Annotated in this window: 50 protein-coding genes, 2 pseudogenes and 1 riboswitch; of the genes and pseudogenes, 6 read left to right on the plus strand and 46 right to left on the minus strand. The window is 42.3% G+C overall.

All coding sequences use genetic code 11. The features are described 5' to 3' along the window. Positions 1-244: 244 nt before the first annotated feature. The 8 genes from ACTNDS_RS14530 to ACTNDS_RS14565 form a co-directional block, all read right to left on the minus strand. Complete coding sequence (locus ACTNDS_RS14530) at positions 245-982, minus strand: SDR family NAD(P)-dependent oxidoreductase (RefSeq protein ID WP_441036576.1); 738 nt, start codon at positions 980-982, stop codon at positions 245-247. Positions 983-1,045: 63 nt separating this feature from the next. Next, a complete protein-coding gene (locus tag ACTNDS_RS14535) occupies positions 1,046-2,830 on the minus strand; it encodes a thiamine pyrophosphate-binding protein (RefSeq protein ID WP_441036578.1) in 1,785 nt (594 codons plus the stop codon). A 33-nt stretch (positions 2,831-2,863) separates the two neighbouring features. Further along, complete coding sequence (locus ACTNDS_RS14540; RefSeq protein WP_441036579.1) at positions 2,864-4,024, minus strand: LicD family protein; 1,161 nt, start codon at positions 4,022-4,024, stop codon at positions 2,864-2,866. Between the two features lie 54 nt (positions 4,025-4,078). After that, complete coding sequence (locus ACTNDS_RS14545) at positions 4,079-6,349, minus strand: LicD family protein (protein ID WP_441036580.1); 2,271 nt, start codon at positions 6,347-6,349, stop codon at positions 4,079-4,081. A 3-nt stretch (positions 6,350-6,352) separates the two neighbouring features. Further along, positions 6,353-7,654, minus strand: a complete 1,302-nt coding sequence (locus ACTNDS_RS14550; protein ID WP_173743141.1) for an adenylyltransferase/cytidyltransferase family protein — start codon at positions 7,652-7,654, stop codon at positions 6,353-6,355. A 364-nt stretch (positions 7,655-8,018) separates the two neighbouring features. Continuing rightward, positions 8,019-9,413: an acyltransferase family protein gene (locus tag ACTNDS_RS14555; RefSeq protein ID WP_441036581.1), complete on the minus strand. Its 1,395-nt coding sequence runs from the start codon at positions 9,411-9,413 to the stop codon at positions 8,019-8,021. A 115-nt stretch (positions 9,414-9,528) separates the two neighbouring features. Further along, complete coding sequence (locus ACTNDS_RS14560; RefSeq protein ID WP_441036582.1) at positions 9,529-10,272, minus strand: glycosyltransferase family 2 protein; 744 nt, start codon at positions 10,270-10,272, stop codon at positions 9,529-9,531. Next, entirely contained in the window at positions 10,265-11,707 is a 1,443-nt protein-coding gene (locus ACTNDS_RS14565) for a sugar transferase (RefSeq protein WP_441036583.1), read from the minus strand. Before ACTNDS_RS14565 ends, ACTNDS_RS14560 begins: the two co-directional genes overlap by 8 nt. A gap of 320 nt (positions 11,708-12,027) precedes the next feature. On the opposite strand from ACTNDS_RS14565, the gene ACTNDS_RS14570 reads away from it, so the two are divergent. From ACTNDS_RS14570 to ACTNDS_RS14580, 3 genes are all read left to right on the plus strand, one after another. Next, complete coding sequence (locus ACTNDS_RS14570) at positions 12,028-13,167, plus strand: glucose-1-phosphate adenylyltransferase (protein ID WP_441036584.1); 1,140 nt, start codon at positions 12,028-12,030, stop codon at positions 13,165-13,167. A gap of 1 nt (position 13,168) precedes the next feature. Beyond that, positions 13,169-14,284 carry a glucose-1-phosphate adenylyltransferase subunit GlgD gene (gene glgD / locus ACTNDS_RS14575; RefSeq protein WP_441036585.1) on the plus strand — a complete coding sequence of 372 codons (1,116 nt, stop codon included), beginning with the start codon at positions 13,169-13,171 and terminating at the stop codon, positions 14,282-14,284. 184 nt (positions 14,285-14,468) lie between these two features. Next, the gene (locus ACTNDS_RS14580) at positions 14,469-15,065 is read left to right on the plus strand and encodes a 50S ribosomal protein L25 (protein WP_441036586.1); all 597 of its coding nucleotides are present in this window, start codon (positions 14,469-14,471) and stop codon (positions 15,063-15,065) included. A 118-nt stretch (positions 15,066-15,183) separates the two neighbouring features. Here ACTNDS_RS14580 and ACTNDS_RS14585 read toward each other — a convergent pair whose 3' ends face one another. From ACTNDS_RS14585 to ACTNDS_RS14620, 8 genes are all read right to left on the minus strand, one after another. Then, on the minus strand, positions 15,184-16,554 hold the full coding sequence (locus ACTNDS_RS14585) for an MATE family efflux transporter (RefSeq protein WP_441036587.1): 1,371 nt from the start codon (positions 16,552-16,554) through the stop codon (positions 15,184-15,186). Between the two features lie 59 nt (positions 16,555-16,613). Beyond that, positions 16,614-17,900, minus strand: a complete 1,287-nt coding sequence (locus ACTNDS_RS14590) for a chloride channel protein (protein ID WP_441036588.1) — start codon at positions 17,898-17,900, stop codon at positions 16,614-16,616. 130 nt (positions 17,901-18,030) lie between these two features. Further along, positions 18,031-18,705, minus strand: a complete 675-nt coding sequence (locus ACTNDS_RS14595) for an HAD family hydrolase (RefSeq protein ID WP_441036589.1) — start codon at positions 18,703-18,705, stop codon at positions 18,031-18,033. Between the two features lie 7 nt (positions 18,706-18,712). Beyond that, entirely contained in the window at positions 18,713-19,063 is a 351-nt protein-coding gene (locus ACTNDS_RS14600) for an Hpt domain-containing protein (protein WP_173743131.1), read from the minus strand. Between the two features lie 283 nt (positions 19,064-19,346). Beyond that, positions 19,347-20,846 (minus strand): S1C family serine protease, encoded by a 1,500-nt coding sequence (locus tag ACTNDS_RS14605; protein ID WP_441036590.1) that lies wholly within the window; start codon positions 20,844-20,846, stop codon positions 19,347-19,349. Between the two features lie 213 nt (positions 20,847-21,059). Beyond that, the gene (gene aroE / locus ACTNDS_RS14610; protein ID WP_173743129.1) at positions 21,060-21,926 is read right to left on the minus strand and encodes a shikimate dehydrogenase; all 867 of its coding nucleotides are present in this window, start codon (positions 21,924-21,926) and stop codon (positions 21,060-21,062) included. A gap of 84 nt (positions 21,927-22,010) precedes the next feature. Next, on the minus strand, positions 22,011-22,658 hold the full coding sequence (locus ACTNDS_RS14615; RefSeq protein WP_173743128.1) for an L-rhamnose mutarotase: 648 nt from the start codon (positions 22,656-22,658) through the stop codon (positions 22,011-22,013). Between the two features lie 120 nt (positions 22,659-22,778). Then, complete coding sequence (locus tag ACTNDS_RS14620; protein ID WP_441036591.1) at positions 22,779-22,922, minus strand: hypothetical protein; 144 nt, start codon at positions 22,920-22,922, stop codon at positions 22,779-22,781. A gap of 525 nt (positions 22,923-23,447) precedes the next feature. Here ACTNDS_RS14620 and ACTNDS_RS14625 point away from each other — a divergent pair. Further along, a complete protein-coding gene (locus tag ACTNDS_RS14625) occupies positions 23,448-23,708 on the plus strand; it encodes a hypothetical protein (protein ID WP_441036592.1) in 261 nt (86 codons plus the stop codon). A 186-nt stretch (positions 23,709-23,894) separates the two neighbouring features. Here ACTNDS_RS14625 and ACTNDS_RS14630 read toward each other — a convergent pair whose 3' ends face one another. The 8 genes from ACTNDS_RS14630 to ACTNDS_RS14665 form a co-directional block, all read right to left on the minus strand. Then, positions 23,895-24,074 (minus strand): hypothetical protein, encoded by a 180-nt coding sequence (locus ACTNDS_RS14630; RefSeq protein ID WP_441036593.1) that lies wholly within the window; start codon positions 24,072-24,074, stop codon positions 23,895-23,897. 252 nt (positions 24,075-24,326) lie between these two features. Further along, positions 24,327-24,899 (minus strand): signal peptidase I, encoded by a 573-nt coding sequence (gene lepB / locus ACTNDS_RS14635; protein ID WP_186994374.1) that lies wholly within the window; start codon positions 24,897-24,899, stop codon positions 24,327-24,329. A 164-nt stretch (positions 24,900-25,063) separates the two neighbouring features. After that, on the minus strand, positions 25,064-26,629 hold the full coding sequence (locus ACTNDS_RS14640; protein ID WP_433844734.1) for an aminotransferase class I/II-fold pyridoxal phosphate-dependent enzyme: 1,566 nt from the start codon (positions 26,627-26,629) through the stop codon (positions 25,064-25,066). Between the two features lie 419 nt (positions 26,630-27,048). Next, positions 27,049-28,302 (minus strand): 3-isopropylmalate dehydratase large subunit, encoded by a 1,254-nt coding sequence (locus ACTNDS_RS14645; RefSeq protein ID WP_173743122.1) that lies wholly within the window; start codon positions 28,300-28,302, stop codon positions 27,049-27,051. 17 nt (positions 28,303-28,319) lie between these two features. Then, positions 28,320-28,811 (minus strand): LeuD/DmdB family oxidoreductase small subunit, encoded by a 492-nt coding sequence (locus tag ACTNDS_RS14650; protein WP_019163280.1) that lies wholly within the window; start codon positions 28,809-28,811, stop codon positions 28,320-28,322. 95 nt (positions 28,812-28,906) lie between these two features. After that, on the minus strand, positions 28,907-30,160 hold the full coding sequence (locus tag ACTNDS_RS14655; RefSeq protein ID WP_303242920.1) for a 3-isopropylmalate dehydratase large subunit: 1,254 nt from the start codon (positions 30,158-30,160) through the stop codon (positions 28,907-28,909). Position 30,161: 1 nt separating this feature from the next. Next, the gene (locus tag ACTNDS_RS14660) at positions 30,162-30,647 is read right to left on the minus strand and encodes a LeuD/DmdB family oxidoreductase small subunit (RefSeq protein ID WP_019163282.1); all 486 of its coding nucleotides are present in this window, start codon (positions 30,645-30,647) and stop codon (positions 30,162-30,164) included. 130 nt (positions 30,648-30,777) lie between these two features. Further along, a complete protein-coding gene (locus ACTNDS_RS14665; protein ID WP_019163283.1) occupies positions 30,778-31,314 on the minus strand; it encodes a hypothetical protein in 537 nt (178 codons plus the stop codon). A 286-nt stretch (positions 31,315-31,600) separates the two neighbouring features. Between ACTNDS_RS14665 and eutJ the strand changes: the two genes are divergently transcribed. Continuing rightward, on the plus strand, positions 31,601-32,437 hold the full coding sequence (gene eutJ / locus ACTNDS_RS14670) for an ethanolamine utilization protein EutJ (RefSeq protein WP_441036594.1): 837 nt from the start codon (positions 31,601-31,603) through the stop codon (positions 32,435-32,437). 53 nt (positions 32,438-32,490) lie between these two features. On the opposite strand, the gene ACTNDS_RS14675 is transcribed toward eutJ, so the two are convergent. From ACTNDS_RS14675 to ACTNDS_RS14780, 22 genes and pseudogenes are all read right to left on the minus strand, one after another. Further along, positions 32,491-32,850, minus strand: a complete 360-nt coding sequence (locus tag ACTNDS_RS14675) for a DUF1667 domain-containing protein (RefSeq protein ID WP_303242922.1) — start codon at positions 32,848-32,850, stop codon at positions 32,491-32,493. Positions 32,851-32,853: 3 nt separating this feature from the next. Then, a complete protein-coding gene (locus ACTNDS_RS14680) occupies positions 32,854-34,122 on the minus strand; it encodes an NAD(P)/FAD-dependent oxidoreductase (RefSeq protein WP_441036595.1) in 1,269 nt (422 codons plus the stop codon). A 17-nt stretch (positions 34,123-34,139) separates the two neighbouring features. Further along, entirely contained in the window at positions 34,140-35,576 is a 1,437-nt protein-coding gene (locus ACTNDS_RS14685) for an NAD(P)/FAD-dependent oxidoreductase (protein ID WP_173743117.1), read from the minus strand. A gap of 21 nt (positions 35,577-35,597) precedes the next feature. Next, on the minus strand, positions 35,598-37,094 hold the full coding sequence (gene glpK, locus ACTNDS_RS14690; protein WP_441036596.1) for a glycerol kinase GlpK: 1,497 nt from the start codon (positions 37,092-37,094) through the stop codon (positions 35,598-35,600). Positions 37,095-37,334: 240 nt separating this feature from the next. Then, positions 37,335-37,412, plus strand: a riboswitch (glycine riboswitch). Between the two features lie 194 nt (positions 37,413-37,606). Next, entirely contained in the window at positions 37,607-38,941 is a 1,335-nt protein-coding gene (locus ACTNDS_RS14695) for a DUF1254 domain-containing protein (RefSeq protein WP_441036597.1), read from the minus strand. A 31-nt stretch (positions 38,942-38,972) separates the two neighbouring features. Then, positions 38,973-40,955: an alkyl/aryl-sulfatase gene (locus tag ACTNDS_RS14700; protein ID WP_441036598.1), complete on the minus strand. Its 1,983-nt coding sequence runs from the start codon at positions 40,953-40,955 to the stop codon at positions 38,973-38,975. 192 nt (positions 40,956-41,147) lie between these two features. Continuing rightward, the gene (locus tag ACTNDS_RS14705; RefSeq protein ID WP_441036599.1) at positions 41,148-41,939 is read right to left on the minus strand and encodes a LytTR family transcriptional regulator DNA-binding domain-containing protein; all 792 of its coding nucleotides are present in this window, start codon (positions 41,937-41,939) and stop codon (positions 41,148-41,150) included. 33 nt (positions 41,940-41,972) lie between these two features. Further along, the gene (locus ACTNDS_RS14710; protein ID WP_441036600.1) at positions 41,973-42,680 is read right to left on the minus strand and encodes a gamma-glutamyl-gamma-aminobutyrate hydrolase family protein; all 708 of its coding nucleotides are present in this window, start codon (positions 42,678-42,680) and stop codon (positions 41,973-41,975) included. A 380-nt stretch (positions 42,681-43,060) separates the two neighbouring features. Continuing rightward, entirely contained in the window at positions 43,061-43,678 is a 618-nt protein-coding gene (locus ACTNDS_RS14715; RefSeq protein WP_441036601.1) for a helix-turn-helix transcriptional regulator, read from the minus strand. A gap of 74 nt (positions 43,679-43,752) precedes the next feature. Then, complete coding sequence (locus ACTNDS_RS14720) at positions 43,753-44,166, minus strand: hypothetical protein (protein ID WP_441036602.1); 414 nt, start codon at positions 44,164-44,166, stop codon at positions 43,753-43,755. Positions 44,167-44,181: 15 nt separating this feature from the next. After that, a pseudogene (locus tag ACTNDS_RS14725) lies at positions 44,182-44,499 on the minus strand (DNA methylase); the annotation flags it as partial. A 52-nt stretch (positions 44,500-44,551) separates the two neighbouring features. Further along, on the minus strand, positions 44,552-44,920 hold the full coding sequence (locus ACTNDS_RS14730; RefSeq protein WP_303242933.1) for a VOC family protein: 369 nt from the start codon (positions 44,918-44,920) through the stop codon (positions 44,552-44,554). A 26-nt stretch (positions 44,921-44,946) separates the two neighbouring features. After that, complete coding sequence (locus tag ACTNDS_RS14735) at positions 44,947-45,357, minus strand: peptide deformylase (protein WP_441036603.1); 411 nt, start codon at positions 45,355-45,357, stop codon at positions 44,947-44,949. Positions 45,358-45,413: 56 nt separating this feature from the next. Beyond that, positions 45,414-45,728, minus strand: a complete 315-nt coding sequence (locus ACTNDS_RS14740; RefSeq protein ID WP_026648564.1) for a multidrug transporter — start codon at positions 45,726-45,728, stop codon at positions 45,414-45,416. 566 nt (positions 45,729-46,294) lie between these two features. Then, positions 46,295-46,702, minus strand: a complete 408-nt coding sequence (locus ACTNDS_RS14745; protein ID WP_441036604.1) for an arsenate reductase ArsC — start codon at positions 46,700-46,702, stop codon at positions 46,295-46,297. Further along, a complete protein-coding gene (locus tag ACTNDS_RS14750; protein WP_441036605.1) occupies positions 46,695-47,384 on the minus strand; it encodes a DUF5714 domain-containing protein in 690 nt (229 codons plus the stop codon). Before ACTNDS_RS14750 ends, ACTNDS_RS14745 begins: the two co-directional genes overlap by 8 nt. A gap of 3 nt (positions 47,385-47,387) precedes the next feature. Next, complete coding sequence (locus ACTNDS_RS14755) at positions 47,388-47,657, minus strand: ArsR/SmtB family transcription factor (RefSeq protein WP_118509515.1); 270 nt, start codon at positions 47,655-47,657, stop codon at positions 47,388-47,390. Between the two features lie 292 nt (positions 47,658-47,949). Beyond that, the gene (locus ACTNDS_RS14760) at positions 47,950-48,165 is read right to left on the minus strand and encodes a hypothetical protein (protein WP_441036606.1); all 216 of its coding nucleotides are present in this window, start codon (positions 48,163-48,165) and stop codon (positions 47,950-47,952) included. A gap of 29 nt (positions 48,166-48,194) precedes the next feature. Further along, positions 48,195-48,308: pseudogene (locus ACTNDS_RS14765) on the minus strand (8-oxo-dGTP diphosphatase MutT); the annotation flags it as partial. Between the two features lie 80 nt (positions 48,309-48,388). Next, positions 48,389-48,856 carry an SDR family oxidoreductase gene (locus tag ACTNDS_RS14770; RefSeq protein ID WP_441036607.1) on the minus strand — a complete coding sequence of 156 codons (468 nt, stop codon included), beginning with the start codon at positions 48,854-48,856 and terminating at the stop codon, positions 48,389-48,391. Continuing rightward, on the minus strand, positions 48,841-49,266 hold the full coding sequence (locus tag ACTNDS_RS14775; protein WP_441036608.1) for a GNAT family N-acetyltransferase: 426 nt from the start codon (positions 49,264-49,266) through the stop codon (positions 48,841-48,843). Before ACTNDS_RS14775 ends, ACTNDS_RS14770 begins: the two co-directional genes overlap by 16 nt. A 275-nt stretch (positions 49,267-49,541) precedes the next feature. Then, the gene (locus ACTNDS_RS14780; RefSeq protein WP_441036609.1) at positions 49,542-50,117 is read right to left on the minus strand and encodes a hypothetical protein; all 576 of its coding nucleotides are present in this window, start codon (positions 50,115-50,117) and stop codon (positions 49,542-49,544) included. Between the two features lie 28 nt (positions 50,118-50,145). Here ACTNDS_RS14780 and ACTNDS_RS14785 point away from each other — a divergent pair, with 28 nt between their 5' ends. Further along, positions 50,146-50,358 carry a hypothetical protein gene (locus tag ACTNDS_RS14785; protein ID WP_441036610.1) on the plus strand — a complete coding sequence of 71 codons (213 nt, stop codon included), beginning with the start codon at positions 50,146-50,148 and terminating at the stop codon, positions 50,356-50,358. The last annotated feature ends 334 nt before the right edge of the window (positions 50,359-50,692 follow it).

Genomic DNA, 50,692 nt, shown 5'->3' on the forward strand with positions numbered 1-50,692 from the left:
GTGCAATTTTAATTTATATTGAACGCTCACAAGAGCATATCAATCTTTTTCTCATCAGATTAGATTATCCGAGTTTTCGGACAGTCTCCCCCGTTTCAACGTTGCATTAAAGCAGGCCAGAGCACCGGCGCAGACTGCTATTGCCAGCAAAATAGCCATCAACAGCACCCTTGCTCTTTTTTTCTTGTTATATGGCTTTTTCACAATGTTTCCTTTCCGTTACACCCTGTGAGATAAGTATCCTTTAAAAATAATCATAGCCTCCATGGATGTCCACAATACTTCCATTCATATAATGATTAGTCAGGATACTGTAAGCCATATCTGCCACGTCCTTAATCTCACCGAAACGATGGAGGGCGATCTTACGGTTAATGCGGTCGTAGCTCTCCTGGGTACGGTTCTCATGCCATGGAGTCTGAATAAATCCCGGTGCTATGGCATTGACCCTGACTCCCTTTGGCTCAAATTCCTTTACCAGCGACTTGGTAAGGAAATGAATGGCTGCCTTGGTCACTCCATATACTACAGATGAAGAATATGCCTGCCGTCCTGCGTAAGAACCCATAAAAAGGACACTGCCGCCCTCTGTCATCACCGGCATAAATTCCTTGATCATAAATACCGGTATAGACAGATTGGTATTTACAATATGGTTCCATTCTTCAAAGGTATAGTCCTGAAATTTATCATAGGTGCTGATTCCCGCATTGCTGATGAGCCAGTCTACATGTCCTGCGCGGCTCTTCACTTCCTGCACAAAAGCCATCATATCCTCATAGGAAGACATATCAGCCTTCAAAATGATCAGTTTTTCCTGTTCCTCCGGGCTCAGACTCTCCCAAAATGCATTAGCCTTCCCGGCATTATGAGCATATGTGGCAAAGATCAGGTCATCCCTGTCTGCATTTGCCAGTACCTTCTCCACAATCCCCCGTCCAATTCCGGAGGTACCTCCTGTAATTACAGTTACTCTATTCATAACGTATCTATCCTCTATTCTCCCTCTATCAATGTGATGAACGCCCTCGCCCTTATATTCAGCTTATAGTGCCATCAGATGGTCATACACACTTTTCGGCGCATATGGCTGCTGGTTATGGATGGGCTCACCCAGACAGGTTTTTGGATAAGCGAAGGTTCCATGCTCCAGCATAACTTCCAGAAGCTTTGGTCCCGGTCCCTCCATAAACTGCGGAGCCTCCTCTTTTACATCCTCACAGTGCATACGGCAGGAAGAGATTCCATATGCTGCTGCCACCTTTGAAAAATCGCAGGATGCAAATCCGCATCCATCTGTAGTTCCTGCAAAAAGACAGTCAAAGTAATCTCTCTGGAGATGGCGTATCATACCAAGTGCCTCATTGTTCATCACCATAATTTTCACCGGCAGATTTTCACGTTTTACCCATTCCAGCTCCTGGATATTCATCTGAAAAGCTCCGTCCCCACAGATGCAGGCAGTTGGTTTCCCGGTGGCATAGTAAGCTCCGATGGCTGCAGGAAGAGCATAGCCCATGGCTCCATGTCCGCCGGAAAAAAGCAATTTCTGGCCTTCGCGGTTTTTGAAGGACTGATAACTCCACACCATATGCTGTCCTACATCCACTGCGATGGCACCTGTATCCTTAAGCATATCACTGAGCTCCCCGATCATACGGTTAGGATATCTCTCAGGAAGGGCATCATCCACTGCCTGAAGATTCTCCTTGATTTCATTGCATACCACCATCCAGTCACTGATACCCTCCTGCTCTCTGCAAGGCACTTTATCCAATGCCTGGATCAGGGTACCTGTTTCCGCCAGGATCTTGATCTCATTTTCTCCATTTTCGTGAATATTCCTCTGAAGATTGTAGGGATCAAGGTCTACACGGATGATCTTCGCGCCTTTTGCAAATTCATTCACTTTGGTACCGATCTGTCTGGTACACAGTGAAATGCCGAAACACAGAAGCAGATCACTTTTGGCATTGGCGATCATGTTTGCATATCTGTGCCCATAGGCCCCTCCGATACAGCCAAAATTCTGTGGATCATCATAAGCCAGAACCGACTTGGCAAGTACACTGGTAATAATCGGAATCTGACGGCTTCTTGCAAAACGGATCAGCTTTTGCTGACTGACAGCACTGTCTACCCCATGTCCCAGCATGATCACCGGCCGTTTGGCCTGTTCCAGCTCATCACAGATTGCACGGACTGCCTCATCTGTACCATGCAGAATGTGTGCAGATGCAGTTTCCACTGCCTCTTCCATCTCAACACCACAGACATCCTCCTCAAACTCCATGTCATAAACAGGATTCTCCACTTCTCCACGCTGGATATTCATAGGCAGATCAATAAGCACCGGGCCTCTCCGTCCCGTAGTCGCAATATGATAGGCCTTGTTCAGCTCTGTCACAATATCCTCCGCATCGCGGATCTGTACTGCATACTTTGTAATAGGCTTTGCCATAGCTACAATATCTGTCTCCTGGAATCCCTGCTGGCGCAGGCCCTTGATTCCGGAATATTCATAGGTATTCAGCTGTCCTGTAAGGAAAATCACAGGAAGAGAATCATAATGAGCATCTGCCACACCACTGAGGAGATTTACAGCACCCGGGCCGCTGGTAGCGTAAGCACAGGCACATTCCTCCTTTGCCTGGGCATAACCACAGGCTGCAAAAGCAGCTCCCTGCTCATTGTAGCTGGAATGGTTCTCTGTATCCGGATTTCTCTCTATAGAATCCACCAAATGGGCGATCATCGTTCCCTGATAACCGAAAAAATGACGGATTCCTTTTTTCTGTAAAAATGCAACAACATAATCTGAAAGCTTCATAGTTTCCTCCGTTATCTGCTTCAATTTTCTGCTTTATATAATCATTCCGATCTCTTCTCTCTGCACATTCCTGCCTGTTTTCTCCAGTACATCCGTATAAATATCCAGTATCTCTATATCCTCTGCACAGATTTCACCCTTCTCCAGGCTTTTCTGCATCATCTGATAATATGGACGGAATACCTTCTCCAGAGTCATATAATCCTCGTTCTTGTACAGATTTCTGATGTAATCCTTTCGCTTCACATAAGAAAGCCCCAGGTTCATCCTTTCTCCACAAAATTCCACATAATCCCAGCACTGATTAAAATATGCTTTCATACCTTTGCTTTTACCCAGTCTGGAGAGATTTTTCTGCCGTTCCCTGCAGTATTTCTCAAAATCCTTACTGTCCTTCCAGAACTGCATATAGCTGACTCTGGCGCTGACCACCAGACGGGCAGGAACCATATAACGAGGTTCTGTCATATTTCGCCAGCCTTTTCCATAGCTTATATTCAGATAGGTCTCCACATCCCCAGGAGCAGGAAAGGATTCCTCCTCCAGCACAACCTGACAGGTGTTTTCAAAAACAGCAACGGGATAACTGTGACTTTTCCTGCCATTCATCAGGGTATATACCTCTGTGGGATTCTCCTGCTGTTTCTTGCATAAACTATTGTAGATTCCTGCTGCCACCTGATTTCTGCCCTCAATTGCACACAGAAATTTCATCCAGGCCTTGCTCCAGGTAAATTCTGTATCCCTGACTGCATTGCCCGGTGCATGGATCTGGCGCCACTCTGCTTCTTTTTTTATCAGACGGTTCTCCCTGTGTTCAGATGCTGCCGGGATCCGCAGGGGCAGAATATTGATCCCCAGTCCCGGATAAGCATAATCTCTGGTTCTGTCCAGATCAATACATACTGTATCGGTGTTCTCATATCTCAGATAAAAGCCCGGAAAATATTTGTGGGTTTTCATAGATTCCAGCGCCCTGTGTTCTCCCGGATCCTCCTCCACTGCCTGACAAAACCGCTCCATATCCGGAACCCGCATAAGCACAGCTCCTGACTGAGGATTCTGAGGAAAATTGCCTCCCTGCACAGCGCACCAGGTAAGGCGAGGGGAAAGATAGTATTTTATATTATGCTTCCGGCAGATCTCATCTACCTCTTTCAACAGCGAAAAAATCACTTTTTGCTTTTTGTTCAACTTTATACAGCCTTTCTTTTATGGATTCATAATGTCTTCACCAGCCCCTGTTATCTATACCAGACGGGCTGCCAGTGCCTGTATCTCTTCCAGAGTTCCATATTTACCCAGCCAGCTGTTCATTGCAGGCAGCATGTCTGCATTCTTTCCAAAGTTACGGATCTGGCGGCTTCCATTGTCCAGATCACTGATAATGATCCGGTACAGCTCTGTTTTCAGATAAGGCGGAACTGTATATTCCAATGCTTTCCTATAATTTTCAAAAGCTTCTCTGGTCTGTCCCTGTTTGCTGCGGATATCTCCCACCAGCTTATACACATAAGGCTTTTCCTCCTTATGGATCTGGCGGCTCCGCACCTTCTCAGCCAGCCATTCCAGCTCACTTTCCTCGCTGATGCATGCCAGATCTGCCCTGAGTGCAGCAAGCTCTCCTGGATACCCCAGACGTTTCCAGGCTTTCGCCAATGCTTTCCTGTACCCTGGATTCTGCTCTTTTTTATCACCGGTACCCATAGGCACCTCTGTTTTTTCCAGGATTTCCCTGATCAGCTTCTCAATCTGGCTCTGGGTACGGACACAGGAACTCTTTGCCAGATACCAGCCGGCACGGATATCTTCATCCTCAGGCATGATCTTCTGCCACATTTCCATGGTCTGCAGAGCTTCTGTCCGCTGTCTGCTGCCGATCATTTCCTCACAGTTCCTGAGTATCTGCCCTTTATAAGGCCGGAACAATTTGTCCATTTCCAGCCACACAAATCCGTTGGCAGTATTCTCCTTCACTCTGGCATAAAGCTGTAAAGCCTTCTGTCCGTTTCCCTTCATCCACAGGATGTCTGCCAGATACTTCATAAAATATCCATCCTCCGGAAAAAACCGCAAGGCTTTCTCCAGAAACTGCTCTGCCTCCTGCAGGTTCTCCCCTGTCTTTTCCATCAGAAGCCTGCATTTAAGCTTCATCAGACCGGGATGACCGGGATATTTTTCCAGAAGCTCCTCACAAAGCTTCCTGCATTCATCCATATGCCCTGCTTCATAATGCTCCAGACCTTTGCGAAACAGGAGGATATCTGTTTTCAGACTCTCCATCTCTCCTGTGAGATGGTCTGCCTTTTCCCTGATTTCCAGCATACGGAAGGCTTTGGAAATCCGTTCTGTATAAAAGAGGGTTTTTACTGCTGCCAGGAACACCTCATCCGGAATATCCACCAGCACCGGATGATAATATGCATAAATATGGTCAAAATCCTCCCTGCCAATAAAATCAGGGCTAAGCTGTGCCTTATAATATGCAACAAAAAGATTTCCCAGTTTCCGATAGGCACCCTTTTCCATCAATTCCTGCAGATTCAGTCCAGATTCCCGGATGGCTTCCCTGAGATCTGCTGCCACACAGCCAGCCTTGTATTCCAGACCTTTGTGGCTGACCCTGTGATTCTCTCTGGCAATACGCATATTGTACAGCTTCTGTCTGATGGCATTTCTGTTCAGTCTGCCCCTGTTCACACCAGACATGTAATCCTCCCGGAATTCCTTATAGGTAGCCCCTTCCACGCACACAGTCCGATGTCCCTCACGTTCCGCATATGCCGGCATATAAGACCACTCATCTCCATAATACTGAGTCAGATATTCACTGCAGTGGTTGGGGATCATTACTTTCAGTCCCTGGAAGGTTCCCTCTTTTGCCGGGAAAAAGGTCTCCTTGTCAAAGAGAGAGGGACAGCCTGCCCAGCCCATGGCATAACGGTCGCAATCCTCCTCTTTATATGAAAACATAAGCTTCTCCAGCTTGCTCAGTGTTCTGTCTTTGCCCAGAAAAAGATAGGAATACAGATATTTCCGGTACAAGGAAACAGGAATCTCCCATCTGTCACTATAGCTTGCCGAAATATTCAAAAGATCTGAATAGATCATAAAATATGTCCGGTATTTCTCATATTCTCTGTCGTCAGAAGGGATGGGATCCAAGGTAAATACATCGATCACCTCTCCCGCCACATCTTTGCCTGCAATCTGACTTCTGTGGATCGCACAGGTATCTGCCGATGCATATCTGGAATAGGAATTGGTATAATGTCTGTCTGCCTGCGAGCACTGGATGGCTCTCTCCGGCGGCAGATCTCTTTTGCAGATCTCTACAAACTTCTCCCAGTCCGGTCTGGGCATATACAAATCTATGGCATCGTCCCAGGGCACAAATCCCTCATGGCGCAGGGCTCCAATCAGGGAGCCTCCTGCCAGAACATACCTCAGATCATGTTCTCTGCAGATTTCATCAACCTCCCGAAGAAGCTTCAGGAGATATTTTTGTTTTTCTGTCATGAATTATCCTTTCTGATTGATCGTCTCCAGTATTTCAATCAATTTCACTGACTCATCATAAAAAAGTCTGGTGCATTCTGTTCTCTTGTCTCTGATCATGATCATCAGCTCCTGAAGGAGATAACGGAAACCATTTCCCTCAAAATTAAAGCTATACCGTTTCAGGAATTCCTTTCCCGCAATATTTGCTTCAAAATATCCCGTATTCCACCAGTCATTGGGTACGGTAACTCTTCCGTTACTTCCAATGATCACCAGTTCATCCTCCACATCCACAGTGGTTCCGATCTCAATGGTGGCCAGAGCTGTTTTATATTTCATAGTGATCATATCGTAAACAAAATCTCCATTCCTGTCAGTCACTGCATTGGTATTGACCTCCAGGCAATTCTTTCCTAACAGCTTGATCACTGCACAGATGGCATGGATCACAGTCTCATTAAAAGGCTTTCCTCCCTCAAAATCATCCTGGGAAATGGCACATTTCACACTGACCAGATCACCCACCAGATTACTGTGTACCAGCCATACCAGCTGATTGAATGCCCTGAGATATACTAAGGTCAGCCGTTCGATCAGTACCACATTGTTATCTTTTGCCATCTGGAAAAGGGTGCGCAGCTTATCCGGTGAAAGAACAGCCGGACTGTCACTGATCACATATTTTCCTTTCTCAATAGCTTTCCGGATATATTCTTCCCTGTCTGCCTGCCTGCATTTGATATACACAATATCCACATCTGACAGGAACTCCTCATAATCATTCCACCAGGAGTCCAGTTCATACTTATCACAAAAATCCCTGGCAACCTCCTCTGTCTCTGAGAATACTCTCTCTACATGGACACCACTGACATATTTGGACTCCTGTACAAAGCCATTGTCCTGAATATCATCGGTGACAATTCCCATGTTAAAGATGATCCCTTCACTTCTCAGCTTGGTACTGGAAATATTCTTGGTACGCTCCAGGTATACCACATCGCAGTAATTTTTCAGATAATCGAATTTTCCTCTCCAGTCAGAACCAACTACCAGAACATCAATATCATATTTAATGATGTCGCTGACCTTCTGACCCTGATATTCTTCAATAATAATCTCATCAGCCAGTCCGGTCCTGCGTACATTTTCGATTCTCTTGATCAGGCTGTCCCTCACATTAAGCTTCCCTCGCTCAATATCAAAGCTCTCGCTGGTAACACCTACGATCAGGTAATCCCCCAAAGCCTTCGCTCTTTTGATAATATTATAATGGCCCTTGTGAAACAGATCAAAGGTACCATATGTGATTACTTTTTTCATGATATAACCCCGCACTCTCCCTGTTATGCCTCTTCCGGCACTGTTCATCCGGAGGCAAACCATACTAATTTGAATCTAACGTTACTGTTCACTCCGTTCCCAGCAACACGCTTCGCGATGCACAGAATTTATGCTAATCGCATAAATTCGCGCGGTATGTCTCGGGTTTTCTGTGACCTTCGCTCACAAAAAACACCTCGCGGGATATTACCAATGAACAGTAACAATCTAACATCTTTTCTGATTATAGCATAGATGAAGCAATATGTCATTCGTATGTTACAGACACAATTTATTTTTATGAAAAATATAAAAGCCCCAAAAACGGAAATCCCTACCGCCTTCAGAGCTTATTTTCTGCATTTTATAAATGTTTATCCAGATCATTTCCTGTACTTTCCAGGAGATCACTACTTTTAATTTTCCTTGTGGTAGCTTCCAGCTCCTCGATCAGCTCCTCCAGAGACATTTCTCTTTCAGCTTCTTCAAGTTCCTCAGCCGGCATGTCGTCCATGTTATCCTCTTCAATATCCAGCTCATAGCCCGCCACCTGACTGAAGCCCTCCTGTCTGTCTGCATCTGTGCTTCCGCTCTCCTCATCCAGGTCAATGGTCTGTGTATGTGACTTCTGCTGCTCATTACCCGTCTCCAGAGTTGCAGCTAATTCCTCAATAGCCCTTTTCCTGCGGAGCATTTCATATTTATCATCATCACTGTCATACTCCTCTTCCAGACCTTCATCCTTAACTGTTTTATCCTTCTTAAACAGGATAAAGGCAATCAGGTTCAGAATGCCTGTATAAGCCAGATCCACCGGAAGACTTCCCAGAACCAGCAGAAATACCAGAGAGACCCCCAGCAGAGTCCACACATTGGTCAGTGCAGGAATCTGCAAAATAAACAATCCGTTCATCAGGATCATGATAGGATAATGGAAGAAATAAATTCCCATTGTATGACGCCCGATATAGGTCAGGATCAGCTTCCTGTCCGGCATGATAGCCAGCATTGTATAAATAATAATAAAAGATACCAGATACATCAGCAGACGGATCACAATCCCTTCCGGATCCTCCAGCCCGCAAAGCTTATAGCTGTGATTGGCACGGAAAATAGCAACTCCCATTTCATTTGTGATCATATAATTGGGTATTGCCCACAAAAGAACTGCCGAAATAGGAATCAACAGCCATTTTTGTCTGAAGCGGCGCACTGCTGTGATATATTCACTTTTCCACAGATATCCGGCTACAAAGAACGGGAAAAATACCACAATCCTGGATGCGGATAAAAAGGTGGAAAACTCTGGCCTGGTACCTGCCCAGAGAGCAAAAATAATACTCAGGGGTACGATAAACCGAATCTGTCCAAATCCCTCCACTGTCAATCTGTATACAAAAAGTGCAAGCACATACCACATAACTGTACCGGTAGGCCTGAGAATCTCATAATCTACAGACCTTCCCAACCAGATCTGAGAATACCAGGTCAGACTGTAACCCAGAATATAGGGTATCAGCAGATTCTTGACATTTTTCATAACATTCTGCGGTTTCTTGGACAGATAGCCGGATATAAAAATAAATGCAGGCATGTGGAAAATCGTAATTGCATACCAGATATACCTTACTACAATGTCTACTTTTACAAGATTAAATGCAATAATGTGATTGAATACTACCAGAAAAATAAGTAATACCTTTACATTATCTATCAGGTAGGAATACGGCACAGCCGCCCTGTCTGCTTTCAGTTTCATAATTTTATAAACTTTCCTTCTTTTTTCTGACTTTTTATTCTGTGCACATCATAACATAATTTTATAAATTTTGGAATAGAAATTTAAGGAAAGTGTTATATATGATGTGGCCCGGTTAAAAATATTTCCGGATTCCGTGAACTGCATAGGAAACAAAAAACAGGCAGCTTTTCACATGTCCATAACCGGCATAGCGGTAAACCCTGTATGTCATAGCTGCTGATTTCAGCTTGTTTCTGGATTTTCCCCCTTCACTGAGACGGTATTTCAGGTAGGGCCGGTTGACTCCTCCTGCACAGCCATATTTCCGCAGAACCTTCAGCCAGGTAATATAATCCTCATGGCTGTCATCATGCTCCATAGGAAATTCCAGGGCAGCCTCCCTTCGGATCACCACAGAAGAACAATTGATACTGTTGTGCTTCAGCAGATCTCTGTACAGGATTTTTTCTTTTACAGGTATATACCGGCCGGTGTCTGTACCGTCCGCCTCCATCAGTTCCCTGCCTGTGGAACATAATACATACCCGGTTTTCTCCAGAAGCTCCAGCTGAGCTGTCAGCTTTCCCTCTTCCCACCAGTCATCTGCATCCAGAAAAGCAATGTATTCCCCTCTGGCTTCCTGCACTCCACGATTCCTGGACCTGGCCGCTCCCATATTTTCTTTATTCTTTAGATACCGAAAGTCCTCTCTGCCCTCATAGGCAGACAGGACTTTCTCTGTATGATCTGTGGAACCGTCATCTATGACCAGAAGCTCTGTAGCAACCTTCTGGGCAAAGACTGATTCCACAGCCTGTTTAATATATTTTTCTCCGTTATAAACCGGCATGATCACAGATACCTGTGGTTTATTCATATTTTTTCTCCCCTCTGCTGTCCGGCTCCTTCATCAGTTCCGGAACCTCTGCTGTATCTGAGATTTTCTCTGCTCCGGATGTTTTCAGGGCATTGATCTGTCTGTCATCCACGCCCTCGGAAACCTCTTTCTGGAAAAAGATTTTCACTGTCATGAAAATCAGCTTAATATCCAGCAGAAAAGAATAATTCTCAATATAAAACAGATCCAGCTTCAGTTTATCATATGGCGTCGTATTATATTTACCGTAAACCTGGGCATACCCGGTAAGTCCTGCCTTTACCTTCAGACGGTAATAAAACTCCGGAAGCTCTTTCTCATACTCCTCCATAATGGTCTTACGCTCAGGGCGAGGACCAACCAGGGACATATCACCTTTAAATACATTGAAAAGCTGGGGCAGTTCATCCAGGTGAAGATTTCGCAGTACATTTCCCACTGGTGTAATGCGGGAATCATGCTTAGATGCCAGCCGGGCACCGTTTTTCTCTGAGTCTACGCACATACTGCGGAATTTACAGATCTTGAATTCCCTTCCATGCAGGGTAAGACGATCCTGAAAATAAAATACGGGCCCTCTGTCGTATGCTTTTACTGCTATGGCAATAATAAGCATGATCGGGGAGGTGAGAATGATCCCCACACCAGAAACCAAAATGTCCAACAGTCTCTTTGCAGCCCTCTGATCTATAGAAAGCCCCATATTTCTGGACATAAGAAGAGGAGTATCAAACAGATGGATCCTGTCACTGCCCATCAATATAATATCTGAAATCTTTGGACTGATATAGCATCGGATGGAATGGGAGAAACAATATTTCAAATAGCGGTTTCTCATTGCTGAAGGAAGATCCCAGATGATCACTCCATCATAATCCGCCATCATCCGGTGGATTTCTTCCTCACCCACACTGGCATGTACCTTGCCGCTGATATCATATTTATCTCTTCTTGAATTCATTTTGTGGATCAGGTCATCCCCCGGATCCCTGTCTCCGTAGATAACCAGCAGCTTCCTGGCACGGTACAGCCTGGAATAAATATAACGGGAACCCCAGATCCATACAATGGAAACTATAAGCTGGATCCCTGTCATCTCTATCATTGGCCATGCTTCCAGGAACCATCTGTTGATCAAAGTAATCTGCAGATATTCCACCACATTGGTACACAGAAGTGCCAGAGTCAGGGAATAAAATACATCGATCCGCTTCAGATATCCAACCTTCAGTCCTCCGTATAACTTGGAAAACAGTCCAAACAGCAAACCATAAATAGCGATCAATACCCAGTTACCCTTACGCCAGAAGGGCTTATTGATCTGTCCTCTGTAAATGTTGTACCAGACATAAGCAAAAATTGCCATCTGAGCCAGCACGATCAGGCTGGCCATCAAAAATATAATAAAACGTTTATAATCTTCTCTCTTACTCACAAAATACCTCTAATCATTTTTGTACGGATTTCATAACTGTTCAGGTAACAAACCATATATTTTAATGATTGTGGCCGTCACTTTGCCCTACATTATAGCCCAAGATATATATTACGTCCACCTGTTTTTATTAATTTTGTGCATACTTACAAATCCTGATTTTTTCACTTTTCCCTGGTCATTTGTATATAGTGCATAATTTTTCTTCGAATTTTCACTTTTTCTACCGAAAATTTTACATATTTTTTTCATAAACCTCTGGTAATGTTAATTAAAAAATTGTATAATGTGTTTAGTAAAAGAAAGCGAGGGTTACTATTATGAAACAAAATAGTATGTTGGCTATGATTCTGGCCGGCGGACGTGGCAGCCGTCTCCATGATTTAACCAATAAAGTAGCAAAACCAGCTGTAGCTTACGGCGGTAAATATCGTATCGTAGACTTTCCATTAAGTAACTGTGCCAACAGTGGTATTGATGTAGTAGGTGTGCTTACACAGTATGAATCCATTCAGCTGAACAGCTATGTTGCAGCCGGCGGACGCTGGGGTCTGGATGCCAAAGACAGTGGTGTCTATGTTCTTCCTCCCCGTGAGAAGGCTGACGAAAATCTGAATGTATATCGTGGAACCGCAGATGCGATTTCCCAGAATATCGATTTCATCGATAAATTTGATCCTGAATATGTTCTGGTTCTTTCCGGAGATCATATTTACAAAATGAACTATGACAAAATGCTGGTAGCTCATAAGGAAGCCAATGCTGACGCAACCATCGCAGTTATTGAGGTTCCTATGAAGGAGGCCAGCCGTTTTGGTATCATGAACACAGATGAATCCGGACGTATTGTAGAATTCGAGGAAAAGCCGGAGCATCCAAAGAGTAATCTTGCATCTATGGGTATCTATATTTTTACATGGAAGCTTCTTCGCAAAATACTTATGGCAGATATCAAGAATCCAGATTCCAACCATGATTTTGGTAAAGATATCATCCCTACTATGCTTAACGATGGAAAGACACTTTATGCATATAAATTCAAAGGTTACTGGAAAGATGTAGGAACCATTGATTCTCTCTGGGAAGCTAATATGGATCTGTTAAGCTCCAAGAATGAACTCGACCTGGGTGATCCATCCTGGAAAATTTATACTGAGGACGTTACTGCTCTTCCACAGTACATCAGTACAGAAGCAGATGTAAAGGATGCCTATATTACACAGGGCTGTGTGGTTCAGGGCGAAGTAAAACACTCTGTTCTCTTTACAGGTGTTAAAGTTGGTGTCGGTGCAAAGGTTATCGACAGCGTACTGATGCCAGGTGCTATTGTAGAAGACGGCGCTGTAGTTCAGCGCGCACTGGTAGCAGGTGGTATCCGTATCGGTAAGGGAGCTGTTGTGGGTGATTCAGGCAGCGAAAACATTGCGCTTATCGCAAAACGTGTAAAGGGGGCAGAATAATATGTATAAGGCATTTGGAATCGTAAGCTCTTCCGGGAGAAATATTTATGTAGATGGAATGCAGGATTTCCGCCCCATCGGCGCATTTTCCTTCCTTGGCAGATACAGAGTCATTGACTTCCCTATCTCCAATATGACTAACAGTAACATTGACCGCATCCAGGTTTATATTAACAATAAACCACGTTCCATTGTAGAGCACGTTGGAACAGGCCGTCATTATAACATTAACTCAAAGAGCGGCAGACTTCAGCTTCTGTTCTCTGAGCACAATAATAATAATGATATTTATAATACCGATATTTCCTGCTATATGGATAATATGGAATCTCTGAGCAGAATGAACCATCCATATGTTGTTGTTGCTCCCAGCTATATGGTTTATTCTATTGATTTTGACCAGTTTATACATACACATATCGAATCCGGTGCAGATGTTACCATGCTTTATCACGCAGTTGATAATGCAAAGGAAGCATATCTCACTTGTAATATCCTGGAACTGAACCGTCAGAAGGGTGTTGAATCCATCGGTGCCAACCATGGTAATAAGAAAAACCAGAATATTTATATGGATACCTGCGTTATGAAAACAGAGCTTTTCATCAGCCTGATCAAAGAAGCCAAGAAGCTTTCTTCCATGTATACTCTGGCAGATATCCTGAAAGCAAATTGCGGTACTCTGGATATCCGCGGCGTTGCACATAAGGGCTTCTTCGCAAGTATCACAGATTTCCCAAGTTACTATGATGCAAACATGAATCTTCTGGATTACAAAGCAGCTCAGGAGCTTTTCCATGATAACTGGCCAATTTATACACGTACCAATGACTCCTGCCCGACTCAGTATTTCGATACAGCAGAAGTAAAGAATTCAGTAATCTCCAACGGATGCCAGATTGAAGGTACTGTTGAAAATTCAGTAATCGGACGTGGCTGCGTGATCAAAAAAGGCGCTGTTGTCAAAAACAGTGTTGTTCTCGCTGAAGTTACAGTTGGCGAGGGTGTTCACGTAGAAAATGAAGTAGTTGATAAATGGGCTCGACTTGTTCATGAAAAAGAAATTGTTTCCCCGGCTGACCAGCCTGGTTATATCCGCAGAGGGGATACCCTCTAAAAGGAACTTCACGGAATTTTCACAATTTGGGGGTTGATTTTAGGAAGTTGGGTGTTATAATACAGGTGTAACAAAGATAAGAGACAAGCAAACAACTGAATACTTAAAAATACTTAACACCACCTGATGAATGAAAGATAGTGTCAAGCGTGTCACCTCAGCTGTAAAATGGAGGAAAAGTCAAATGAATACTTTAAAAGCTGAAACAAGAACAATGGACACAAAGGCCAAGAGATTAAGAAGAGAAGGATACGTTACAGGTAATGTATTTGGCAGGGAGATTGAGGGTTCTCTTCCTGTTAAGATTGAAAGATCTAACGTAGAAAAACTTCTCAAGACTAGCAACAAGGGCAGTCAGATTATGCTGGATGTGGATGGTCAGTCTTATGATGTATTGATCAAGGAGATTCAGTTCAATCCGTTAAAGGGACAGGTGGATGAAATAGATTTCCAGGCACTGGTAAGCAACGAGAAGGTACATTCCGTAGCTGAGGTCGTACTTGTAAACCATGATAAACTGGCCGCCGGTGTATTACAGCAGCATTTGGAAGAGATTTCTTTCAAGGCTCTGCCATCTGCACTGGTTGACAAGGTTATGGTTGATGTTGGTGATATGAAGATCGGTGATGTGATCAAGGTCAGAGATCTTGCTATCGCTCAGGACAAGGATGTAGACCTGAAGACAGATCTTGATGCCGCAGTCGTATCCGTATCCGCAGTTCACGTAGATCCGGCTCTGGAAGCTGAAGAGGAAGAAGCTGCTGAGGAAGAAGCTAAGTAAATTTCAAAATTATGTATTTTTAAAGGGGTTCTCACATTTTCATGTGGAACCCCTTTATTGTTATCTGTCTGGAAAATAATTACGATCTGTTAAATAATCACATCTATTATACTTCTGCTCACTTCATCTTCATCAGCTCTCTTCTGGCAAAAATAATAGCCAGAGCAAATGCTGCTGCATCTGCGATCGGTCCTGCATACATAACACCGTCAATTCCCATAAACAGAGGGAAGAGCACGATCAACGGCAGGAGAAAGATCACCTGTCTGGTGAGAGACATAACAACACCCAGCTTTGCTTTTCCTATAGAAGTAAAAAATCCGGATGACATTGGCTGGATTCCGTTTGCGAAAGTCATAAACATATAAATCTTCAGATAGCGCTCTGCAAACTGGAAATACAGATCACTTCCTGTGCCAAAGATTCCCACGATCTGATGGGGAAACAGCTGGAAACACAGGAAAAAGCCGGTAGCAATAACTGTACAGGCAGTTACAGAATACCTATAGGTCTGACGCACCCTAGAATATTTTTCTGCCCCATAGTTAAATCCCCAGATTGGCTGACAGCCCTGGGAAATTCCGATACAGATGGCCATAAATACCTGATTTACCTTGGAAATAACACCAACACAGGCAATGGGAATATCACTTCCATATATAGAAGCTGCCCCATAATACCGCAGAATATTATTCAGAACGATCTGCACCAGAGCCATTGCAATCTGATTGATACAGGATGCCAGACCCAAGGCGGTAATCGCTTTCAGATAATGTAACCGTGGCTTCAACATGGATTTTTCCAGATACATTTTCCTGAATTTCCAGAAGTACACTACAACCAGAATTCCGGATACAACCTGCCCGATCACTGTAGCCCAGGCAGCTCCCTTAATTCCCCATCCAAATCCAAAGATAAACAGAGGATCCAGGATGGTATTGATCACTGCACCTGCTGTTACGCAGGCCATAGAATAGGTGGGACTTCTGTCTGCCCTGACAACATGATTTCCTCCCACAGATAAAATATAGAACGGAAGCCCCAATGCTGTGATTCCTGTATAATCCACAGCATAAGGCATAACATCCTTCGTTGCACCGAACAATGTAAGAAGGGGCTTCAGAAACAGCACCACGATCACACATAAAACTGCACCGCTGATCGCCAGAGAAGAAAGAGCAGTCCCGGCAATACCACTGGCCTTTTTTTCCCGTCCTGCCCCCATTTCCAGATTATAATTGGAAGCTCCGCCGATACCCAGGAGCAGTGCCATAGCTGTGGCAATGGTAGTCACCGGAAATGCCACATTGGTAGCTGCGTTTCCCAGCATTCCGACTCCCTGTCCGATAAAAATCTGATCCACAATATTATACATTGCACTAACCAGCATACTGATAATCGCCGGAATGGCAAATTTTCTGATCAGACCGCCTACTGGCGCTGTGCCCAGAGGATTTTCAGCCTGTATATTTTCCTTGTACTTTTCCAAGTAAATTCCTCCTAGTCAATTCCTACAAATAAAATCAAAGCTTTCTCTTCGCTACATGATCAGAACCTTGTGTGCCTGTTCACATATTTTGCTTTATATTTTGAGTACACAATGGTCTGATTCTTGTACAGTCCATAATATCCGGAAGCAGCATAGCTTATGGACACCGCAATCAGGTAAAAGGACACACCACGGAAGCCAAACATCTCAAAAGCAATCAATATAGAAGTAATCGGACAGTTTGTTACCCCACAGAATACTGCTGCCATACCACAGGCTGCACAGATTGAGGGAGAAAGTCCCAGCAGGTTTCCCATCACACATCCAAAAGTAGCCCCCACACAGAAAGAGGGAACAATCTCCCCTCCCCGGAAACCTGCACGCATGGTCAACGCTGTAAGAATGATTTTCCACAAAAATGCAAATGTATCTGTCTGTCCGGTCTCTACTGCCTTAGCGATCAGCTCTGCACCGGAACCCATATATTCATCTGTTCTCAGAAGCAGAGTAACTGCAATCACCAGACACGCTCCCACAACTACACGGATGTATGGATTTTTCAGCCATTTTGCATACAGACCTGCCACAGCATTCAGCACCATACAGAATATAATGCTTACAACCGCACATCCCACAGCTACTATCACCATTTTCAGTCCTGTTTCCAAAGACAAGGCCGGAATATCCACCACATGAAAGGATTCCGGTGTAACACCCATGCCCGCTGCAAACTGAGAGGCAATCAGAGAAGCAATCATACAGGGCATAAGAGCTGTATAATACATAACACCCACACTGACTACCTCCAGTGCAAACACAGCTGCAGCCATAGGTGTACCAAATAATGCAGAGAAAGCCGCACTCATACCACACATAACGATCACATGGCGATCTTCCTCATCCAGATGGATCCACCGCCCCAGCTGATTGGCAATACTTCCTCCCAGCTGGATCGCAGCTCCCTCTCTTCCTGCGGAACCGCCTGCCAGATGTGTCAGCGCTGTAGATATAAAAATCAAAGGTGCTGATAAAAGAGGCACATCATCCTGAGACCGGACTGTAGACAGCACCTGGTTGGTTCCTCCGTCCTCCTTACCAATTTTCTCATACAAGAATACAATGATCAGACCCATCACCGGAAGCAGAAGAAAAATCCATTCATTTGCTTTCCTGTAGGCAGTTACCCCTTTCAAAGCAAAGGAGAATAATGTACTTGCTGCCCCTGTGACACATCCAACCACTGCCGCCAGAAACAGCCATTTCACCAGATTCCCCACATCCCGTTTTATCTCCTGACCATAATATGACAGCTTTTCTTTTACCTTCTGTTCTTTTTCTTCTTCCATTTTCCTCAATACCTTTCCGCATACTGTTTACTTCCTATTTTACTATAGTTCAGCAAAAAATCCTAGTCTTCCTGTTATTGCTGTGGACAGAATATATACGGACAGCAGGAAAAAACGGCATTTACAGATTTTATTCTCTGTAAATACCGTCTGCATTTAAAAATTCTATGCATTCCTCCATCTGGTCACAGTAACAGATACACTGCTCCTGCATCTGATGAACAAATCGCCGGTTGCTTTCATCATACACTCCGATCACAAGAAAACCAGCTTCACGTGCTGTACAGGCCGCATGAAATGCATCCTCAAATACCAGCGTCTCCTCCGGTTTACACCCAATAGCCTGTGCTGCCTGCAGATAAATCTCAGGCTTATCCTTTCCTGCACCGATCTCCGAACAGGTAAGTACTGTCTGAAAATACTCTGCAGCCCCTGTTCTCTCCAGAGCTGCCAGCGCAAGTGCTCTGTTTCCGGATGTAGCAACTGCCATTGGGATACCATGATTTCTGAACCAATCCAGAACCTTCCTTACTCCTGGCTTCAACGGCACTTCCAATCTGTAAAAATCATCTACGATTTTCAACACCTCATGAATAATCTCAGACTCTGACTTCTCCAGATGATATTCTTTGCGTAGATAAGAAGCACCCTGCTCCAGGCTCATGGCATATATTTTATCACCCAGATCCTTTTCACAGGTAATCCCCAGACTTTCCAGATAAAGCTCACCGATATTATGCCATACCGGCATGGAATCCAGAAGTGTACCATCTACATCAAAAATTGCACCCTTACTTTCCATCATCTGTGAATCAGTCCTCCAGCATGCGGATTGCTTCTGCAGTCTTATTGTACTGCTCTTCTACTTTTGCAAAAAGCTCCTCACAGCCCTCTGTATCCCTGCCTCTAAGCTTCTCTGTAATATCAAAGCTTGGCTCATATAAATTATCAAATCCCAGATTCTGACATACCCCCTTCAGAGTATGGGCTGCACGGAAAGCCATTTCTCCGTCCTTCTTTGCCAGGCCATCCTTCAGCATCTGAAAGCTTCCATCTTCCAGAAACTTCTTTGCAAACTTCCTGATCAGTGCTTCATTTCTCAATCTGCCCAGTACATCTTCGTAATCTGCCCCCATCTGTTCATAACACTCTTTGATTGTCATTTGACTTTCTCCTTAATACTTATTAACCCATTCCGAGTTATACATTTGTTATAATATCCTTTAAACATCTTTGTTATTTTATCAGTTGTCTTATTTTATCACGCCATATATTCCTTCACAAGTACCGAGCTTCCAAAAATATGCAAAAAACATGTTAAAAAATCAAAAAAGAGACATCCGTATATACATATCCTACATACAAATGTCTCTTCTATGTTTTTGCTCAAAATACTATTTCTACAGATCTGCACTCACAGCCTTACATGTCCTGAACAATTATATTTTATCTGAAAAGTCCCTGCTCCGTAAAATATTTGATAAATGGATTTTCATCCTCCTCAGAGCCTTCCTCTTCCTGGTCTTCAGAGTCTTCATCCCCGGAACCACCAAATGCATCTTCTATAGATTCTTCATCCTCTGCATCCTGGTCCTTCTTCTTTCCGTCCTTATTATCACTGTCTTCATCAGTGGTATTCTTATCCAGGGTTACTTTCACAGTATTTTCCTCATATCCGGAACCTCCAGGAACCTGCACGGTAAGTTCAACCTCCTCGCCTGGTTCATAGTAAGCCAGATAAGAAATCAACTGTTCAATGCTGCTGACTGTTTTTCCCTCAAATTTAGTGATTACAGATTTTTCCTTCAGGCCAGCCTTCTCAGCTGCACTTCCATCCATAACCTGGTATACATAAACGCCAGACGGAATATCATATAATTGTACAGCCTGAGAATCTACCGTCTGTCCTTTGATGCCAAGTACACCATGGTCTTCATCATCCAGTTTATTTCTGGCAGTCTCATTCATCAGATTCTCAAGGATATCTGTTACATCAGAGATAGCAATGGCATATCCCATACCTTCAACCTCTGTGGATGCAAGCTTTGCAGAGTTGATACCTACAACTTCACCATCCATATTCAAAAGTGCACCACCACTGTTTCCAGGGTTGATAGCAGCATCTGTCTGGATCAGGTTTACTCCGTCTGTACTTGAATCATCTGTGCTGCCGTCTGTAACTGTATTGTTATCAGAATCCATTCTGCGGTTCTTTGCACTTACAATACCGGTAGTAACAGACTGTCCGTATCCTAATGCATTACCGATGGCAATTACCTGTTCTCCAACCTTCAGATCATCAGAGCTGCCGATCTTGGCAACAGAAATTGCATCCTTTGTGTCAGAGTCAATATCATCAACGGATACAGCTACAACTGCCAGGTCTTTTTCCTCATCAAAGCCCTTTACAGTAGCTTCTGCTGCAGTTCCGTCTGCAAAGGCTACAGATAATGTATCTGCTCCCTCTACTACATGATAGTTAGTAGCAATCAGATATTCATCGTCATTTTTACCTACAATAATACCGGAACCACTGCCCTCTACCTCCTGTTCCTGCTGTGGGGCATATCCGTACATTCCGTACATTCCATAATAGGTCTGAACCTCCTGAACAGATTTTGTTGTAATAGATACAATGGAAGGAAGTGCTTCTGCTGCAATGTCAGATACATCCAGGCTTCCCTTTGCTGTATCACTCTTCTTGGAATCTGATTTGCTGTCATCCTCTTTTGCATCATCCTTATCTGCTTTCTTTTCTGATTTTGCATAAGTAAGCTTAGCGTCATTTTTATCTGCTGCCTGCACGGTAGTCTCCCCTGTCAGTGCGCTGAATCCCTCAAAGCTTCCTGCTGCCACACCACCTGCAAGAACTGCACACAGGCTAAGTGTCAGACCTTTCTTTACAATTTTTCTGATTTTATCATTATTTTTATCCTTATTCATCATGGTTAAGTCCCTCCTGATTCTCAATTACCCGTTTCAGTGTCTGTTCACTGCAACTCTCTGTTTCCTTTTGATGGTTCTAAGTATAGGGATGATTTGTGTTGAATGTGTGGGAAAATTGTGTTTAATCTGTGACATATTATGGCACTGGCTCCCCTTTCACCGGTATCATATAAAAAGCGCCCTCATGGACGCTTTTTATCTATTCTCATAGCCTTAAGAAAAATACTTTTCCTTTATAATTTCTACCGGCATATCCTCTCCGGTCCAAAGCTTAAAGGAAGCAGCTCCCTGATACAGAAGCATATACATACCATTGCCGGTTCTGCAGCCTGCCTCTTTTGCTTCACGGAGTAATCTGGTTTCTTTAGGATTATAGATTACATCAAATACAAAGAGATCCTTGTGGAACATGGAAGTGTCTGTAATGATAGTCCTGTCTGTGTTCGGTGCCATTCCCACGGAAGTACCGTTTACCAGGATTGCGCTGTCTGCGATAGACGCACGGAGAACCTCCGGATCTTCATAATCGTGAAGTGTTACTTTACATTTTGTACGCTCATTTAATTTGGCAACGATCTCCTCTGCTCTTGAGAAAAATCCATCCCTCACATTAAATACATTGATCTCTGCAACTCCATCCAGTGCAGCCTGTACCAAAATGGCAGTGGCAGCACCGCCGGCTCCCAGAAGTGTCATTTTCTTGCCGATAATATCCACACCATTCTCAGCAACTGCCCGCATAAATCCTACACCGTCTGTAGTGTATGCAGTCAATACACCATTATCATTTACAATAGTATTACATGCTCCGGAAATCTCTGATGCAGGAGAAACCTTATCTGCCAGCTTACACATAATATTCTTGCCCGGCATGGTAATATTCCAGCCTCTGACGCCCATAGTCCTCAGTCCCTGGACTGCCTCCGGCATTTTTTCCTCCGGCACGTCAAATGCAAGATATGTATAATCAAGTCCCAGCTGGTCGCATGCCTCATTGTGCATTTCCGGAGAAACACTGTGCGCAACCGGGCTTCCAAGTAAACATAATAATCCTGTGTGTCCTGTAATATGTTTTGACATAATCTGTATTCCTTTCCGCATTTTATTCGTAATTCAGATTATACACGATTTAAAGTGATAAAGCAAGTCTGTGAGAACAAACTATTAATTGTGCCATGCCAGCCTTCTGCTTGCAGGATGGCATTCTCCTGTCATCCAGTCTACATCATTGGTGATCCAGTCCATGATCCCCAGCTGTCTGGTTTCCCAGGCTACAGTTGCCTCATGCTCCTCCGGTGTCTCATCTCGCTCCATAGTCGTGTCAATTTCATCATATCCAAAGATATATCCACCTGCACTCCAGATACTGAAATTGCTGTCCGGGCCCGGATCCACAGTATCCCCTCTCTGTGCGATCAGTCCGTCATGTCTCGCCTTATATTCTTCTTCGCAGCCATCCTTCAGCTTTGTCATAAACATCCTATGACGGATCAGCTCCTTGTTTTCCCTGACAACTCCAAAGTTATGATACATCAGACGCATATCCTCTCCCGGAGTAGAAATCCACTGAAAAGTATCCTGGATTTCCCCTGTCAGTCTGTCCTTTACTGACTTCTCTTCTGCATTGAGCACAGCACCGTCTGCTTTCTCATAATACCCAAAGATCAGCTGGTCTGCATTCCAGATACTGAAATTTTTAATCTGGTTTCTATCCAGAAAACCGGTAAGCTCCAGCCAGATTTCCCCAAGCTTCCGGCGATATGTATTCATCTGACCATCCTTCACTTTCATGGCAAACGCATGTCTTTCCATAATATAAAACCCTCCTAAAATGTAACAAAAATAATACTGCAGCCACAGGTACAGACAGTATTATTCTACCACAGATTTACAGATATTCTATTCTTTTTTATTCTTTCACTGCACCGGAGGTCATTCCTCCAGCACACAGGTAATCTCAAAATAACTGTGCCAATGCCAGATCCCCGGCCTGCTGTTTTCCGGTGTCAACCTCACCTCTGCAATCTGAAAAGGAAAATATTTATCCAGCGGAATGTTGTCTCTCTCCAGCTTCATGTTACACCTCCTGCAAAAAACTGATGCCTACAGTATAACATTTATTAGCCTGTTATTGTAAAACAACTTAAAGATTCCCTTAGAATATTTTTAACCGTATAGCATTTCTTGAATGTATAAAGTATACATTCAAAACCCAGGCAGAAGCAGCAAGATTTGACCTTGCCTTGCCATCAAAACGGCTTTTCTCCAACTATACTCATGTATTGGAATCTGGAAAAATATGGCTGGGATATCTTAACAGTATTATTATTACTATTCCCGTAACGGTGATTTCCGTTTTTTTGGGAGCAATAGCCGGCATTGTCATTTCCAGACGAAATGACAAATTATCGCAGGGAATTTATTATTATTTTATCTTTGGTCTTACATTGACCTTACAGATTGCATCTATTTTCTTTTTGTTGCAATATTTACATATATATGGTACTTTTTTCTCTGTAATCTGTATCTTTATTTCATTGCGGATTCCTTTTACTGTTATGACATTCTGTAGCTTTGTAAATGGAGTACCACGAGAGATCGATGAAGCATCCATGGGCACATAAGGGAATTCTATTTTTAGATAAACAAGTTTATCAAAATCCTTTTTATCCCGCAAGAATGAATGATGATGAAATTGCCGTAGCGTCTTGCCTTGCATGTATGAAAAACTTCACAGAAAACGGAACAGAATTTTATTCATTACGCGAAGCACTTCAGGATACTTATTTATCTTTTATGCTTGAGCAGGCAATTGAAAGCGAAAAAACAGTAAAAACAGAAACACAGCCCTGGGGCTTTTAAGAATCACAGAGGGGTGAGGACTTGAAGAAATATCAATTTCAAAAGAGAATTTTATTGCGCAGCATTTTCATTATGCTAATACTATTTATCATACTAACTATGGTATTTTCCAGTTATGTCATCAAAACCAGCACAGCAGAATTCGAAGAACAAATTGATGTTCAACTTCGAGGAATCACCGTATTTCTATCTCCCCAGGGATTCCACAAAGGTTCCTTTTACATCACTCCAGTTACGTTCTGCATAGTCAAGAAGATATACAGCCTGCTCCAGCAGTGCATCTGTAGCATAAATCATACCGATCATATTTTTGTTAGTCGGATCTACAATCGCACTGTCCATACCGGCATTCATGGCCAGAACCATAAAAGCCTGGTTAATATTTTTTCTTACCGGAAGACCAAAGGAAATATTTGACAGTCCACTGGTGAAATGTGGCTCCTGCTTCTGACTGCATTTTGGCTCTTTCCCTGATCAGATCCGCATCCTTCTCTTATTTTCTCCTCCATATATACTATCTTACTGTGAAAAAATTCACAGAAAAAAACTGCCGACAGATTTTCTCTTTCGACAGTTCTCTTAATATTACTCATATCACTATAATTTTTACACTTATCCTTATTTCACAGTTCCCATCTTATTCAGAGGCCAATATCTCACAGCCACCTGTGCCTCAATGGCATCCTTTTCCACAAAAGTATTTGTCCAGTATCTGGAATCCATACTGTGATTACGATTGTCCCCTAACATAAAATAGCAATCCTCAGGCACTGTATAGGGTCCAAAGCTGCCTTCCGGTGTTTCCGGACAAAAGCTGTCATCCAGCGGCTCTTCAGAATCGTTAATATACACTTTACCATCTACGATATTAACAGTCTCACCCGGGAGCCCGATCACCCTTTTTACAAAAAGCTGTGAAGGATCATCCGGATATTTAAAAATCACAATATCAAATCTCTCCGGCTCCTTATTCTTATATGCCAATCGGTTTCCAAATACTCTGTCACCTGTCATAATAGTCTGTTCCATGGAACCTGACGGCACTCTTGCATTAATATACACGAAATGTCCCAGCAGAAATGCGATTACAAAGACAACAAGAATAATCTTTGCATAATCCCAGATTTCCTTCCACACAGATTGTGCAGGCTGTTGCTGTTGTTCTTCCTGGTTTTTTTCCTCGTTTTCCATTATCAGTTTCACCTCCAGAAAATTCATAACTGTTTACAGTTTAACACATTACAGCTGAAACTACTACTTAAAATTCTATAAATTTATAAAATCTCCTTCCAAAAAAGGTACAAAATGTTTCACGTGAAACATTTTGTACCTTGTGTCATAAACAGACCTTTCTATCAAAGGGACTGATGGTAAGTACTCAGGAAATCCTTTAATTTACCTGCTGCCTCTTTCAGCACTTCAATTCGCGGCAGGTAAACTACACGGAAATGATCCGGCTGTCCCCAGTTGAATCCACCTCCATGAACCAACAGGATCTTCTTTTCCCGTAAAAGATCCAGAGCAAATTTCTCGTCACTGACAATACCGAACTTTTTCACATCAATCTTCGGGAACATATAAAATGCAGCCTTAGGCTTCACAGCTGTAATTCCCGGAATATCTGTCAGTGCATTGTAAATATATTCTCTCTGCTCATAAATACGTCCGCCCGGAACAATATAATCATTTACACTCTGATGACCACCCAGAGCAGTCTGTACAATAGACTGTGCCGGCACATTAGAACAAAGTCTCATATTGGAAAGCATCTTCAGGCCCTCAATATAATCTGCTGCAATACGCTTATTTCCACTTAAAATCATCCAGCCAATTCTGAATCCCGCGATCATATGAGATTTGGATAAACCACTGAAGGTTACACAGAACAGATCCGGTGCCAGGGATGCAATGGAAACATGCTCCTGTCCATCCATAACCAGGCGGTCATAAATTTCATCAGAAAAAATGATCAGCTGATGCTCTCTGGCAATATTCACAATTTCCTGCAGCACTTCTCTCGGATATAAAGCACCCGTAGGATTATTAGGATTGATCAGCACGATTGCCTTTGTTCTGCTTGTAATCTTTTTGCGTATATCATCCATATCCGGATACCACTCAGATTTCTCGTCACAGATATAATGAACTGCCTTACCTCCTGCCAGAGTTGCACAGGCAGTCCAAAGTGGATAATCAGGAGAAGGGATCAGGATTTCATCTCCATTATCCAGCAATGCAGACATACACAGATTGATCAGTTCACTGACACCATTTCCTGTATAAATATCCTCCACACTGACATTTGGGATTTTCTTCAGCTGTGCATACTGCATGATTGCTTTTCTGGCTGAAAAAAGACCTTTGGATGCGGAATATCCCTCACAGTCTGTCAGCTGATCACGCATATCATAAATAACCTCATCCGGTGTGCGGAAGCCAAAAGGTGCAGGGTTTCCGATATTCAGCTTCAACACCTGTGTTCCGGCAGCTTCCATACGACTTGCTTCCTCTACTACCGGTCCTCTCACATCATACAATACATTATCAAGCTTTGATGATTTTTTAAACTCGCGCACTTTTCGTCCCTCCTCAACTGTCTGCTCCATGCCTTCAGCTCCTTTTTCACTGCTTCCATCAAGGTCTTCCGGATGCTTTTCAGCTTCCGGTGTCATCACTTCCGGATCCATTAGTTTCTCTGCATCTCCATTTCCCATCAACCATTCTTCTGTTACATCCAGTACCCCGGAAATAAAATGCAAGATTTCTGCTCTGGGAATCGTCTTGCCACTGAGATACTGACTTACATGACTTTTTCCAAGCTTCACGCCCTGCTCCTGAGCACAGCGCACCAGATCTACCTGTTTCATCTGTTTATTATTTAAAGCCTCTTTCAGCCTTTCTGCAAATGTATGATTCGCCATATTTTTCTCCCTTTCCTTTCGAAAAAGTACGGCGGATAAAATCATCCGCTTCGCTACTTGATTTGGTTAAATGTAGCAGTTCTTCTATTGCCCATAAAATACTATCTGCTGAATAGTTACATTACAATAATGTCAAAGTTCAATAAGCATTGTTTTGAACTTTATATATTCTCGCCTCATGTAATTGAACTCAGTATATCATCTCATTTTCAAAAATTCAACATTTATTTTTGTATTTTATAGTCTTATTTTTTTGTTCAATTTCATCTTATATATTTCTAAATTCATCAACAAAGCCAGTATCATCATATTGAACTTAGCTCAAACAAAAAAGCACCTCCGATACAAGCCGGTACAATAATGTACTGTTCCTTGTAACTGAGGTACTCCTTATTATTTACTCAATGATCTGTCTCCGTTTATTCTCCCATAACCGGATTCACAATCTTTCCAGCTACAGCACAGGAAGCTGCTGTTCTGGGAGATGCCAGATAGATCTGAACTTTTGATGTTCCCATTCGTCCCAGGAAGTTACGGTTATTGGTGGCTACCACACGCTCTCCATCTGTGAGGATACCCCCTGCACGTCCGCAGCACAGTCCACAACCGGGATGTGTGATCATAGCTCCCGCCTCAGCCAGAATATCCAGGATTCCCATATCTGCTGCCTGTCTGTAAATCTTGCGGCTGGCAGGTGTGACGATCAGCTTCACATAATCTGCCACTTTCTTTCCCTTCAGAACCTCAGCTGCTGCCTGAAGATCCTCCAGACGTCCGTTGGTACAGGAACCGATAAATACCTGATCAATCTCTGTGCCCTCCAGTTCCTCTACAGGGCGGATCTTATCTACCTGGGAAGGACATGCCATAACCGGTACAAAATCTTCGGCACGATAGGTCAGAGTCTTCATATATACCGCATCCTCATCTCCTGACAGGCTCTTCTGAAAATCATCCAGTTCAATTCCACAGTACTCTGCTGTTTTCTCATCCGGTGTAAACAACGCACATTTGGCTCCTGCCTCTATTGCCATATTTGACATTGTCATACGACTTGCCACAGACATATTCTTCACTGTACTTCCGGTAAATTCCAGTGATCGGTAAGTTGCACCTGCTGCTGTAAGATCACCGATGATCCGCAGGATCACATCCTTGGACATTACATTTTCCGGAAGTTCTCCATCGATCACAATCTTAATGGTCTCAGGCACCCGGATCCACATGGTGCCGGTTCCCAGGATACTTGCCATCTCTGTATATCCGATACCTGAGGAAAAAGCACCCACACAGCCATAGGTAGTAGTATGGCTGTCTGTACCAAATACCACGTTTCCGGGCTTCACATAACCAGCTTCCGTCATCAGCTGATGACAGATTCCGTCACTTCTATGTACATTTTTCATTCCAAATTTCTTTGCAAACTCATCTCCCACATGGAAATGTCTGGTATCGTCCAGCTGACTGGCCGGAACCAGATGATCATAGATCAGCACAACTTTATCCGGATCCCAGAGCTTTGTAAATCCCATCTCTTTGAACTTTTCTGCAACAAAAGGAATGAAAATATCGTGGATCATCACTCTATCCACATTTACAGTCACAATATCTCCCGGTTTTACCGCTTTTCCCACATTATTTCTGATAATCTTCTCAATAACTGTCTCGCCCATTTGCTTCTCCCTTCCTCTTAATCCAGACCATTCAGCTTACGCATAGCCTTTACCAGACCGCCTGCCCGGATAATATCCATGAGATTCTCCGGCAGAGAAGCAATTGGGTACTGTTTGCCATTGTAATCTACATGCTCATTCAGCACTACAGTTACCTCATCCCCCTCCTTGATCTCATCATAGAGGGTTGGCTGCTCAATCAACAGAAGTCCGTTATTAATTGAGTTGCGGAAAAAGATCCGGGCAAAGGATTTTGCGATCACGCACTGGATCCCCAACGCCTTGATAATCTCCGGTGCCTGCTCTCTGGAGGAACCGCAGCCAAAATTTTTGCCTGCAACAATAATGTCACCCTTACGGATCTGTCCAGCCAGCTCCGGACGGAGAGGGCTGAATCCATACTGCTTCATATCATCTATCGTTTTCAGTGCCAGATACTCAGTAGGGATAATAATATCTGTATCAATATCATCTCCAAGTACCCACACCTTTCCTGTGAATTTTTCCATAATATTTACCTCGTTTATGTCAATTGGATAAAATCATCCTCTTTGCTACGCAGCTCTACGCCGAATAACTGCTCCGCAGTTTATTCGGTTAAAAACTACTTAACTTCACTGGCCAGAGCAATTTTACCTGCAATGGCAGATGCTGTAACAGTTGCTGCTGATCCCAGATATACCTTAGAGCTTGGATGTCCTGCACGGCCTTTGAAGTTACGTGTTCCTGTACTGATCAGCACCTCGTTTTCACCGATAACACCCTGACAGCTTCCCCAGCAAACACTACAGTTCGGGTTCATAACAATTGCTCCTGCATCCATAAAGATGTCCAGCAGTCCTTCCTTCAGTGCCTGTCTGTAAATGGTCTGGCTTGCAGGTACCACCAGGAAACGAACACCCTCAGCAACCTTTTTACCTTTAATAATCTCAGCACCTACTCTGAGATCTTCAATACGTCCATTATTGCAGGAACCAAGAAAGGCTTCATTAATCGGAATTCCACAGGTTTCCTCTGCAGGAACTACATTATCCACAAAATCAGGCTTTGCCACTACCGGGCGCACCTTGGACAGATCAAAGGTATATTCTCTGGCATAAACTGCATCCGGATCACTGTGGAATACAGCCTTTGGCTCACGACCATGCTCTCTCAGGTATTCCATTGCCTTCTCGTCGGCCTCAAAAATACCGGTCTTTGCACCGGCTTCTACTGCCATGTTGCAGAGAGCCATTCGGTCACTGATGCTTAATGTCTTTGCACCTTCACCGGTAAACTCCATAGCCTGATAATTACATCCGTTTGCCCCGATCTCACCGATAATGGTAAGGATCAGATCTCTGGCATAAACACCCTCCGGTAATTTTCCCACAAGATTAAACTTCACAGATTCCGGTACCAGTACCCAGGAGGTTCCTGTCACCATACCATAGAGGAAATCTGTACATCCAACACCTGTGCCAAAAGCACCCAGTGCACCATAAGAGCAGGTATGACTGTCTGCACCAAAGATCAGCTCACCGGGACGTACATAATTCTCGATCATAACCTGGTGGCACACTCCCTTTCCTTCCCAGAAATCAATATGATTTTCCCTTGCAAAATCCCTCATTTTTTTCTGGGATGCGGCAGTTTTCGGGCTGTCAGAAGGTACATTGTGGTCTACAATAAATACCAGCTTTTTTGCATCTGCAATATGAGGATTTTTTAATTTATTGTTGTACATATCCACTGTCAGATGTGTAGTTCCGTCATTGCTCATCAGGCGGTCCAGCTTTACCGTATGGATATCACCCGGTTTTACACTGTCTACTCCCGCAGCTGCAGCAATGATTTTCTCTGCGATTGTCATTCCCATCTTATTTTTCCTCCTCTCGGTTCAGAGAGGCGATCAGACCACCCTGATTTAAGATTCCCTGCATATATTCCGGCAATTTGGTACAGGAATATATTTTTCCCTTCGCTTCTGCTGTTCCCTCAGACATATGGAGCACCATTTTGTCTCCTGTCTGAACTTCATCCGGGAGATCTTTACAGACAATTGCCGGAAGTCCGATATTAATGGCATTTCTGAAAAAAATCCTGGCAAAAGATTTGGCAATAACAGCCTGCACACCCAAAGCCTTCAACACACCAGGTGCCTGCTCTCTGGAGGAACCACAGCCAAAATTCTCTCCGCCAACCACAAAATCTCCAGGCTTTACCTTCTTTGCAAAATCCGGATCCAAAGATTCAAAGGTATGTCCTTTCATCTCATCCAGATTTGGAAGCAACAGATACTGTGAAGCAATGATCTGATCTGTATCCAGATCATTATGAAATTTAAAAATTGTTCCCTGTTCCATAATATATGATTCCTTTCTGATATATTCATTGTACACTCATTCCCTGAAACTTTTTGTCAGACAATGTAAAAATTCTTTTCCTATTCTAACACAAAATATTGCAGAAAGAAAATAAAAGATATCACGTTCTTCATTTATATGTTCTGGTAAAAATATCCAAATATTCTCTTTCCACCTCTTCAAAGGGACGTACCTCATAAGTCAGATCTATATGAAGCCCTGGTGCCTCTGTCTGCTGTTTTTCTCCCAGAAGGATTTCCAGATCATACCAGAGCAGTGCATGATCGATTTCATCCAGCCGGGTCTGCTCTTCCTTTGTCAGCCCAGAACCCAAAAACTTCTTATAAATCATACAGAGCAGCTGTTCCTCCCATATCTGATACTCAGGCAGCTCTTTTTTAAACGGTGAAGGTACATCTGACATATAGCATTCACTGGCGTCATGAAGCAGACAGGCCAGAACCATACGGTCAGACAAGCCTCTGGCAGCAGCCTCTTTTGCACAGCAGATACAATGTTCTCCCACTGACCAGAAAGTCTTTACATGACCATTTCCCCTGCAGATCAATGAAAGAGCATGTGCAATATCCTCAATCCGGATCAGCTCCGGATCCGGATTTGTTGGTTTAAAATGATTTCCTGTATAGGTTGTTATATATTCACTCATGTTGTTCCTGCTTTCTCACATTTAAGTATAAAAGTCATTATAATTTATTTTTGTTCTTTTTCCAACCCGGACTTTTACATTAACACAGCCCATTTATAATTCATAAAAACAGATATTTTTCTTTGGCAAACCTTACATAAAAGCCTGCATATTGATATTGTATTTTATTGCTTTTTTATAATATATCTTTTATAATGAAAACTATGATAAAAGTAATTCTGCGAAGCAATCCGCAGACTAAAACTAGAACGTGTTTGAAAAATTGATAAAATATCAGGAGTATACAATGGAATTAAAAAACAGGACTTTATCAAATTTCGCCGAGCTTGTACGCACCGGTGAATGTAAAAATTTCAAAGGCCGACTAAAAGTAGGCGTGGATCTTGGTACTGCCAACACTGTTCTGGCAGTTGTAGACAATACCAATCGTCCCATTGCCGGCATATCTGCACCTTCCCGCGCAATCCGTGACGGTGTGATCGTTAATTTTTATGAATCTGTTCAGCTTGTCACAAAACTGAAAGCTGAACTTGAAGAGAAATTAAAGACTGAGCTTCTTTATGCGGCAGCAGCCATTCCACCCGGAGTCTCTCAGGGAAGTACCAAAAGCATCCAGTATGTGCTGGAGGGCGCTGGCTTTGAGGTTACGAATATCGTAGATGAACCAACCGCTGCAGCGGCTGTACTTAAGATCACAGATGGTGCTGTAGTTGATGTAGGCGGCGGCACCACAGGAATCAGTATTCTCAAAGATGGCAAAGTAATCTATACAGACGATGAGGCTACCGGCGGCAGTCACATGACAATGACAGTGGCAGGGCATTACAATATTCCCTACGAAGAAGCTGAAATTTTAAAAACAGATCCTTCAAAGGAAGATGAAATTTTCCCTGTGATCAAAGCTACTGTAGAAAAAATGGCTACCATCACTCAGAAATTTCTCAATGGTTACCAGGTTCCTGCTGTATATGTTGCCGGAGGTTCCGCCAGCTTCAGAGATTTCACAGCTGTATTTGAGAAAAAGCTGGGACTGCCTGTTTATCGTCCGGTTCATCCACTTCTGGTTACTCCGCTGGGAATCGCTTATTACTGCGATCTTCCTCCTGTCACGCATAAAAAATAATTATTATTTAAACACCCCGGAATTTCAAAAAGAAATTCCGGGGTATTTATATGTCATTCTACATTTTTGGTTGCAACAATATCCACACCGGTATCCGCCACATTTTTAAGAATGATATCTCCAATATGAACAGGTGCCGGAACTTGAATGCCTTTCAGGGCTCTTACACATTCAAAGATCTTATCTTTAGGAATATCCTCTTTTGTTTTTACTGATACCATATGAATGCTGCCCCCTGATACACGTACAGTAGAGGTCACGATCCTTGTAGGATCAGTCACTTCTTTTCTGGCATATACATCACCGCGCTTACAGGTATTTCCAGTGACACTTACCACCTCTTTGCCATTCATCACAACAGTAAGAGGACAGCCCATGGGACAGCCGATACATGTCAGTTTTCTCTCTTCCATAGTTTACGCCTCCTCAATCTTAACTGTGATGGTCTGAAGATCAGGATATTTCAGAAGCTGCTCTTTTGTCAGCTTAATCTCTTCCATTTCTCCTGGTGCAACAACCGGACGTTTTTTGTGGATCACTCTTTCGTCATCAAAATATGCACTGATGTAGCAGTTTGTATAAACACCGCCCACACGGAAGCGCACGGTCAGATTCTCATCCATACGGTCTGTATGGATGGTTCCCGGAACTGTGTATCTGACACCTTCAACCGGATTTATCCTGATCTCTTTTCCCTCTGAGCTTCTTTCACTTCCCAGTTTCACATATTCAGCAGCATTTCTTCCGGCAGTTCCGGCTTCTTCAGATACAAAGTCAACCAGGTCATGTACGTGCAATACATTTCCACATGCAAATACACCTTCAATATTTGTCTCAAGGCTTTCGTTTACTTTAGGTCCTGATGTAACAGGATTCATATCCACACCCATACCTCTTGAGAGCTCATTTTCCGGAATTAAACCTACGGAAAGGAGAAGAGTATCACAGCTGTATTCTTCCTCAGTTCCGGGGATTGGCTTTCCATGATCGTCTACCTGTGCCAGTGTAACACCTTCCAGCCGTTCTTTTCCCTTAATATCAACAACTGTATGGCTGAGCTTCAGCGGGATTCCGTAATCATCCAGGCACTGAACAATATTTCGTTTCAGTCCGCCGGAATAAGGCATCAATTCTGCAACTACTTTAACCTTTGCACCTTCCAGTGTCATTCGTCTTGCCATGATCAGACCAATATCTCCGGAACCAAGGATCACAACTTCTCTTCCCGGCATATAGCCTTCAATATTTACCAGTCTCTGTGCTGTACCTGCTGAGAAAATACCTGCAGGGCGATAGCCCGGGATATTCAGTGCTCCTCTGGAACGTTCGCGGCATCCCATTGCCAGAACAACTGCTTTTGTCCGGATCTCAAAAAGTCCTTCTTCACGATTCATTGCAGTGACTATCTTCTGAGAGCTGATATCCATAACCATTGTGTTTAATTTATATTCAATGTCCAGTTCTTTCACCTGTCCAATAAAACGTTCTGCATATTCCGGTCCGGTCAGTTCTTCTTTGAATGTATGAAGTCCGAATCCATTATGGATACACTGATTCAGAATCCCGCCAAGCTCCCGGTCTCTTTCAAGGATCAGGATACTGTCAACGCCGCTTTTCTTCGCAGAGATCGCAGCTGCAAGTCCTGCCGGTCCTCCTCCGATGATAACAATATCATAAGCTTTCATGATTCAATGCCTCCCTTTTATAACGAATCCTTATTATTATCTGTGACAATTCTGGAATTTCCACCGGATTTCGTAATATCAAACATGCTCACATGTCGTTCTCTTGCCAGGATCTCCATTGTTCTCGGGGAACAGAAGCCAGCCTGACAGCGTCCCATACCGGCTCTTGTTCTGCGTTTTACTCCATCCAGTGATTTTGCTCCCAGAGGTCTGTTGATGGCATCCATGATCTCACCTTCTGTTACCATCTCGCAACGGCAGATAATATTTCCATACTCTGGTTTTTCTCTGATCAGGGCGATTCTTTCTTCCTTGCTAAGGGTATTGGGATCAAGAATCCCTTTTCTTGTTGCGATGAAATCTTCCTTTTCTTCCAGGTTCATTTTTTCCTTTAGGATCTGTGCTATCATTTCCCCGATGGCCGGTGCACTGGTAAGTCCCGGTGATTCGATACCTGCACAGTCGATGAAACCTTTTGCATCTTCCACTTCACCAATCAGAAACTCATTTCCGTCCTCATGTGCACGAAGTCCGGCAAATGAAGTGATAACCTGACGGAGCGGAATATTTTTTACATTCATTTCTGCTTTAGCGATCACCTGGTCCAGACCTTCTCTGGTGGTGTTGGTTCCCTCTTTATCATCAATATCAATTGCGGTTGGACCCAGGAGCAGATTTCCGTGGACTGTGGGTGCCACCAGGATCCCTTTTCCGTATTTTCCCGGAAGTGCGAAGATAGTTTTACTTACATGGTTTCCTGCGCTCTTATCAAGCAGACAGTAATCTCCACGCCGGGGTGTGATATGGATCTTCTCCTCACTTACCATATTATGAAATCTGTCTGCATAAACACCGGCTGCATTTACCACGTATCTTGTCTGGAAAACTCCATGATCTGTATGGACCTCCCAGCCCTTATCTATTGGTTTAAGATCCGTAACTTCTGTATCAAATTTAAATTCCACACCATTGGCATTTGCATTCTCTGCCATTGCCATATTCATACCAAAAGGACATACAATACCGGCTGTAGGTGCATAAAGCGCAGCGTAAGCCTGATCGGAAATATTCGGCTCCATTTCCTTCAGTTCCTCACGGTTAAGAATCCTTAACTCCTTAACTCCATTTGCAATGCCTCTGTTATACAGTGCCTGAAGATTTGGCATATCTTCTTCATGCAGACATACAACCAGAGAACCATTTTTCTTAAACGGAAAATCCAGATCCCGGGAAAGCTGTTCCATCATCTGATTTCCCCTGACATTCAGTTTTGCCTTCAGTGATCCTTCAGCAGCATCATAGCCGGCATGGACAAGAGCACTATTTGCCTTGGAAGTGCCGCAACATACATCCTCTTCTTTTTCAATTACACAGGCTTTTATTTTGTACCGTGACAGCTCTCTTGCTGTTGCCGCACCTGAAACTCCGGCTCCGATAATTATTACATCATACATTCCCAGATCACTCCTTAATCACTAATCCTCTTTTGCCCATCCATAAGCGTATTTGACAGCCTTGTTCCAGCCCTTGATACGTTTTTCTCTTTCTTCATCAGAAATCTGCGGCTCAAACGTTTGGTCAATTGCCCAGTTTTTAACAACATCTTCTTTACTTGTCCAGTATCCCACTGCCAGACCTGCAAGATAAGCAGCACCCATTGCTGTTGTCTCCACACATTGAGGACGGTTAACCGGTGCATTGATAATATCAGACTGTGTCTGCATCAGGAAATCATTTGCGCTTGCTCCTCCGTCAACCTTAAGTGCTGCCAGATCAATCCCTGAGTCTGCTTTCATTGCTTCCAGTACATCATTTACCTGATAAGCAAGAGATTCCAGGGTTGCACGGATAATATGATATTTGTTAACTCCACGTGTGATTCCTACAATAGTTCCTCTTGCATACTGATCCCAGTGCGGTGCGCCAAGTCCGGTAAATGCAGGTACCACATAACATCCGTTTGTATCTTTTACTTTCTTTGCCATGTATTCTGAATCTGATGCGGACTCAATAATACGAAGTTCATCTCTCAGCCACTGGATCGCAGCACCTGCTACAAAGATAGAGCCTTCCAGCGCATAATTTACTTTTCCGTCCAGTCCCCACGCAATAGTTGTTACCAGACCATTTTTTGAAAAGATTGGTTTCTCACCGGTATTCATAAGAAGAAAACAGCCTGTTCCATATGTATTTTTTGCTTCTCCTGCATTGAAACAGGTCTGTCCGAATAAAGCAGCCTGCTGATCTCCGGCAGCACCTGCAATTGGGATAGATCCGCCAAGATAAGATATATCTGCCTCTCCGTATACACAGCTTGAAGGTTTTGGTTCCGGCAGCATACATTTGGGGATATCCAGCTCTGCAAGGATCTCCTCATCCCATTCCAGCGTGTTGATGTTAAACAGCATCGTGCGGGAAGCATTAGAATAGTCTGTTACATGAACTGCACCTTTTGTCAGTTTCCAGATCAGCCAGGTCTCAACTGTACCAAATAGTAATTCCCCTCTCTGCGCCCGTTCTCTCGCACCCGGCACATTGTCCAGGAGCCATTTTACCTTTGTTCCTGAGAAGTAGGCATCAATAACAAGACCTGTTTTTTCTCTGAATTTATCAATGAGTCCTTTTTCCTTCAGGCTGTCACAATATTCAGAAGTTCTGCGGCACTGCCACACGATGGCATGATAAATTGGTTCACCGGTCTCTTTATCCCATACAATCGTAGTTTCCCTCTGATTCGTAATACCGATTGCAGCAATATCTTCAGCGGTTGCCCCGATCATATTCATTGCTTCAACAGCTACACCAAGCATACTTGCCCAAATCTCATCCGCATCATGTTCAACCCATCCTGGTTTTGGAAAATACTGTGTGAATTCCCTCTGTGCAACGCTGCACAATTCTCCCTTTTCATTAAACAGGATGCATCTGTTACTTGTTGTTCCTGCATCCAGAGCCATTACATATTTAGCCATTCTTTTTCCTCCCTTTCATGGTCTCCTTTATAATGATTGTATTATATAAGACAATTTCTGACAAATCCAGAATAACGCATATGTCAAAATTTATTCTTTTTTATAACATTATACTATTAATTTTGTCCAATATAAAGGAAATATGTTTCAAATTTTTTAGTCATTTTTTAATAAAAGTCTATATTTTCCATTGACGTTTTTGGTATTTTATGTTAGCATGAAGGCAATTCAAGATATCGAATGACGAAACTGGGAGAGACGCAGAATGTGCGCCGAAGGGGATGAAGAACTCTCAGGCAAAAGGACCAGTTTCCGACGAACCTCTGGAAAGCAACAATAAAGTTGCACCGAAGAAGCAACCGATCACAAAATTTCGGGTAATCTTTCAGGTTAAGATGACAGAGCGCAGAACAAGTATTTATTTGTTCTGCGCTTTTTTATGTATATGATTTTAAAAGCCCCCATAAGCAGGGGGCTTTTTTTTCGTTTCCTATTTTTATAGCGAAAAATACTTAATTCACCTTTGATGGATCAATTTCTGTAATGGTCGGTGCTGTCCAGGTCTCCAGGGCATCCATATCAGGCGTATAGATACGCATATACAAATGGAAACCTCCGTTATCTACAGGAAGCCAGTTTGTGGTATCCTCCGGTGCATCCTTAGACAGAATAACATCAACGGAACCATCATCATTCACTTTCAGATCGGAACGGTCATTTATGCAGTAACGATCAATAGGATTATCGATCAGGAAATCATCGTCCCCATATGCAGTCACAGACCAGAATCCCCCTTCAAGAACCTGCGGATAGCTTTCAAAATGAAGAATATATGATTTTTCTCCTGTGAGAGTATTTCCATCCGCATCCTGCTCTATCTTTGGATACAGCGCAACTTCAACTGTATTGGCACCAAGCCCTGCAAGAGCTACCAGTGCACGATAAGCATATTCTGTATTGAAATCTCCGATCGGTTCACCAAAATAGTCCCACTGACCAAGCTTTTTTGAGAATTTCTGGCCCTCTTTGATAAGCTTTAGCTGAATTTCTGTCAGCATTGTCTTCCAGTTTTCTGCAACATCACCGGTAAGAACAGAAGTGTCAAATTCCATACCAGGACCTATATTCACAGCTGCTATTTTTTCAAGCATTTCCTTATCCGCAGCTGCCGGAGAATTCTTTACCATCAACTCATTGGCCTTATTAAAAAATGTGATCGGATCCATGGAAAGAACCTTATCAACAGGAATATAATCATTCTCTTCGCTGTAGCTTCCCCTCGGAGGTTCATAAGTGTCTCCGGATATATAATCGGAAAGCGGCATAAGTTTCATTTTTTCCTGGATGGCATACACATTTGGAAGATCCTCTTCTCCTGTTAAAACGATTCTGGTGATGGACCATGCCATGGATGTAGGAACATCTATACGGGTAACTCCCTCAGGCAGTTCCCCTTCCCACGTAGAAAGAGTAATTGCATATACACCAGCCTTATCAAGAACCGCGGCAGTATTTGTCCATCCATCCAGTACTTGAACCTTACAAAAACGATCTGTTTCCGGAAGTTCATAGACCATCGGCTCCTCGCTCAGATCATACCAGACCTGTGAATAGATCGTATCCACATTAGGAGTCACCACAGTCTTGAATTGTGCATCTGCCAGTGCAACACTGTGTATAAACTGATTTACAGGTGCTTTTTCGGTAGCAGCTTCCTCTGTGTTCGTTGCCGAGGTCTCAGTCGCATCCATAAGCACCAGCGGAAATGTATAAACATAAGCAGCTTCCACTGTCTCCCATATATTTTTATCTGTCTCACTGTCAGCAGATGCTACAAATCTTTTCATATTCATATCCTCCTGCTTCCGCCCCAAAACTTTATGGTTCAATAATGTTAAAATATTTATACTCTGACGTAACAGTAACCGCATCCATCAATCGTGTCAGGCAGGTCTCATCACCCTCCTGTTCGATCAAAGCAGCAACATTCTCAGCGTTTTTCTGAACAACAGCCAACAGTCCGGCACGTTTGGTATTCCATGTCACATCTGCATCCGGATCCTGTGCATCCTTCTGATAAAGAAGTACGCCATTTTTTACGCGGAGTACATAATTACCTTCCGGCAATATAATATTTGCTGTAAAGGTCAGATCTGGAATCTTCGTCGTATCTACAAAAATTCCCAGATAATCCAGAATCATATCCGGTGTCATATGTAAGAAAACATCACCGTTACCGCTACTTCGCGTTGCATCATCGGTATTTGTACCATTTCGCAGTTCCTGTGCAGCACAAAGGTAAGCGCTGCGCCATGGACCTGATTCTGCCTGATATCCCAATTGCTCCAATGCATCCGCACACAGATAACGTGCATCCGTATTTTCCGGATCAGCAAAAACCAGCGTATTGGTAATCTGAGCCACCCACTGATATTCTCCCTTGGCAAAATCTTCTTTTGCTTTTTCAAGAACAGCATCTGTATCACCGAAATATTCTACCAGCTTTTGGGCATAATCCGATGGTGTAAGTTCAGCAAGATGGACAGGATTACCGTCATACCAGCCCATATATTTCTCATATACTGCCTTCGAATTATGAGAAACTGTACCGTAATACTGACGAGTATACCAGACTTTCTCCAGTTCCTCCGGAAGCTGGATCATATTGGCAATCTCTGTTTCCGTATAACCTTCATTAATGTAGAGCAATGTCTGGTCGTTAATAAACTTATATACAGCTGCAGTATTGGTCATATATTCCTGAATGGTATCATTTCCCCAATGTGGCCAGTTATGGGACTGGAATACCACATCTGCCTTATCACCATAGAGAGCCAGAGATTCCATGATGTACTCTGCCCATGCGTTTCCGTCACGCACCTGGGCTCCGCGGAGTGTATACAGATTGTGGAGTGTTCCTGTACAGTTTTCAGCCATCCACAAAGCATTTTTGGATCCAATCCAGAAGTTCATCTCTGCCGGTGCTTCGGTGCCCGGAGTAAGCTGAAATTCAATTTCCACTCCGTCAATAGTATGCTTCTCACCAGTTTGTGTGATTTCAAGTGTAGGAGAAATATAACTTGTTCTACCCTTGGACTGTCCCATACCAATACCAATGGCAAGGGATCCTGTTTCACCACCCTCAAGCATTGTTCCATACTGATAACTTGCTCTTCGTCCCATAGCAGTACCTGCATAAATATTCTCGCTGACAGCATGCTTCTCAAAGCCTTCCGGTGCAATTACCTGCACATTGCCGGCTTGTACCTCTTCTTCCGAAACAATTCCCTTGACTCCACCGAAATGATCAACATGAGAATGGCTGTAGATCACTGCCTTTACAGGAAAAGTGCCCAGATTCTCTTCCACCAGGGCAAGAGCCGCTTGTGCACACTCTACACTCATCAATGGATCTACTACAATCCATCCTGTATCGCCTTTTATGAATGTGACATTTGACATATCATAGCCACGCACCTGATAAATTCCATCCGTTACTTCAAAAAGACCATAAATGTGATTCAGCTGTGTATCTCTCCAAAGACTGGGATTTGCTGTATCCGGAGCGTCCTGATCCAGAAAAGCATATGCCGTCTGACTCCATACAAGCTTTCCGTTCTCATCATAAATATCCAGAGTATCCGGAGAAGCGATCTGACCCTTTGTAGCATTCTCAAACTCTGCAGTATCCTCGAAATCCAGCAATGCATAAACTTCCTGGTTTGCATCAATCGTATACTGAGTGGCCGGTTTACTTTCCGCTGTTAATTCTGATGCTGCAGCTGCAGTTAAACTGCCACAGATAGTCATGGTAAATGTCAATGCAGCAGTAATCAAAGCAATTACTTTTTTTCTTTTCATGTTATTTCCCCCTTGTCCTACAAGAATTTTGAATATTCTCTGCTGTAAATCTCAATTGATCACAAGAGCTATATTTAATAAGAATATAGCATGAATATATCAGGGAAACAATCAAGCTGTTGCGAAATGACATTTTTATTGCGGTAAATCAACACAATAAGCGGTAAAACAACATTTCTTTATAACATTTCTTTATATAGTGGGATTACTTTTCATAGCAACTGCAGCCAACCTGACCATATGATTTTCTTCACTTATAGATTTCATTTGGTCTGCATTAAACAAAATGCATCCACAGTGTCCCGGAAATGTGGGAAAACATATAATTTTCAGATTGGTATCTATTTCCGGACTATAGTCCATGATTTCAAGTGTTTCACCGTACAAGGTGGCACGTTCATAAACATGAAGCCATTTTGCGTCCATATTGGAGAAAAGGCTGGAAAAGGAATTCCCGATCATCTTGTCCAACGGCAGCTTTTCCAGTGTAGCCAAGGCTTCATTCCCATATCGAAAGATCCAGTCCACTGCCTTTTTTTCTTCATTAAATACCATTTCTATATCCGTAAATGCAAACGGGAGACTATCACATATTTTATAATATTTGCTATATTCTTCCGGGGTCAGCGGCAGCTTTTTTTTACTGATTTTTGCAATCATAAGCTCCTGTTTTTTCTGCAGTTCTTCTCTGAGAGCCTTTTTCTTTCTCTTTGTATAGCAGATTTCCTCTCCATTAGACAGTAAAATTTTATCTCCAATATCACTGATTGCAGACACTGCAATCATACAGCCACGTTTTACCTCCATAAACCCTTCATCCAACTGCTTCTTTAATTCTTTCAATGTTATTCGACAACGATAAACACTTCCATCAAACATATGAATGGTACAATGATCATCAGACATGATCACATAAAGAATATCTGCACACCGGAGTGCGATCTTAGCACGATTGAAGGTTACTGTAATGAATTTCTGCTGCATGGCACCATCTCCTATTCACAATTTTACAAAAGATCAACAACCTTGAATAGAATCGACAAAAGAATGTACAAGGTTTCTGCTGTTTTCATCAAGCTGATAGGAATATTCAGGATGCCACTGAACACCCACCACATATTTACAAGCTGGCATATAAATGCTCTCGATCAAGTCGTCTTCTGAAATCGCCATTTGTTTAAACTGAGGTGATAGTGTTTTAATTGCTTGATGATGATAGCTGTTCACCCTAATGTGTTCTTTGCCTAAAATATCATAAAGCGGAGTATCCTTTTGTATTGTATTCATATGTACGGTTTTGTCGTATGAAGGTTCTATACGATGATTGATACAGGTGCCATATTCCGTCTTCAGATCTTGATATAAGGTTCCATCATAGCAGACATTCATCAGCTGAATACCACGGCAAATACCAAGAACAGAGCGATCTGCTTCCACAGCTTTCTTTAAAATATATTGCTCCATTTCATCTCGTGCCTCACAGCAGGGCCCGCACCAGGGCTTCCGTTCCTCCCTGTAAACAGCCGGAGACACATCATGCCCTCCACTTAACAAAAAACCACCGCATATTTCAATAAAATAGTCTAACTCATAATGATTCGTTGTTAAAGGAAGCACCAGGGGTATTGCATTTTCTGCTTCGAGCATCTGCAGATAACGCGGCTGTATCCAGTAACTTTTCTTTTCAGCATCATATAGCGGCATAACACCGATTACTTTTCTCATCTCTGTTTCTCCTTAAATTCCATCATGCTGTATATTTCATACTATTTACCATTCATTATACTCTATATACATAAATTTGTCACAAAAAGAGTGCAACTCAAAACGAGTTACACTCTCTATGTATCATCAACTTGTTTACTTTATTTTGCATATCATTCATTTCTGTATTTGCTATATCATGTAATACGATAATAAAAAAGTTTTTTCCTTTTCAGAATAGTTTTTTCCCGGTTCCTATTAATCATCATAGTGATTCCAGTCTCCCAATAAACTCCTGTCACTATGTCCAGTCTTGTGGCCTCTGTCATCATAATGATTCATTCCGCCAAAGAACCCTGGCCTGCTTTCTCCAATTTTATGGCCTTTGCTGTCGTAATGATTTATACTTCCAAATAATCCCGGTCTGCTATACCCATCTTTCTTACTTTTTCATCATCCCATGTCAACGCCCAGGGACTGACAATGTAGAAGGCACCATTCTTTTTCAATTTCATCTCCTTCTTAACTGTCCATTCCGCATAGTGAAATTTAATCTGTTTATTTTCGTAAATAGCCGTGTGAATATAATCTACGTTATAATACACCGTTTCATTCTCTGTCTTCGGTCGGTTTACAATGAAGACATATCTGGAAAGCATTTCGGCATCTGTCTTACAGCAAAGCTTCTCCAATTTCTGTATCAATTCTTTGGATTTCTTTTCTGTAATAAATTTAGAAGACTGAACTGCATCCACAAGAAGCTTCAACTCTGGCAGCTCAAAATCCCTGGCACCAATATAATAGCCAGGACACTTGCCCTTCTTCTGCTGGATATCCAGTCCGAATTTATCAAGAATCTCCATCTCTGTATAAATTGTTCTTCGGTCCGTACTAATGCCATATTCACGATCCAGGATCGTACATAATTCCGATGCATTTAGCATGTGTGTATCATCGGTACGTTCAAGCAAGATTTCCATCAGATATAACGTACGGAGCTTCTGATCAAATGAAGCCATTGCACATCATCTCCACTTTCTGTCTCAACTTTTCCTAGTGAAACATTCTATATTCTTTGTATCTGTTTTTACATTTACCACTCTTCACATTTAATACCGCTTATCTGTTCAATTGGAATGACCGTTTGATCTGTCATGATTATGGTATGCTCATATTCGTCTACCTTTTTTACAATACCAGAGCACGTAACATAGGATCCGCCGGCTTTTTTTGCATCGGGAATAAAATAAGTTATCGATACATTCTGTTCTATACCGATATTATTTCTGATTATATTGATTTTTTCGTTCAGCTGAGCAATCACTTCCTCGCTCAGTTCCAATCTTTCATCGGTTAATCTTGCCGTTTCTTTTATCGCAGTATCATGTCCGGTCAGCGCTGCAAAAGGAGCAAATTGTGCTGCCCGATCCCGAAGTGGCATTTGCGGATGATTCTTAGAGACCGGATGCGATAAATTGATGATATCTTCATAAGAATTATTTTTCATCCTCTTCCAACTCCTTTACGCCTTATGTCCGCCAATTTGTTCATTTCTGTCCTTGGCGGTTGCACCTTCCTGAAGATTCATTCCCTTCAGTACAGCGTTTTTTCCAAATTTCTTCTTAATACTGAGCATTGCCTCCTGCATACGTTTCTCACGATCCAGCGCAGCTTCTTCCTCTTCCTTCTTTTTCCTTTGCGCCTCATAATCCGTAAAAAGATCCAGCTGTTCATACACTTCTTCTTTTTTGACAGAACTTTCATCCACAAGCCTGTTCGCTGTGATATTGATTCTTCTGACAAGCAGGTTTCTGTCAACGATCCTGTCATATAACTCTATACCAACTACCGGACAGGCATCTGCATCAACAAAAATCTGCATATTTTCTCCCTCAATTACACATAAACGGAGTGCGAACCTCGATGAGATTACCACTGGGATCATACAGTCTTACAAGCTTCTGCCCACCTGCAAGTTCTGTCAGTTCTGTGGCATACCGGACGGAATACTTACCAGATTCATATTTTGCAATCAATTCATCTATATCAAATTCCTCGAAATACAATTCCATCCTGTTATTAAATGGCGTAGAAGTTTCATCCAACGTCTTTCCCCATAAACCGACGTCCTGCAAAACAAGTCCCTCCGATAAGATCACATTACCTTCATTCTGAAGAATCACTTGCAGTCCAAATAAGTCCTTATAAAACTCTATGGATTTTTCTATATCATCCACCACAATCAATACATTTTTCAGCATATCCGTCACCTCGCAATCCGCTTTGGTTATATAATTTTTCCGGACAAATGATCAATCTCATGCTGGCAGATCTGTGCCGTCCATCCAGACAGTTTCTGGCGCTGTTTTTTCCAATTGAAGTCATAATACTCTACTTCAATTTCCTGGTATCTGGTCGTCCTACGAACACCATCCAGGGACAGACAGCCTTCTTCTGTCTCATACATATCATGCTTTGAAACAATCACCGGGTTAAACATAACAACATCTATAAATCCCATATTCACAATGATAATATTCTTCCTTACACCAATCATATTTGCAGCCATACCAACGCACCGTTCCCGGTTCGCCTGCAGTGTGTCCTGCAGATCCTTCCCAATCTGGATATCTGCTTTTGTGGCCGGCTCGGATGGCTGGCCTAAAAAGAAAATGTCTCTTACGATTTGCTTTACCATTTATTTTCTCCTGTATTTAATTTCTAATTTTTATTTATCCTGACCGAAAATCTTTCTCATCGGCTCAAGATTAATTTTACAGCATCAATCAGATCCTCACTGAATCCTTCAAGCTCATTCATCGTTATTACCTTATCTCTGACAAAATACGCAATATCCCATAATGCTGTCGACTTACGAAGTTCAATCAAAACACCTGGATGTTTCTTATCCTGTTTTATTCTCTTTTCAAGTTCCCAAAAATGATCCGAAGCGTTTCCCGGGGATGTAAGCAATTCGACATATTCCTTGGTGAGCTGCTCCATATAATGTTCCTGCCAATCTGAAACACGTTCACGATATAACTTCCAATCTGCTTTTGAAATTTCCATAATTTCTGTAGTCTCCTCGAGTGCCAATTTTCAAAAAAAGCACTTACTAGTATTTTTTTACTTTCAATATCAACTCAAGTATAACATAAATACAATTCCTATAGTGAATCTTTCCTACAAAACAAAATTTCTTCCCATCCCTTTTTACTTTTGCTCATGTTCCTTCCTCCTTCTCAATCTTCCATAAACTCGAAATATTCTCGTTCACTGGCAAATAAAATGTATTTGCCTTCTACGTATCCCATGTATCCGTTGCTTGTGTTATAACCTTTCATCTGCCAGTCCCCCTTGATTTCTTTTTCTAATGCTATCAGTTTACACCAAATGGCTGTACAAAAATCCCGACAACCAAAAGACTAAACTTCCTGGATTATTTTTGCATTTAACAGCTGAAGATAGAGAATAGCAAGGACAGGAAGTGGTTACCCACCTTCCGGACATTTGTCTCAAAACAGGAATCCTACTGGAATACTTGCAGATAGATAAGGAAAGCAGCTTATCTTCCTTTGTCACAGTAAGTCCTGTGTCATAAAGCTGATAAGCTGCTATTTTGTTCTGCAGGTATTCTATTTGTTCTCGTTCAACCTTTTCTTTAACTCAAAGATATTCTCCTCAATCCGCTGTATTATAGCCTTAAAATCATCATCTGATTTCCCCGTTGGATCATCAAGTCCCCAGTTATCATCAAATGCTCTTCCAATAAAAGGACATCCCACATTACAGCCCATTGATATTGCGATATCAACATCTGGGATATCAGCAATCAGCTTACTATACTGACCATTTGCTTCCATGTCTATTCCATAAATCTCTTTCATGACACGAACGGCATCCTGATTAATCTGAGGCTTTGTCTCTGTTCCGGCCGAATAGCTTTCAAATATATCTGATGCCAGATGTTTTCCCAATGCCTCTGCTATCTGACTACGGCATGAATTATGAACACAGATAAATGCGACTTTTTTCTTATTCATGAAATGGGCACCTCTCCTTAATACATTGATTGTTCTTATCAGAATGAATACACTTTATAACAGGCTTTTCCATTTGTATATTGAAATTCTCTGCCACATAGTCAATCGCTGAGATTATGGCCATATAAGAATCTCTTTTACAACATCTTGGTCCACCAATGCTCCCGATTGCGTCAAGTGCCTTGGAAGTCATTTTATTAGCCAGACCCCAAGGTTCATTTTTAAGTGGAGTCGCTCCTGAGATTATTGATATAAACATCCCTGTACTAATTCCAGCACCACAAGCACCCCAGAATCCACATACGCCACCCGGAACAGCTTTTCCTCGATTCATCATTTCAAGCAGAACTTCCGGCAAATCAATCTCACCACCTGCATTCTTATATGCAGCAAGGAGCGCTGAACCAACCATAACATGATGCTCTGGTCCATGCATATGACAGAATGGCTGTTCCATCATTTTTCTTATAATTTCTATCGGATTCTTAGATATTTCACTAAGACATATGTCTATAATTACATCCATTCCTTTTGTATGGCATTCATTACATACATAATGGCCCTGCTCACATCGGGTTTTGCTTAATTCCTTTTTATGGCATAACATGCACTCCATCATTTCATCTTTTTCAAGATATATAAGTGGTGCTTTACATATAATACATTCTTCTTTCATTTCCATTTCCTACCTTCCCAAAGCTTCAATAAATGAACTTGCCTCTCTTATTACTTTTTTATTCAGAGAATAATGATGCCACTTACCTTCCTTACGATCATTTACAAGCTCACAGTCGACCAATATTTTCATGTGATGTGATAAAGTAGGCTGTGTAATATTGAATTTATCCAGAATCTTACATCCACATTTTTCTCCGTCTGACAGCATCTGAACAATCTCCAGCCTATTTGTATCCGATAATGCTTTACATATCAGTATCATATCTCTTGTTTCCATTTTTGCCACCTCGCATAGACGTTTGTCTATGTGTTAATTTATCATACGCATAGATACTTGTCAATGTATATTTATTGAATAAGAGTTATATAGCATTCTTTCCCCATTTTATCTCTCGCTTTTGATTTCTTTTTCTAATGTTATCAGTTTACACCAAATGGCTGTACAAAAATTCCAACAACCATTACTGTTCAGGAATTAGCTGAACTAAAAAACCAATGGTGCAGACTGATAACAGTCAAAACCATTGGTTTTCTTTATCCAAATATATTCTCTGTTTCTTCTACAATTTTTATTTTACTTTTTCCAACTTGTTATTTGCATCAAAGCAGACCTTGTCCCCTTCATTGATGTTACATTCATAGAGCATGGCATCCTCTGCTTTTATCCTTATTTCTTCTCCTGAAGAATTCATAAGCGTCACTATTGCCATGACTGGCATACCTTTCGGTCGTTCCTCACAACCGAAGTCCAGGTCTTCCTCAATTCGTTTTACTGTGTATATCATAGCTATTCCTCCGAAAATAATATTAGAAATCAGTTCTCCATGTTCCTTCGAATTTTCTCTATCAAAGTGACATCTGCCGGTAGCCAGGCAACGCTGTCCAGTTGATCCTTCGTAAGCCATTTTGCGGCTTCCGCTTCTTTCAATTGGTGTAAACTCATATAATCGCTTTTTTAACAGAAACGCTAAAATTACACTATTTTTCATTACTTCATCGTCCTCACCATTAGATGTCAAATCTCCACCCACAATCACCATGATAAATCATTTGTTTTGTCATACCACCGTCAATACAGATGTTTTCACCTGTGATAAAGCCTGCTTTTTCAGAGCAAAGAAACAGTACCATATTGGCAATATCCATGGGATTTCCCACACGATGAACCGGCTGCTGCACTGCATCTGCTCCTGTATATTCGGTAAAGTCAGTATCTATCCATCCCGGAGAGATTGAATTGACCCGTACTCTTCCTGCAAGGCTGACTGCCAACGCATGAGTTAATGCTGAAATTCCGCCTTTTGCTGCGGTGTAACTTTCTGTTTGCGGCTGACTCATGCGGTCACGGGAAGATGAAATATTGACAATGGCAGCTCCTTCAGAAAAATATGGCTGAAATAGTTTTGCCAGATAAAATGGTGCTGTAACTCCATATAAAATTCTCCCCCAAAATCCGCTTTCTATTTCTGTTGCCACAACATTATGTATTCTTTTTCACCAGTAGCATCATCTAATCCTTCACATTGAATATCGAACCCTTCTCTTTGGTAAAAAGAGATGGCTCTGGCCTTCTTCTGGTATACGTTTAATCGTAACCTAATTTTTTTATTCTTGATATAGTCTAATAAAAGTTTACCTATACCACATGACTGCATTTCATTAGAAACAAAAATCCCTTCAATGTATTCGTTACTTAGTCCTACAAATCCCTGAATCATTTTATTATCTTCATACACATAGACTTCCGCTTGTGACATCATTTCTTTCACTAATTCATAATTACTTGTCCAATATTGCTCAGGAATAAAATCATGTGCTTTTAAATTAGTCTTTAACCATATGTCAGCAACTCTATTAATATCTGTATTCTGCATCTTTCTGATCATAACGATTATCCTCCATCAGCTCCCGATTTCAGAGCTTCATTTCTAATACTGATTTTACCGTACTTTTTAGGTTCAGTCCATCTTTTATACCCAAGCAATATCGCTTCCATTTCCTTTCTGCCGGACTGTTAGTCCCTTTTCTTGAAAAATATAAAAAATAGAGCACATAGATAGATTCTACATGCTCTTACGCTTTATATTCTGTTTTTATATCTTATTCTCTTTAGACGAATTTTTTTTGATTCTGTTTATTACACCAGTTTACAACTTTATAATTAATAGACTTGCTGACGAATCAGCTGTTTTAAAGCCTTTATGATAACATTTGATTTTATATGTGTTTCGATGTTTCTAACGAAATTGGTCAAAAATATCTGGCTGCGAATGCCCTGACTTAATTCAAAACGAAACTCCTGTACACTTTTTGTACGATATTCGGAAAACTGCTCATCCTGATAGGGTAAGATCTTCATTGCACAATAACAGATATTGATCAGATTTACCAGCATTTCAATACCCTTGCAGCTTCGTACCATATAACTGCAAAGTGACCAGAAGGTTTTCTGCTCATAGTAGCTTGTTTCAATATTCCACCGGAACGAGTACAAAAACAGCGGAATATGTTTCATCCTGTCATTCTTCCATACAGGTATGCAAAGCATAATATTTACAAAGCAGTGTCCATTCAGATAATTGGAACCATTATGTGCGGCATGGTCAAAGAGTTTTGAAACATTCTCAAACCGAGTTCCGACCTTTGCTACCATGGTATCATCCACACAAAGAAATATCGGCTGTGTTGCCAGTGAATCCGGTATCATTCTCAAAGCAACTTTAGCTGTGATATTCATAAAGTGGGAATCAGAGAAAGGGTAAAAGGTGGAAATGATGAATAATAATGTTAGTGCAGTACAAGTAAATGGTGGCTTTTATACAGTTGTTGTGATTAAATTCGATATCTGGGAAACACGGATTATTGACGAAAGACATTTCGCGACCGAAGACGAAGCGAAAGCGTTCGCGGATCTGGTAAACAATGGCGGTAAATATCGCGGTGAAGGCGTTTCTTGCATTACTCATTATATTGGATAAAGGGGCGCGAAAATGGATATTGTTTTAACTTTTATGGGTATCTTTTGGCTTGCGTGTAAGCTCTTCAGGCTGTCATGGGGACAGGGTGACATATACCGCGAAAGATATCGAAGATATGGAAACAAGGAAGATCTGAAGAAGGCAAATGAAGCCGATAGCGCAATAATGTTTAGCATAATCGTTTTTACACTGGTTTTTACTTTCGTTTTGTGCGTTATATTTCATTAATAAGAAGATAATAAAAGAGGGTGTAAAAATTCTTGTGTCTATGGAAAGTAAATCTTTCTGATAAGAAATAGATATGTAAAATTTTGCTGTCGAATTAATGATTATG

The organism is Blautia sp. HCP3S3_C12, from assembly GCF_052064155.1.
Classification (GTDB): Bacteria; Bacillota; Clostridia; order Lachnospirales; family Lachnospiraceae; genus Blautia_A.

Excerpts from the sequence above, each read along its gene's own strand:
- ACTNDS_RS14590 (WP_441036588.1), bottom strand. The coding sequence starts at position 17,900 with ATGGAAGAAGAAAAAGAACAGAAGGTAAAAGAAAAGCTGTCATATTAT.
- glpK (WP_441036596.1), bottom strand. The coding sequence starts at position 37,094 with ATGGCTAAATATGTAATGGCTCTGGATGCAGGAACAACAAGTAACAGA.
- ACTNDS_RS14655 (WP_303242920.1), bottom strand. The coding sequence starts at position 30,160 with ATGGGAATGACAATCGCAGAGAAAATCATTGCTGCAGCTGCGGGAGTA.
- ACTNDS_RS14665 (WP_019163283.1), bottom strand. The coding sequence starts at position 31,314 with ATGAGTGAATATATAACAACCTATACAGGAAATCATTTTAAACCAACA.
- ACTNDS_RS14530 (WP_441036576.1), bottom strand. The coding sequence starts at position 982 with ATGAATAGAGTAACTGTAATTACAGGAGGTACCTCCGGAATTGGACGG.
- ACTNDS_RS14605 (WP_441036590.1), bottom strand. The coding sequence starts at position 20,846 with ATGATGAATAAGGATAAAAATAATGATAAAATCAGAAAAATTGTAAAG.
- ACTNDS_RS14660 (WP_019163282.1), bottom strand. The coding sequence starts at position 30,647 with ATGGAACAGGGAACAATTTTTAAATTTCATAATGATCTGGATACAGAT.
- ACTNDS_RS14745 (WP_441036604.1), bottom strand. The coding sequence starts at position 46,702 with ATGAATAAGAAAAAAGTCGCATTTATCTGTGTTCATAATTCATGCCGT.
- ACTNDS_RS14775 (WP_441036608.1), bottom strand. The coding sequence starts at position 49,266 with ATGATCAGAAAGATGCAGAATACAGATATTAATAGAGTTGCTGACATA.
- ACTNDS_RS14710 (WP_441036600.1), bottom strand. The coding sequence starts at position 42,680 with ATGAGAAAAGTAATCGGTGTTATGCCGCTATATGATGCTGAAAAGAAA.
- ACTNDS_RS14595 (WP_441036589.1), bottom strand. The coding sequence starts at position 18,705 with ATGATGGAAAGTAAGGGTGCAATTTTTGATGTAGATGGTACACTTCTG.
- ACTNDS_RS14580 (WP_441036586.1), top strand. The coding sequence starts at position 14,469 with ATGAATACTTTAAAAGCTGAAACAAGAACAATGGACACAAAGGCCAAG.
- ACTNDS_RS14700 (WP_441036598.1), bottom strand. The coding sequence starts at position 40,955 with ATGAAAAGAAAAAAAGTAATTGCTTTGATTACTGCTGCATTGACATTT.
- ACTNDS_RS14735 (WP_441036603.1), bottom strand. The coding sequence starts at position 45,357 with ATGGTAAAGCAAATCGTAAGAGACATTTTCTTTTTAGGCCAGCCATCC.
- ACTNDS_RS14555 (WP_441036581.1), bottom strand. The coding sequence starts at position 9,413 with ATGAAACTGAAAGCAGACAGGGCGGCTGTGCCGTATTCCTACCTGATA.
- lepB (WP_186994374.1), bottom strand. The coding sequence starts at position 24,899 with ATGGAAAACGAGGAAAAAAACCAGGAAGAACAACAGCAACAGCCTGCA.
- ACTNDS_RS14535 (WP_441036578.1), bottom strand. The coding sequence starts at position 2,830 with ATGAAGCTTTCAGATTATGTTGTTGCATTTTTACAGAAAAAAGGAATC.
- eutJ (WP_441036594.1), top strand. The coding sequence starts at position 31,601 with ATGGAATTAAAAAACAGGACTTTATCAAATTTCGCCGAGCTTGTACGC.
- ACTNDS_RS14550 (WP_173743141.1), bottom strand. The coding sequence starts at position 7,654 with ATGAAAAAAGTAATCACATATGGTACCTTTGATCTGTTTCACAAGGGC.
- ACTNDS_RS14630 (WP_441036593.1), bottom strand. The coding sequence starts at position 24,074 with ATGGTTCTGGCCATGAATGCCGGTATGGACAGTGCGATTGTAGATCCG.
- glgD (WP_441036585.1), top strand. The coding sequence starts at position 13,169 with ATGTATAAGGCATTTGGAATCGTAAGCTCTTCCGGGAGAAATATTTAT.
- ACTNDS_RS14730 (WP_303242933.1), bottom strand. The coding sequence starts at position 44,920 with ATGCTGAAAAATGTATTGATTGTGGTGGATGATATAGAAAAATCCATA.
- ACTNDS_RS14720 (WP_441036602.1), bottom strand. The coding sequence starts at position 44,166 with ATGAAAAATAATTCTTATGAAGATATCATCAATTTATCGCATCCGGTC.
- ACTNDS_RS14740 (WP_026648564.1), bottom strand. The coding sequence starts at position 45,728 with ATGGAAATTTCAAAAGCAGATTGGAAGTTATATCGTGAACGTGTTTCA.
- ACTNDS_RS14715 (WP_441036601.1), bottom strand. The coding sequence starts at position 43,678 with ATGGCTTCATTTGATCAGAAGCTCCGTACGTTATATCTGATGGAAATC.
- ACTNDS_RS14650 (WP_019163280.1), bottom strand. The coding sequence starts at position 28,811 with ATGGAAAAATTCACAGGAAAGGTGTGGGTACTTGGAGATGATATTGAT.
- ACTNDS_RS14640 (WP_433844734.1), bottom strand. The coding sequence starts at position 26,629 with ATGGCGAATCATACATTTGCAGAAAGGCTGAAAGAGGCTTTAAATAAT.
- ACTNDS_RS14750 (WP_441036605.1), bottom strand. The coding sequence starts at position 47,384 with ATGGAAATGAAAGAAGAATGTATTATATGTAAAGCACCACTTATATAT.
- ACTNDS_RS14620 (WP_441036591.1), bottom strand. The coding sequence starts at position 22,922 with ATGAAGCTGGAGAGAGACAACATTCCGCTGGATAAATATTTTCCTTTT.
- ACTNDS_RS14685 (WP_173743117.1), bottom strand. The coding sequence starts at position 35,576 with ATGTATGATGTAATAATTATCGGAGCCGGAGTTTCAGGTGCGGCAACA.
- aroE (WP_173743129.1), bottom strand. The coding sequence starts at position 21,926 with ATGTCAAAACATATTACAGGACACACAGGATTATTATGTTTACTTGGA.
- ACTNDS_RS14755 (WP_118509515.1), bottom strand. The coding sequence starts at position 47,657 with ATGGAAACAAGAGATATGATACTGATATGTAAAGCATTATCGGATACA.
- ACTNDS_RS14545 (WP_441036580.1), bottom strand. The coding sequence starts at position 6,349 with ATGACAGAAAAACAAAAATATCTCCTGAAGCTTCTTCGGGAGGTTGAT.
- ACTNDS_RS14705 (WP_441036599.1), bottom strand. The coding sequence starts at position 41,939 with ATGCAGCAGAAATTCATTACAGTAACCTTCAATCGTGCTAAGATCGCA.
- ACTNDS_RS14560 (WP_441036582.1), bottom strand. The coding sequence starts at position 10,272 with ATGAATAAACCACAGGTATCTGTGATCATGCCGGTTTATAACGGAGAA.
- ACTNDS_RS14600 (WP_173743131.1), bottom strand. The coding sequence starts at position 19,063 with ATGACAATCAAAGAGTGTTATGAACAGATGGGGGCAGATTACGAAGAT.
- ACTNDS_RS14780 (WP_441036609.1), bottom strand. The coding sequence starts at position 50,117 with ATGAATATCACAGCTAAAGTTGCTTTGAGAATGATACCGGATTCACTG.
- ACTNDS_RS14760 (WP_441036606.1), bottom strand. The coding sequence starts at position 48,165 with ATGATATACACAGTAAAACGAATTGAGGAAGACCTGGACTTCGGTTGT.
- ACTNDS_RS14615 (WP_173743128.1), bottom strand. The coding sequence starts at position 22,658 with ATGGAAAGACATGCGTTTGCCATGAAAGTGAAGGATGGTCAGATGAAT.
- ACTNDS_RS14570 (WP_441036584.1), top strand. The coding sequence starts at position 12,028 with ATGAAACAAAATAGTATGTTGGCTATGATTCTGGCCGGCGGACGTGGC.
- ACTNDS_RS14695 (WP_441036597.1), bottom strand. The coding sequence starts at position 38,941 with ATGAAAAGATTTGTAGCATCTGCTGACAGTGAGACAGATAAAAATATA.
- ACTNDS_RS14675 (WP_303242922.1), bottom strand. The coding sequence starts at position 32,850 with ATGGAAGAGAGAAAACTGACATGTATCGGCTGTCCCATGGGCTGTCCT.
- ACTNDS_RS14625 (WP_441036592.1), top strand. The coding sequence starts at position 23,448 with ATGAAGCATCCATGGGCACATAAGGGAATTCTATTTTTAGATAAACAA.
- ACTNDS_RS14645 (WP_173743122.1), bottom strand. The coding sequence starts at position 28,302 with ATGGGCGAGACAGTTATTGAGAAGATTATCAGAAATAATGTGGGAAAA.
- ACTNDS_RS14680 (WP_441036595.1), bottom strand. The coding sequence starts at position 34,122 with ATGAAAGCTTATGATATTGTTATCATCGGAGGAGGACCGGCAGGACTT.